This window comes from Spirilliplanes yamanashiensis (assembly GCF_016863475.1).
In the GTDB taxonomy this organism is placed as follows: domain Bacteria; phylum Actinomycetota; class Actinomycetes; order Mycobacteriales; family Micromonosporaceae; genus Spirilliplanes; species Spirilliplanes yamanashiensis.
Window position 1 is genome coordinate 112,612 of sequence record NZ_BOOY01000036.1, and the last position, 55,211, is coordinate 167,822.

Consider the following 55,211-nt stretch of genomic DNA (forward strand, 5'->3'; position numbering starts at 1 on the left):
TCCCTCGGCAGGCGGGCGCGGACCTCGTAGCCGTCGTCGTGGGGGCCGGCGTCGAGGGTGCCGCCGTACACCTTGGCGCGTTCGCGCATGCCGATGACGCCGCGGCCGCCGCCGGAGGTGGGGGTGTGGGTGAGGGGGCCGGCGGTGTTGCGGACGCGGACGTCGATCCAGCGGTCGGCGTAGTGGACGGTGACGGCGGTGGGGGCGGCGCCGGCGTGGCGGCGGACGTTGGTGAGGGCTTCCTGCACGATTCTGAAGCCTGCCAGGTCGACGCCGGCGGGGACGTCGCCGCGGTCGCCGTCGACGGTGAGGGTGACGGGCAGGCCGGCGGCGCGGGAGTCGGCGACGAGGTCGGGCACGCGTTCCAGGGTGGGCTGGGGGGCGAGCGGGGCGGCGTCGGCGCGCTGGACGTCGAGGACGTGGCGCATCTCGGTGAGGGCTTCGCGGGCGGTGCGGCGGGCGGCGGCGATGTGGCGGCGGGCCAGGTCGGGGTCGAGGGCGATGAGTTCCTCGGCGGCGCCGGCCTGCACGGCGACGATGGACAGCGAGTGGGCGACGACGTCGTGCAGTTCGCGGGCGATGCGGGCGCGTTCGGCGGTGACGGCGTCGGCGGCGGCGTCGGCGGCGCGGCGGGCGGCGTCGTCCTCGGCGGCGGTGGCCTGGTCGGCGCGCAGCCGCACCAGGTAGCCGGCGGTCCAGGCGCCGATGATGAAGAAGCCGAGGATGACGACCTGGCCGGCGGTGATGGGGCCGACGTAGTAGCCGAGCGGGTAGAGCGCCAGGTTGACGGCGAGCGCGGCGGCGCCGCCGGCGACGGCGGCGGGCCGGGTGGAGGCGTGCAGGGCGATGCTGAAGACGACGACGAGCATGCTGGGGAACGGGAACGTGCTCTCTGCGGCGCCGCCGACGCCGAGGACCCGCCAGGCGAGGACGGCGGCGAGGACGGCGAGCACGGTCAGCGGGGCGCGCCGGCGTACCACGAGCGGCGCGGTGACCCCGACGGCGAAGGCGACGCGTTCCCAGGTGCGGCCGGGCCCGTCGGCGGCGGTGGCCTCGACGACCGCCCACGCCAGCAGCAGGGCGGCGAGGGCGACGTCGGCGCGCGGCGGGCGGCGCGGCACGCGCGCGAGGGTGTTCAGGGCGTCCACGATCAAACCTTAGGCAGTGGGGGGTCGCGGCCGCGTCATCCTGCGGTCGCACGGTGATCAGCCTGGGGAGGTACGCGGGTCGCGCCCCGGCGCCGACCCGGTCGGCACCTTGCGGCCGACGCCCCGGTGACCTGCGCTTTCCTAAGTTTCTCGGCATGACGCAGATCGTTGAATCGCAGACCACCACCCGCAACCGTCCGCTCGCCGGCTGGGCGGCCGCCGCCGGGGGCGTCGCCTCCATGGTCGGCGGCGCCGTGCAGGCCGTGCGCCCCGCCGACACCGACCCGATCGTCAGCACCTCCGACCACGTCATCCTGACGGTGACCGCGCTGGCGCTGGTGCTGTGGATCCCCGCGTACCTGGTGCTGGGCCGGGACGCCCGGCGCGCCGTGGGCACGTGGGGCGGCCGGCTGGCGGCGTTCGGGGCGGCGCTGCTGGTGATCGGCATGACGTCCACGAACCTGCACGGGCAGGACTACTCGTGGTTCAGCATCGTGGCCGTGCCGGCGAACCTGGCGTGGCTGGCCGGGTCGGTGTGCCTGGCCGTGGCGACGTGGCGGTCGCGCACGCTGCCGCGGTGGCTGGCCGTGGGCGTGGCGCTGGTGTGGCCGTGCTCGATCTTCCTGGCCCAGTCGGGCGGCGGCCTGGTGGCCGGTGCCGTGTTCGTGGTGGTCGGCTGGCTCATGGTCGCCCGCGGGCGGGCGTGACGCCCGGCCAGGCGTCGCCGAGGATGCGCTGGAACAGGCGGTGGTCGCGCCACCGGCCGTCGATGTGCAGGTAGTTCGGCGCGAAGCCGTACTCGGTGAAGCCGTTGCGCAGCAGCACCCGCTGGGAGGCGGTGTTGCCGACCAGCGTGCCGGCCTCGACGCGGTGCAGGCCGAGGTCCGTGTCGGCGATCGTGCAGATCGCCGACACGGCGGCGCTCGCGAGGCCGCGGCCGGTCTCGGCGGCGTCGACCCAGTAGCCGAGGCTGGCGCTGCGGAACGGGCCGAGCGCGATCTGGCTGAGGGCGACCATGCCGAGGACGCGCCCGTCGCGGACGAGCACGGCGTTGTACTGGCTGCCCTCGGCCCGGCGCCGCACGAGCGACTCGACGCGGCGCTGCTGGCCGTCGAGGGTCCAGTGGGACGGGGGCCGCTCCGGCTCGTACGGGCGCAGGTGCTCGCGGTTGCGCAGCAGGGCGTCGAGCAGGGCGGGCGCGTCGGCCGTCTCCAGGGTCCGCAGCGTGACGCCGCCGGGCAGCTCAGTCATCGGCGGGGCCGACGAGGCGGGCGATGCCGTCGAGGATGCGGTGCAGCCCGAACGCGAGCTCCACGTCCGGGTCGTAGGAGAGGTCGTCCGCGTCGAATATGCCGCTGGCGACGAGCCGGGTCAGGGCGGGGTGGGTGTCGGGCGCGGTGACGCGCCGCAGCAGCTGCCCGTACGACAGGGCGGGGGCGCCGGCGGCGGCCAGTTCGGCGCTGAGCCGGGCCTCGCCGACGACGTAGCTGTTGAGGGTCTGCACGGCGGCGAGCCGGAGCGGGTCGGGCACGTCGGTGCCGTCGAAGTTCTGCAGCGCGGCCTCCATCCAGCGCAGCGCGGCGGGCCCGGCGGGCGGCCCGGTGATGGGAACGTAGAGCATCCAGCGGTGGCGCATGTAGACGCCGAAGACGCCGCGCGCCCACGCCTCCAGCCCGGCCCGCCAGTCGCCGGGGACGGGGGCGGGCGGTTCGCCCTGCGCGGCGTCGTTCATGAGCGTGATCAGGTCGTCCTTGCTCCTGACGTACCGGTAGAGCGACATCGTGGTGTAGCCGAGGCGTTCGGCGACGCGGGCCATGGACAGCTGGGCGAGGCCGTCGGCGTCGGCGAGGTCGACGGCGGTGGCGACGACCGCGTCCAGGGACAGGGCCGGCTTGGGGCCGCGGCGGGCGGGCGGCGGGCGGTCCCAGAGCAGGGCGAGGTCCGGGGGCAGTGCCACGTCGTCCACGTACGGCCTTCCGTCTGTGCCGGGAGCGTTGACCGTCATCCTAGAACTGTGTATAACGTAAACCATGGTGTACGACATAAACAGTTCCCGCCTGAGCAAGCGCTACGGCGCCACCGAGGTCCTGCGCGGCCTCGACCTCACCGTCCGGGCCGGCAGCGTCTTCGCCCTGCTCGGGCCGAACGGCGCCGGCAAGACCACGCTCGTGCGCATCCTCGCCACGCTCGTCGAGCCCGACGCCGGGCGGGCCACCGTCGCCGGGCACGACGTCGTCCGCGAGCGCCGCCGGGTGCAGGAGGCGATCAGCCTCACCGGCCAGCACACGGCCGTCGACGAGCTGCTCACCGGCACCGAGAACCTGGTCATGGCCGCCCGGCTGCGCCGGTTCGGCCGCCGCGACGCCCGCCGCCGCGCCGCCGAGCTGCTCGACGAGTTCGACCTGGCCGCCGCCGGGCACCGCCTCGCCCGCACCTACTCCGGCGGCATGCGCCGCCGCCTCGACCTGGCGATGAGCCTGGTGCGCGCGCCCCGCGTGCTGTTCCTCGACGAGCCCACCACCGGGCTCGACCCCCGCAGCCGGCAGACCACCTGGGACGCCGTCGCCGCGCTCGCCCGCGCCGGCGTCACCGTCCTGCTCACCACGCAGTACCTGGAGGAGGCCGACCAGCTCGCCGACCGGGTGGCGCTGCTCGACCGCGGCGCGATCATCGCCGACGGCACCCCCGACGAGCTGAAGGCCCGGCTCGCCGGGGACCGCGTCGAGCTGGCCGTGCCCGAGGCCGCCGCCGCGCTCGCGGTGCTCGGCGCGCGGGCCGCGCACGACGCCGCCCGCGGCACGGTCACCGTCCCGACCGACGGCTCGGCCGCCGCCGTGCGCGCGCTGCTCAACACCCTCGACACCCACGGGGTACGCGTCGACCGCGTCGCCGTGCACCGCCCCACCCTGGACGACGTCTTCCTGACGCTGACGAGAGGCTGACCATGCCCGCCGCGATCCTCGACGCGTCCGTCCTCATCGGGCGCAGCCTGCGGCACACCCGCCGCGCACTGGACACGCTGCTGATCGGCGTCCTGCTGCCAGTCATGATCCTGCTGCTGTTCGTGTACGTGTTCGGCGGCGCCATCGACCCCGGCGGCCGGTACCTGACCTACGTGGTGCCCGGCATCGTGCTGCTGTGCGCGGGCTACGGCGCGGCGGGCACCGCCGTCCCCGTGGCGGCCGACATGACCACCGGCGCCATCGACCGGTTCCGCTCGCTGCCGATCCTGCGCTCCGCCGTCCTCGTCGGCCACGTCACCGCCAGCATCGTGCGCAACCTCGTCTCCACCGCCCTGGTGCTGCTGGTGGCGTTCGCCATCGGCTACCGGCCGGGCGCGGACCCCGGGCAGTGGCTCGCCGCGCTGGGCGTGCTCGTGCTGTACCTGCTCGCCATGTCGTGGCTGGCCGTCTGCTTCGGGCTGCTCGCGTCGTCGGCCGAGGGCGCCTCGTCGTTCAGCTTCGTCATCCTGTTCCTGCCGTACCTGAGCAGTGCGTTCGTGCCGGTCGACACGATGCCGGCGGTGCTGCGCGGGTTCGCGGCCCACCAACCGCTCACTCCGGTGATCGAGGCGATCCGCGGGCTGCTCGCCGGCGCGCCGGACGGCGGCACCGTCGCGCTCGCGGCGGCCTGGTCCGCGGGGCTGTTGGCGCTCGGCTACGGCGCCGCCACATACCTGTTCGGCCGCCGAGCGCGCCGATAGGAATTCACTCACGTTCATACCGTGTACCGACCATGTTTCGCGTCTTCCACTGGATCACTGCGAGTGACACTCTGCTAGCCATACGTGGTTCCAGCGACGCTTAGGGCGGTGGCGCGGATGCGTGCTGATGTACTCGTCGGACCGACTTCCTGGGTCAGTGAGAGGTTCGGTGCCCGCAGCGCCGGTGAGCTCTGGACCAGGATCCCCGAGGCACTGCGCACCGCGATCGCGCGCGCCGTGCACAGCCGGCCGCACGAGCCGCAGACCGTCGACCGGCTGCTCGACAACCCACGCTGGCCGCACCCGTACGAGGAGCTCGCCGTCTACCTGGGCGAACTGCCCGGCGCGGAGGTCGTCACCGCCAAGCGCTCGGCGTACCAGCTCGTCGTCGTCAACGGGCACATCGTCCTGCCGTGGCGCTACGGCCCGTCCGGCGCGGTGTCCATGCGCGACGTCCCACCCGGCCGCGGCTTCGGCCGCCTGGCCCGCGAACTGATCGCCCGGTACGCGCCCCCGCAACCCCTGCCCGGCCCCCAGCTCCCGCTCGTGCGCGACATCATGGACGAGCGCGAGGTCGCCGCCCTCTGCGCCGAACTGGCCAAGGTGCACCCCAAGCCCCAACTCGTCCTCGCCGGCTACGCGGGCAGCGCCGACCACGGCCTGCTGCGCGCCTGCCTCGGCGTGCCGGGCACCACCGCTTCCGGGACGCTCGCCTGGCGGCACGCCGACGACCTGCCCCTGCCCGCCCCGGCGATCCCCCGCCCGCGCCGGATGCAGTTCCCGTAACGCTCACCCGCCGGCCACGCCGGCGACGCCGGACAGCCGCCGGCCGGGCGCTCCCCGAGGGGAGAATGCCCGGCCGGCGTCTCGGTGATGGTGTCAAGTCCGTGCCGTCCAGGTAAGCGCGCCCGCCCCCGGCCGGTCAACCCGTACCCGGTTCCGGAACCGGTTCATCCAGGCCAGAGACCCGTCAGCAGGGCCTGCGCCTGGGCCGCCGCCGTCAGCACCGCCGTGACGGCCCCGGCGCGGCGGGTGACGGCCGCGATCGCGTCCCGGGCCGCCTCCGGGTCGGGGCGGTCGCGGCGGACCTCGTCGCCGGCCCGGGCCACCGCCCGGGTCATCAGGTCGGCGTCCGGCAGGTCGGCGGTGTGCCGGTCGATGGCGCGGCGCAGCTCGGCCAGGGCCAGCAGCGCCGCCGCCTGCTCCGCCGGGGGCGGGGCCGCCTGGTGGACGGTCGCCCGCGCGCCGCGGCCCGCCGCCACCGCGCCGGTGTTGTCGCCGTGGATCTCGATGCCCGTCATGATCGCTCCTTCGCCGCCGCCCGGGCGCCCGTGCCCGCCGCCACCGCGCCGTGGTTGTCGCCGTGGATGGTGACGCTCTCGTTGTGGATGTGGTTGATGCGCGTCTCGTACTCGGCGGTGTCGACGCGGTGCTCGCGCAGGAACCCGACCACGGCCTCGCTGATCCGGCGCTCCAGCAGCTTGGCGTACTTCTCCGCGTCCAGCGCCTGCACGTACGAGGCGGGTTCCGGCCGCGACGCCAGCTGGCGCACGTCGGCGCGGGCGCCGTAGTCGTACAGCGGCTCGCGGTCGTGCTCGCGGTCCGCCCGGTCCGCGCGCCGCCACGCCCGCACAGCGCCCGCCCCCGCCCGCGCCAGCCGCCACGGCGCCAGCAGCACCGCCGGGCCCGCGTCGCGGATGGCCGCGCCCAGCGCCGCCGCGGCCAGCGCGCCCGGCGAGTCGCCGTACCGCTCGAACGCCCGGAACCGCGCCCGCACCGGGCCCAGCACCGTGGTGACGCTCTCCACGTACAGCATCCCGCCCTCGACGGCGATGTGGACGAACGACGACAGCACCTTGCCCTGGTCCTCCGCCGCCAGCAGGGTCTCGCCGTGCGCGCCCCGCACCGGCGCCGAGTCCGCGCCGACCGTCGCCCGCAGGAAGTGCCGCGCCCCCGCCTGCGGGTGCCGGATCACCGCCTCCACCGCGTGCGGCCCGGCCAGCGAGTACGGCAGCTGCCGCTGCTGGTCCACCAGCGCGTAGCCGTGCCACCGGGTGCCCGACGCCACGATCTGGTCGCGCAGCGCCAGCCCGGCGACCCGTTCCCGCTCCGGCAGCGCCGGCGACTGCAGGGCGGCCAGGCGGCGCTTCACGTGCCGGTTGAGCTGCACCGGGTCGATCGGCACCGGCCCCGCCCCGCCGCCCGCGTCCAGGTCGGCGCGCAGCTCCAGCGCGATCGACCAGGCCCGCACCACCGGCCCGGCGCCCGGGAACGGCGAGTACCCCGAGTGCAGCACCACGTTGCCGTTCTGCGCCCCGCCGACCACCGCCAGCCGGTGCTCCGCCGCGGGCGACCCGGCGCGCGGGCCGTCGGCGTCCAGCCGGGTCGCCAGCATCGTCGCCCGGAACGCCGCGCACACCGCGAACAGCGCCACCGCGATCACCACCGCCGCCGCCAGCGCCGCCTTCGGGTCCGCCGCCGCCAGCTCCGCGAACGCCGCGTACTGCCGCTCCGGGTCGTCGGAGCCCAGCGCCGCCAGCAGCGGCAGGATGCCCGCCAGCGACAGCGCCATGGGCGCCAGGAACACGAACGCGGCCGCCGCCACGATGACGTGCCGCACCGCCGTGCCGCGCCGCCGCAACGCCCGCACCAGCGCCGGGGTGGCCGCGTACACCGCGAACGTCAGCGCCGTCAGCGTCGCCTGCCGGTGCGCCGCGTACGCCACCACCAGCAGCAGCACCAGCGACGCGTCCCGGGCCAGCCACAACCGGCGGGCCCGCAGGCAGTGCCGCAGCACCAGCACCAGGTCGTAACCGATCGCCGGGACCACGGCGCGCCGCCGGTCGCCCAGCACCTCGTCGGTCGCCGCCGCCGCGAAACCCTCGTCCAGGTACGCCGCCGCGCACAGATCCCGGGTCACCCCACCGGGCCCGCCATCCGCGCCCCGCCCCGGTTCGGCGTGCGCGAAGAATCTGTCGTGGACGGGGCGCGCCTGCGCGGGCGGCCCGTAGATCGTCGTCATTTCCCACCGCTGTTTCCGTCGGCATTCCTCCACCGCGAACCTACGGCCGGCGGAGCGCCGTTCCCATCGCCTTTGCCGACGTCAGAGGCGGTCCGGTGGGCGGCCGGCCGTCATGATCGGACGGTGCCCACCGGCGGGTCGGCGTACCCCGGACGGGGCCTTGCCGGGGTGTGCGGAAAGGCGCTTCGATACAACGGATCAGCGCGCCGAAAGGGACCGGCAATGGCAGCCTGGACATGCTCCGAATGCGACACCGGCAATACCGCGGAAAGCGTCGCGTGCCGGCTGTGCAGCGCCCCGCCACCCACCGCCCGGCCGTGGCCCTCGTCGCCCCCGCCCTCCGGCGGCGGACCGGGCACCGCCGCGGCCGGCCCACCGTCCGACGTGCCGGCCGACGTGCCGTGGCCGGCGGGTCCGGAGCCGCAGCCGACCCACCCGGACAGCCCGCAGTCGGGGACCACCCCCGACGGCCCACAGCCGTGGACCACCTCCGACAGCCCGCAGCCGTGGACGGCGCCCCACCACAACGGCCCGCGGCCCTGGGCCGCCGCCCACCCGTGGGCCGCCACCGAGGCGTGGGAGCCGCCGCCGGGCCCGCCCCCGGTCCCGCCGCGCGGCGAGCCGTGGGCGGCGGGCCCGCCGGCCGGAGCCCGGCGCCGGCTGCCGCTCGTGCCCCTCGTCGGCGGGCTGGCCGTCCTGCTGGTGGCCGGCGGCGCGTCGGCGGCCTGGGCCCTGCGAGCCGACCCGCCGCCACCGCCCCCGGCGGCGGAGAGCACGGCGGAGGCCACGACGTCGCCGCCGGCCCCACCCACGACGGCACCGGCCCCGGACGACCCGCCGGACCCGCCCGGCCGAGTCGGTGTCGTCGCCATCGCCGCCGTCGTCACCGACGGGCGGGCCGCGGTGGTCGCGGCCGTGTTCGACACGCACTTCGCCGGGATCAACGCCCGCGACTGGGAGGGCGCCGCCGCCGTGTTCGACCCGGCCGGATCGGTGGACCCGGGGAACCCGCAGGAGGTGGCGCGCTGGCGGCGGGACCTGTCCACCACCACGGACACGAAGATCGTGCTGCGCGAGGTCGGCGACGCGGTCGACGGCCACGCCGGGCCCGTGGTGACGGCGCGGGTCACGTTCCGCAGTGAACAGAGCCCCGGGTACGGGCCGCGGGCGCGGCCGCGGGAGCGGTGCACGTTCTGGGACGTCACCTACCTGCTGACGCCGTCGCCGGACGGCTCGTACCGGATCCTGCGCGGGTCGGGCACGAGCCGGCCGGGGTGGTGACGGTCAGGCCGCCGTGGCGAGCAGCTGGTCGGTGGTGAACGGCTCGCGGCGGGCCCGCAGGTCGGTGTACGCGAGCACGATCAGCGGCGTGACGACGAGCCCGCTGGCGATGCTGGCGACGGTCTGCACCGCGCCCGAGAGCAGGCTGGCCGCCAGGTTGCCGCCGTCGTAGGTGGCGTCGGTCGGCGAGGTGAAGCCGAACGTGATGAGCGTGGCGACGACGCCGAGCCCGAGCCCGATCGCCAGGGACAGCCCCCAGGTGGTGGCGATGCGCCCGGCGGCGGCGCCGAGGTCGGTGTGGAACAGCTGGAAGCAGCGGCTGACCGCGTTGGTCCGTTCGAACACGACGACGGCCTGCAGCAGCATGAACACCGCGCCGACGTAGAACACGGGCAGGACGCACAGCAGCAGCGCCACCAGCGCGATCGGCGTGGTGAGCAGCGTCCAGCCGATGAGCGGGAACAGCCGCTTGAGCCCGGCGCGCAGCTCGGCGCCGACGGAGACGGGCCGGCCGGTGGCGATGGACACGACGGCGCGGGCGGTGGCGAGGTGGACGACCCCGTACAGGATGCCGCCGACGATGGCGGCGAGCGCGACGAGCAGCAGCCCGCCGGCCACCTCGTCGATGAACGGCCCGAAGTCGGGCGCATTGCCGGTGGACGGGTCGACCTGCGCGAAGTTCTGGTTGAGCGCGATCGTGGAGCGGTCGGACCAGATGGTCGACGGCACCACCAGCAGCGCCAGCGGCACGGCGCCGATGAGCTGGAGCGTCAGCAGCGTCTTCCAGCCGCGCCGGACGACGGACATGCCGCGCTGCCACCAGCCGGTCCAGTTGTCGCTGACCAGCGGGTCGGCCGGGTCGAACCGGGGCCCCCACCCGCCGGGCGGCGGCGCGGCCGCGTAGGGGTAGGGCTGCGGATACGCCTGCTGCGGGTACGGCTGGGGGTACGGCGGCGGGAAGGCCGGCGGGGGACCGCCCGGGTCCGGCCGCGCCGGGTCGCCCGGCTCCGGCGCCCAGGGATCGTTGCCGTTGGACATGTGGGGCTCCCCGTGTGGTTGATCAACGGCCCTCAGCGTATCGGCGCGCGGCACCTCCCGATGTCCCTCGCCGCGGTCGGATAGCCTGCGAAGAGTGTCCGATCAGCCGGTAGGGGAGTCGCCGCAGGTCGTGCGCGACCGGGCCGCGGCCCTCGCGGACTACCTGCTGGCCGTGCGCGCCCAGCTGGAACGCCCGGCGCGGACGCTGCCGACGTCCGACGCGCACTGGCTCGACGCGCTGCCCGCCCACCCGGACTGCCGCCTCGGCCCCGGTCCCGACGGCGCGAGCTGGCTGCGGGTGGGGCTGCCGCGGCCGCCTGCCCCGCTGGCGGCGCCGCGCGGCGTCGACCTGGCGGCGGTCGTCACGGCGGCGGACGAGCCGAAGCTGGCCGACCCGGCGGGCGCCGACGCGGCGACGGCCGAGCGGTTCGAGACGTGGCGTGAGCAGCAGTGGCGGCCGTGGGCGGCGCAGGCCGACGCCACCGCCCGCACCCGCCGCCTGCACCGCGACCTGTTCGACCTCAAGCACCGCCTCGACCTGGCCGCCGCCACCACCGAGCTGGTGTGGGGCCACGGCGTGCTGCGGCTGGCGATCGGCGAGCACCGGGTCGCGTACCCGCTGCTGGCGACGCCCGTGGCGATCACGTACGAGCCCGACACGTCGGTGATCGCGGTCTCGCCGGTCGGCCCCACCCGCCTGCAGACCGACCCGCTGTCCGGACTGGACGACCGGTTCCTCGGCCAGCTGCTCGCCCTGGGCGGGCAGGGCGGCACCGTCGAGGTCGACCTGTTCGCAGACCTCGACCGGCGGGAGCTGTTCGAGCGGGCGCTGCGCCGTCTGGGCCACGACCCGGTGCTGCGCGAGGCCGGCGAGCCCGGCGACGGCATCGTGGACACGGCCGTGCTGTTCGCCCGGCCGCGGCAGCGGATGCTGCGCCGCTTCCTGGAGCAGTTCCGCGACCGCCTGCAGACCCCGGCGGGCGCGGAGACGATCGGGTCGCTGGCCGCGATCCTCGCCCACGAGCCGAGCCGGTTGCGGATGCCCGGCGACGACCCGGAGGCGTGGCGGCCGGTGGGGGAGCGGCTGCTCATGCCGCTGGCCTCCAACGAGGCGCAGGAGTCCATCGCCCGCCGCCTCGCCGGGCACCGCAACGTGGCCGTGCAGGGCCCGCCGGGCACCGGCAAGACGCACACCATCCGCAACCTGATCTGCCACCTGATGGCGCACGGCAAGCGGGTGCTGGTGGTCGCGCAGAAGGAGGACCCGCTGCGGGTGCTGCGCGACGGGCTGCCCGAGCAGGTGCAGGCGCTGTGCCTGGCCGTCCTGGGCCGCACCGCCGACCAGCTCGTCCAGCTCCAGGTGGCGGCGCGGGAGCTGTCCGACCGGGCGGCCACCCTGGACAAGGCGGCCGAGCAGGCCCGCGTCGACCGGCTCACCGGGCAGCTGGAGGACGCCGAGCGCGACCTGGCGGGCGGGCTGGCCGCGCTGCGCGCGCTCGCCGAGAACGAGGCCGCCACGTACGTGCTCGACGGCGTCACCCTGTCGCCCGCCGAGGTCGGCGCGTGGCTGCGGCAGAACGCCGCCGAGCACGGCTTCATCCCGGACCCGGTGCAGGCGCCGCCGCCGCTGAGCGCCGACGAGTTCACCGAGCTGCTCGCCCTCGCCCGCGACCTGGCGCCCGCCGACCGCACCGCCGCCGTGCAGCACCTGCCCGGGGAGCTGCCGGCCGCCGCCGACGTCGCCGCGCAGCGCCGGCGCGCCGCCGCGGCCGACGCCGAGATCGCCGCACTGGAAGCCGCCGGCGTGGACACCGACGCCGTGCGCGAGCTGGGCCGCGACGGCCTCGGCGAGCTGCTCGGCGGCCTGCGTGACGCCGTCGCCTGGCAGGAGCGCCGCGCCGGCACCTGGACCGACCGGCTCGGCCGGCTCGTCGCCGACCCGCACTGGGAGCGGCTGTGGGCCGAGCACGTGGAGGCCACCCGGCTCGTGCTGGCCGAGCTGACCGAGCTGACCCGGCTCGCCGCCGGCCACCACGTCGAGGTGCCGGCCGCGCTGCTGGCCGAGCCGCGCCGGGTGCTGGCCGAGCTGGCCGAGCTGGGCCGCCGGTTCGCCGCCGGCAAGGGCGTCAACCGGCTGCTGCAGGCCGGGCTGCACCGGCTCGCGCACGAGATCACCGTGGACGGCGAGCCGCTGCGCAGCGCCGCCGACGTCGGCCTCGCCGAGGCGCAGGTGCGCCGCGCCCAGGCCCGCCGCCGGCTCGCCCAGCACTGGGCGGACTGGGCGCACCGCCTCGGCATCCCCGACCAGCACGGCGACGCCGACCTGTGGGCCGGGGCCCTGCTCGGCGAGGCGGCCCGGTCGCTGGGCTTCGACGCCGGCGAGTGGCCCGACCTGGCGGCTCGGTTGCGCACCCTCGTACCCCAGCAGGAGCTGGACCTCGACGCGGCCCGGCTGGCCGCGGTGGCCGCGCTGCTCGACCGGGCCGGGGCGGTCTTCGACCGCGACGAGCTGCTGTCGGCGGAGTTGGCCCGCGCCGCCGAGCTGGGCCGCGGCGACACCGCGCTGTGGCGCGCCCTGGACCGGGCCTGGCCCACCCTGGACGGCTGGGACGACCTCGCCGCGGAGGGCCGCCGGCTCGCCGCGCTGCGCCCCGCCGTGCTGCGCTACCTGGCCCTGCGCGACCGCCTCGCCGCCGAGGCCCCCGAGTGGGCCGGCGCGATCGACGCCGGCGCGGCGCCCGCCGCCACCGGCCAGGGCTGCCTCGCGGCCTGGGCGTGGCGGCAGGCGCAGACGTGGTTCGACGGCGTCATCGGCCACGTCGACCCGGCCGTGCTGGGCCGCCGCGTCGAACGGGCCCGCGACCGCATCCGCCGCCTCACCGGCGAGCTCGTCGTCGCGTCCGCCTGGCTCGCCGTCGGCCGCGGCCTCGACGACCGCCGCCGCGCCGCCCTCGCCGACTGGACCGCCGCCCTGCGCAAGATCGGCAAGGGCACCGGCAAGAACGCCGCCGCCTGGCAGGCCCACGCCCAGCGCGCCATGGCCCAGGCCGTCGAGGCGGTGCCCGTGTGGGTCATGAGCGTCGACCGCGCCATCGAGCAGTTCGCCGGCGGCGCCCGCTTCGACGTGGTCATCGTCGACGAGGCGTCCCAGGCCGACCTGTTCGCCCTGCCCGTGCTGTCGCTCGCCGAACGCGCCGTCGTCGTCGGCGACGACCAACAGATCGGCCCCCAGCTCGGCTTCGTCGGCTCCGTCTCCGGGCTCATCGAGTCGCACCTGACCGACGTGCCGTCCGCGGAGCACTTCGACCCCGAGGGCAGCCTGTACGACCACGCGGTGCGCCGCTCGCCCGAGCGCATCCTGCTCACCGAGCACTTCCGCTGCGTCCCGCAGATCATCGAGTTCTCGTCGAAGCACTACTACGACGGCAAGATCGAGCCGCTGCGCTCGGCGAAGGTGTTCGAGCACCCCGTCCGCGCCGTGCACGTCCCCGACGGCGTCCGGCAGTCCCTGCCCCAGTACGGCGACGTCAACGTCGCCGAGGCCGACGCGATCGTCGCGAAGGTCGTCGCGATCGTGGCCGACGACGCGTACGCCGGGAAGTCCCTCGGCGTCATCAGCCTGCTGTCCACCAGCGGCCAGGCCCTCTACCTGCTGGCGAAGCTGCGCGCCGCCCTCGGCGAGGACGAGATGGAGGCCCGCCGCCTGCGCGTCGGCGACTCTTACACCTTCCAGGGCGACGAACGCGACGTCGTGCTCGTCAGCATGGTCGCCTCCGCCAACGACCCGGCGGTGGCCGCCTTCACCAAGCGCGAGTACCACCGCCGCGTCAACGTCGCCGCGTCCCGCGCCCGCGACCAGCTGTGGGTCTTCCACTCGCTGCAGGCCGCCGACCTGCGCCCCGACGACGCCCGCGCCCTGCTGCTGCACCACTGCGCCGCCGTGCTGCAGGCCCCGCAGCCGGCGCCGGACCTGGCGGCCCGCTGCGAGTCCGGCTTCGAGCGCGCCGTCCTCAAGGCCCTCACGACCCGCGGGTACGCCCCGATCCCGCAGTTCCGCATCGGCGGCTACCGCATCGACTTCGTCCTGCCCGCCCCGGACGGCCGCCGCCTGGCGATCGAGTGCGACGGCGACGCCTACCACGGCCCGGAACAGTGGGAGAGCGACATGCGCCGCCAGGCGGTGCTGGAGCGCGTCGGCAACTGCGTCTTCGTCCGCATCCGCGGCAGCATCTTCGCCCGCGAGCCGTCGGTGGCCCTGGCGCCGCTGTGGCAGCGCATCGAGGAGCTGGGCATCACGCCGTGACCGGCGTCGGCGCGGACCTGGTCCGCGACCTGCTGCGCGAGCAGCACCCGGACCTGGCCGGCCTGCCGATCCGCGAGGTGCCGGGCGGCTGGGGCAACCAGATGTGGCGCCTCGGCGACGACCTGGCCGCCCGGGTGCAGCGCATGGACGACAGCCCCGAGCCGCAGCTGAAGGAGCGCCGCTGGCTGCCGGAGCTGGCCGCCCGCCTGCCGCTGCCGATCCCGGTCCCGGTGCGCAGCGGCACGCCGTCCGAACGCTTCAGCAAACTGTGGACGATCATGACGTGGGTCCACGGCACACCGCTGGACCACGCGACGATCACCCGCGGCGACGACGCGGCCGACCGGCTGGCGGCGTTCCTGCGCGCGCTGCACGCCGAGGCGCCCGCCGACGCGCCGGGCGCCTCCGACTTCGGCACCCACCCCCGGCACTCCCGGGCCGGCTTCGAGCACTTCCTGGCAGCCGTGGACCTCTCCGGCTTCGCCGCCGACGACGTGAGGGCCGTCTGGGACGCCGCGGCGGCCACCCCCGACTGGCCGGGCCCGCGGGTCTGGGTGCACGGCGACCTGCACCCCGCGAACGTCGTCGTCGCCGGCGGCACCCTGGCGGGCGTCGTCGACTTCGGCGCCCTGTTCGCCGGCGACCCGGCGTGGGACCTCGGGGCCGCCTGGCTCCTGCTGCCCGCGGGCGGCGCGGCGCGGTTCTTCGCCCGTTACGGCCCGGCGGACGAGGCCACGGTGCGGCGGGCGCGCGGGCTGGCCGCCCTGAAGTGCCTGTTCCTGATGCTGATGGGCCGGAACGGGGATCGCGGCCTGCCGGGCGGCAAGCCGGAATGGGGACCCGTCGGCCGGGCGGCGCTCGGGCGGGTCCTGTCGGGCGTCTGACGCCGTTACGCGTGGGCGATGCGGGCCTGCAGGCGGCTGTGGTCGGCGAGCAGGGTGAGCAGGTTCGAGCCGTCGATGAGTTCCAGGGGGCGGCCGCCGTTCTGCGTGTGTGCCGCCGGGTCGAACACGCCGGTGGTGACCAGGATGCCCTTCGTCGCGCCGACCCGGGCTACCGCGTCGGCGAGGGTGCGGACCTGGTCGGGGCCGACGTGGTCGGCGCGGGTGGCGTGGACGACGACCCGGCCGCCGAACAGGGGGCGCGGGTCGACGGCGGTCCAGACGGCGAGGTCGCCGGTGGTCTCGGCGTAGCCCATCTGCAGGCCCATGATCGTGAAGAGGTCGCCGACGACGCCCTCGAACTCGTCGCTGGGCAGGGTTACCAGGTTGGGGCGGTTGTCGAGGTCGGCGAGGACGTCGACGTCGTCGCGGTAGAGGCTGTCGACGCGGTCGAAGTCGACGACGGCGCGGACCGGGGCGAGTTCGGCGGGCTGGGCGGACACCCGGGCGTCGAGGTGGGCGACGCAGGCGACCGGGTCGACGTGGCGCAGCTTGATGGCGGCGAACTCGGCGCGGGGGGCGCGCAGGGACACCAGGCAGGGCCTGACGGTCTTGCCGGTGCGGCGGTCGACGGTGTCGACGATGCCGTTGAAGACGATGAGGTCGACGAGGCCGCCGCGGTCGGCCTCGACGATCTCGTGGACGGTGCGCAGCGCCAGCTGGGAGATGACGTGCAGGTAGCGGCTCTGCACCTCCGCGGCGGGGCGGCCGACGGCCTGGATGACGTCGCGGGCGCGGTCGTAGCGGTACTCCTTGACGGCGGGCACCACCTCGACGGACGGCAGCTGGTACTCGACGACGAGGTGGCGTTCGCGGGGCAGGAAGGCGAGCCGGTAGTGCTGGGGGAAGTCGTCGGGGTAGACGGAGTTGCCGAGCACCATGCCGAAGTACTCGACGACGCTGGTGGGGTCGCCGTTGCCGACGGCGGTGGCGAAGCGGTCGACCTCGGCGTTGTAGGCGGCGACGCGGGCGGCGACGAGGTCGCGCTGCTGCCGGTACTCCTGTTCGCGGGCGGCGAGCTGGCGCAGGCGGCGCTGTTCGGCGTCGGCGTGCCGGGCCTGGGCGTCGGCGAAGGCGGCGCGGGCGGCGGCGACCTGGCGTTCGTGGCGGTCGGCGAGGACCTTGCGGCCGAGGCCGGTGGGCGGCGGCGGGGCGAACGACTCCCAGGACGGCGCGGGCAGGGGGCGGCCGAGCGGGCCGGGGTCGAAGTCGGGGACGACCAGGGGCTTCTTGAACCGGTCGAGGTCGATGTGGTCGTCGACGGCGAGGGTCGACAGGAGCAGGTTGTCCAGGTCGTCCAGGTGGCTGCTCAGGCCGGCGTTGGCCTGGTCGACCTCGGCGGCGCGCGCCTCGGCGTACAGCCGGCGGCGTTCGCGTTCGTCGGCGGCCGCGGAGGCCTGCTGGGCGGCGGCGAGCGCCAGGTCGGTGGTGCGGCGGTTCTGCTCGCGCTGGCGGACGACCGCGGTCCGGGCCGCGTCGTGGGCCTGGCGGGCCTGCACCCGCTGCATGTCCCGGATGATGCCCATGAAGATCCTCACCGGTTGGCGGATATGTCCCTCCGCCGTGTATACCCGACGGCCACTCGCCGCAGCACACCGACGTCGGTGAGTGACGGGAGAACGCTTTCTCACGAACAGCGAAGCACGCCTCACCAACGGTGACTGTCCGTCGTGGACCTCCCAGGGGCTTGACGTGAGCGCCGCCACAAAGGAGGGTTCAGACGAACGGGCAATTCCGTGGCCCGATCATGCGAAGACGTGCAGTTCTGTGGTGTGCGCGCAGTTCGTCCGGAAGATTGGCGCAGATGCGTACTGTTATCGGGGGCCGTGACACGGCGTAATAGTCAGGGATCTCCCACCGGCACCCAGGAGGCGACATGCGGACACGCGGCACGACCGCGCCCCGCCGTGCCCCGGTCGGGACCCGCCGGTGACCCAGCAGAACCGGCACCCCGAGCCGCCGGACGCGACCCCGCAGTCGGGCGCCGTGTTCCGCCGGCCGCAGGCCCTCCGGCAGTGGATCAACCGCCGGCCGTACCCCGAACTCCCCACCGCGCGCACCCCCGAGGTGCTGCCGCCGGCCGCCGAGTCCGACGCCTGGTTCACCTACGAGGGCGCCACCGACGACGCCACCTGGTCGTCCGAGCTGGCCGCACTGCTCGGCTACCCGCCGCCCGAGGGCGGCGCCGGCCGGGCGGCGATGCTGCGCAGCGTCCACCGCGACGACCACGCCAAGGTCCTCGACGCGCTCGCCACCTGCTGGACCCGGCAGGAGTCGGTGCACCTCACGCTGCGGCTGGTGCGCGCCGACGGCAGCTGGTTCGACGTCGACTGCCGCCTGGACGCCGTCCTCGACGGTGACGGGGTGTCGCGGGGGGTGCGCGGCGCGGTGCGCGACGTGTCGGCGCGCGAACGGGCCCGCCGCGAGGTCGACCGGCTGACCCGGCGCACCGAGACCGTGCAGTCCACCCTCATCGAGCACGACCCGGGCACCGGCCTGCTGACCCGCGCCCGGCTGGTCGACGAGCTCGACCGGGCCGTGCGCGGCGGGGCCGGCGCCGTCGTCGTGGTGCGGGTCGAGCCGGAGCCCCGCGAGGACCGGGCCCCGCTGCGCCCGGCCGGCAACCTCGAACTGCTGCACCGGGCGGCCCGGCTGCTGGAGACCATCGCCCAGCCCGGCGACCAGCTCGGCCGGGTCGGCCCGAACGAGATCGGGGTGCTGCTGGCGGGCCGCTCGTGGGCGGTCGCCCGGCGCCAGGCCGACCTGTTCATCGAGGCGCTGCGGGCGCACCCGTTCGTGCTGACCGACGGCTGGCTGCGCGCCCAGGCGTGGGCCGGGCTGGTCCGCTACCGGGAGGCCGACCAGGTCGGCAGCCACGAGCTGCTCATCGACGCCGAGCAGGCGTGGCGGCAGGCCCGCGAGGGCGGCAAGGCCGTCGCCAGCCTCGCCCAGCCGGTGCCCGCGCGCGACCGGCAGGGCTCCTACCGCAGCCGGGTCGCCACCGCGCTGGGCCACGACCGGTTCACCCTGTACGGCCAGCCCATCCTCGAACTGCAGAGCAACCGGGTCACCCGGCACGAGCTGCTGCTGCGGGTCGTCGACGAGGTCAACGGGCCGCACTCGCCGGTGGCGGTGCTGGACACGGCCGAGCGGCTCGACGCCGTCTACGACATCGACCTGTGGGTGGCGGAGCGGGCGATGCAGCTGTCCGCCGAGCACCCGGAGCACAACCTGCAGGTCAACCTGTCCGGCCGCTCGGTGGGCGACCCGCGGCTGACCGGCGAGATCGAGCGGCTGCTGACCGCGTACGGCGTCGACCCCGAACGGCTGACGTTCGAGATCACCGAGACGGCGCTGATCGGCAACCTGAGCGAGGCGCGCCGTTTCTGCGACCGCATCCGCGACCTGGGCTGCCAGCTCGCCCTCGACGACTTCGGCTCCGGCTACGCCTCGTTCCGCTACCTGAAGCAGTTCCCGATCGACCTGGTCAAGATCGACGGGGAGTACGTGGCCGAGCTGGCGTACAACCCGCAGGACCAGGTCCTGGTCCGCGCGCTCGTCCAGGTCTGCCAGGCGTACGGCATCCACACGGTCGCCGAGTTCGTCCAGGACGAGCGCACGCTGCGCCTGCTGCGCGAGTTCGGCGTCGACTACGCCCAGGGCTACCTCATCGGCCGCCCCGAGCCGGTCGGCGACGCGCTCGGCGGGTCGCGCCCGAAACGCCGCCCGCCCCGGCCGCGCCGCCGTCCCGCAGGTGAGGACGGGCGCGCCGGCGGGTAAGAGGCCCGTATGGAGAGCTACACGATCGCCACCGAGGCCGAGAAGAGCCCCGATTTCCGCCGCGTCCTCTGGACCGGGGAGCACACCCAGCTCGTGATCATGACCATCCCGCCGGGCGGCGAGATCGGTGAGGAGGTCCACGAGGTGGACCAGATCCTCACGTTCGTGAGCGGGATCGCCGAGGCGAAGGTCGGCGGCCAGACGAAGAAGGTCAGCCAGGGCGACCTCGTCGTCGTGCCGGCCGGCAAGAAGCACAACTTCGTCAACGCCGGCCCGAACCCGCTCGTGCTCTACACCGTGTACGGCCCGCCGGAGCACGCCGACAAGGCGGTGCACAAGACGAAGGAGGAGGCGGACGCCCTCGAGGAGGCCGGCAAGGACGAGCCGCCGAACTCCTGAGCCTCGAGCTCCTGAACCCCGCCCCGCGGGAAGTTTGGGGTCGGGACCGGCCGAGCCCCCCAGCCGGTCGGTCCCGACACCCGGGCCGGCAGCAGGACCGGTCCGGAAACAGGGGCAGGACGCCTGGCCCCTGTGACGTCACCGTAGTCGGGCCGCGCCACCCGCGGACCCCTCCGCGCAGCCGAAATTGCTCGCAGCTTGAAGATTCGGTCCGTGCGGGCAATCCCGGTTGCCCGCCCACCCGACGCCGGTGGTCCGGACGGTCACTAGCCTGGCCCCCGTGGACGAACCCCGCTGGTTGACCGTCGAACAGCAGCAGACCTGGCGCAAGTTCATCGCCGTGCTGGTGAAGGTGCCGGCCGCGCTCGAGGGTCAGCTGCAGCGCGACGCCGGCGTGACCCACATGGGCTACCTGGTCCTGACCACCCTGTCCGAGCAGCCCGACCGCACCCTGCCGATGAGCCGGCTGGCCGAGAAGGCCAGCGCGTCGCTGTCCCGGCTGTCGCACGTCGTCGCCCGGCTGGAGATGCAGGGCTGGGTGCGCCGCGAGCGCAGCCCCCTCGACGGGCGGGTCCAGCTCGCCGTGCTGACCGACGCCGGCTGGACCAAGGTCGTCGCGACCGCCCCCGGCCACGTCGAGGAGGTCCAGCAGCTCGTCTTCGACAAGCTCAACCCGGCCCAGCTGCGGCAGCTCGACAAGATCTGCGACTCACTGCTCGACGGAATGGGCTGACCGGCGCGATTGCTGGCACTGTGAAGGCATGAGCCAGCGTGTACGAGGTGTCATCTCCCGCGCCAAGGGCGCCCCGGTCGAGCTGACCGAGATCGTCGTCCCCGACCCGGGCCCCGGCGAGGCCGTCGTGGCGATCCAGGCCTGCGGCGTCTGCCACACGGACCTGCACTACCGCGAGGGCGGCATCAACGACGACTACCCGTTCCTGCTGGGCCACGAGGCGGCGGGCGTCGTCGAGCAGGTCGGGCCCGGGGTCACCGAGGTGGCCCCCGGCGACTTCGTCGTCCTGAACTGGCGGGCCGTCTGCGGCCAGTGCCGGGCGTGCCGGCGGGGCCGGCCGTGGTACTGCTTCGCCACCCACAACGCGGTCCAGAAGATGACCCTCACCGACGGCACCGAGCTGAGCCCGGCGCTCGGCATCGGCGCGTTCGCGGAGAAGACCCTCGTCGCGGCCGGCCAGTGCACCAAGGTCGACCCGGCCGCCCGGCCCGCCGCCGTCGGCCTGCTCGGCTGCGGCGTCATGGCGGGCATCGGCGCGGCCGTCAACACCGGCGGCGTGACCCGGGGTGACTCGGTCGCCGTCATCGGCTGCGGCGGGGTCGGCGACGGCGCCATCGCGGGCGCCGCCCTGGTCGGCGCCACCACGATCATCGCCGTGGACACCTCGGCCGAGAAGCTGGCGATCGCGAAGCGGTTCGGCGCCACCCACACCGTGAACGCCGCCGCCACCGACGTCGTCACCGAGATCCAGAAGCTCACCGGCGGCTTCGGCGCCGACGTGGTGATCGAGGCGGTCGGCCGGCCCGAGACGTACAAGCAGGCCTTCTACGCCCGCGACCTGGCCGGCACCGTCGTGCTCGTCGGGGTGCCGACCCCGGACATGACGATCGAGCTGCCGCTGCTGGACGTGTTCGGCCGCGGCGGCGCCCTGAAGTCCAGCTGGTACGGCGATTGCCTGCCCACCCGCGACTTCCCGCTGCTCACCGACCTCTACCTGCAGGGCCGGCTCGACCTGGACGCGTTCGTCACCGAGGAGATCCGCCTCGACCAGGTCGAGGAGGCGTTCGAGAAGATGCACGGCGGCACGGTGCTGCGCTCGGTGGTGGTGTTCTGATGGCGCCCCGCATCGACCACGCGGTCACCTCCGGCACGTTCTCGCTCGACGGCCAGACGTTCGACGTCGACAACAACGTGTGGGTGGTCGGCGACGACACCGAGTGCGTCGTCATCGACGCGCCGCACTCCGTACCGGCGATCCTGGACGTCGTCGGCGGCCGCCGGGTCGTCGCGATCGTCCTCACCCACGCCCACGACGACCACGTCCGGGTCGCGCCCGAGCTGGCCAAGGCGGCGGGCGCGCCGCTGTTCCTGCACCCCGCCGAGGCGCCGCTGTGGCAGCTCACCCACCCCGGGGTGCCGATGCCGGAGCCGCTGCACGACGGACAGGAGATCGCGGTGGCGGGCACGTCCCTGCGGGTGCTGCACACCCCCGGCCACAGCCCCGGCGCGGTGTGCCTGCTCGCGCCCGCGCTCGGGGCCGTGTTCACCGGCGACACCCTGTTCAACGGCGGGCCCGGCGCGACCGGCCGGTCCTACTCCGACCGCAGCACCATCGTCGGCTCGATCCGGGAGCGGCTGCTCACCCTGCCCCCGGAGACGGTGGTGCACACCGGCCACGGCGACGACACCACCGTCGGCGCGGAGGCCGCCGGCGCCGGCGAGTGGAAATAGATCGATCGGGGTAAGAGCCGATCATGAGCATCAACGGAGTGCCCCCACACCTCGGCGGCGAGAGGGTCGCCGCCGAGGCCGTCGACCTCGACGGCGCCACTGTCGGCGAGACCGGACCCGAGTACACCGCCGACGAGGTGGTGCCGGACGCCGACCTGAACCCGCCCACCCACGACACCGACGGCACCCCGGTCGGCGCGGCCGACGCGGACGCCGACGCCCGCTAGTCCCCGGACGGCGGCCCGCGCCCTCAGGCCCGGGCCGCCGCCGGCACGGGCGCGGTGCGGTCGGCCAGCAGGTCCAGGGCCAGCGCCGCCGTCCAGCTGAACGCCGGCTCGCCGATGCCCTCACCCGTCGCCGGGTGGAAGTACTCGTAGTGGCCCGAGCGGTGGATCAGCCGCAGCATCGCCGTGCGCAGCTCGTCGGCCTGCGCCTCGTACCCGTGCAGCAGCATGCCCCGGCGCAGCAGCCAGTTGATGTTGATCCAGATCGGCCCGCGCCAGTACCGGTAGCTGTCGAAGTCGGCGGCCGTGCGGTCGTAGCTGGGGATCGGCAGCCCGCTCAGCGACGGCATGCCGAACCGCTCCGACTCCGCCTCCGCCATGATCGCCACGACGTGCTCGCGCGGCAGCCCCGGCAGCATCAGCGGCACCAGCCCGTTGACGCACCGCCGCCCGCTCAGCTCGCCGGTGCGCACGTCCCGCGACCGGAACGTCCGCGACGCCGGCTCCCACAGGTGCGCGACGACCGCCGCCGTCACCCGCCGCGCCCGCTCCCGGTGCGGCGCCGGGTCCGCCCCCACCACCTCCGCGATCCGCGCCAGCGCGTGGTCGGCCGCCGCGACGATGGCGTTGAACGCCGGGCACTCCACCACGAACCCGTGCCACGCCGCCAGCCCCGCGTCGTCGTACCCACCGGCCCGGTACGACTGCACCAGCCCGATGTAGCGCGCGTAGTCGGTGTCCGTCGGCCGGTGCGTGATGTCGGCGACCTGCACGTCGCGCCGCGCGTATCGCTGCAACAGCGACAGGTCCGCGGGCACCGCGGCCATCGCGGCGTCCCACGACGGACTGTTGTCCAACCCGGACTCCCACGGGTGCACGATGCTCACCAGCCCGCGCCCGCCCGCGTCCCGCGCCCCGGTCAGATACTCCTGCTGCGCGCACAGCCGCGGATACAACCACCCCAGCTCGTCCCGCGCCGCCGCCACGGCGGCCGCACCGTGCCCGGTCGCCCGCCGGTACACCTCCCACGCGGCCACCGCGTGCATCGGCGGCTGCACCAGCCCGGTGCTGCCGTGCGCCGGCCGGTCCGCGTACGCGGGAACGTCCCAGAACCCCGGCCCGGGAAAGTAGTCACCTTCGGCGACCGCCGGATCGAACACGATGTGCGGCACCCGCCCGTCCGGCCACTGCGCGCCGAACAGGTTGCGCAGGTCGGCCCACGCCCGCTGCGGGTTCACATAGGCCAGGCCCACCGCGATGAACGCGGCGTCCCAGCTCCACTGGTGCGGATAGAGCCGGCGCGAGGGGACCATGTGGCCGCGGGCCCAGTTGGTGTCGAGGACGGCGGCGGCGGATTGCCAGAGTTGAGAAGACATGTCCGGAGAGGGGCTCGGGGACGGGTGGAAGTACATCTGTCCTGAGACCTTTCCGGAGGGGCACACCTCAAACGCGGACCAGCGAACCAGCACAGCACGGTACGGCTGTTTCGAAGCGCATGGATTCATCCGACCGGCCGACCCCGACGGCATGACGCCGCTCACGCCCCGATCGACAGCCACAGCTCCGAGCGGCGCCCCGGCAGGTACGGCGAGTCCAGCCGCTTCGCCACCACGCCCGGCAGGCCCTGCGCGCGGGCGGCGTCCGCCGCGAACTCGCCGCCCCCGGCGAAGTAGGGCGGCGTCTGCCAGTTCGGCCCCGTCACCGCCAGGGCCTCCAGCAACTCCCGGCGCTGCGCGTACGCCACCTGCCCGATCGTCGGGGTGCCCTCCAGCCACAGCAGGTCGTACGCCAGGAAGTGCACCGGGGTGCGCTCCGCGGCCCGGCGGGCGGCGGCGCCGTCGCGCGGGCGGGCGCGGCGGGCCAGCAGCTTCGGCGACGGCGCCGGGCCGTCGAACGCCACGATCTCGCCGTCCAGGACCGCCTCCGTCGGCGCCAGCTGCTCGGCCATGTCGCGCAGTTCCGGGTACGCCGCCACCACGTCCGCGCCGTCCGCCACCAGGCGCAGCCGCCCGCCGGACACGTGCGCGACGGCGCGGCGGCCGCCCCACGCCATCTCGTAGCCCCACCGGTCGTCGTCGGCGGGCAGCGCCGCCGCCGGGACCGCCAGCATCGGGGCGACCTCGTCCGGCATCGGCTCCCAGCCCGGCTCGGGCGGGTCCATGCGGCGCACCATCCAGTCGCGGCCGTCGGTCTGGAAGAACACGTACCGGCCCGACGTGCGCTCGCCGTGGAACGTCACGCCCACCTCGTCGTCGCGCCACTTGTCGGTGTCGTACGTGCCGGTGTCGTGGATCGTCATCCGGCCGCCGCCGTACTCGCCCGCCGGGATCTCGCCCGAGAACTCCAGGTACTCCAGCGGGTGGTCCTCGGTGTGCTTCGCCAGATGATTGCGCTCCCGGTCGCGCGGCAGGCCGCGCGGCACCGCGAACGACACCAGCACGCCGTCGCGCTCCAGCCGCACGTCCCAGTGCAGGCTGCGCGCATGATGCTGCTGGATGACGAACCGCCGGGTCGCGGTCGCCGCCGGCACCCCCGGGGGTACGGGCTCCGGCGTCCGCCGGGCGTCGCGTTTGCGCCGGTATTCGTCCAGCCGGTCGGTCATATGCCTATTGTTCCGCCGCCCGGCGCCCGCCGCGAGTTGTCGTAGGGGGGTGGGAGGGTGTGGGGGTGTATGCGGAGTGGCGCACGGGGCTGCCCGGCGTGCTGGCGTGGCGCCGCGACGTCGGCCCCGCCGGCTCGACCGCCCGCATCCTGCCCGACGGCTGCCTCGACCTCATGTGGCGCGACGGCGACCTGCTCGTCGCCGGCCCCGACACCACCGCCCAGCTCGCCGTCTCCGCCCCCGGCACCCGCTGGGTGGCGCTGCGCTTCGCCGCCGGCATCGGCCCGGCCGTCCTCGGCGTCCCCGCCGCCGAACTCCGCGACCTGCGCGTCCCCCTCACCGACCTGTGGCCCGCCGCCGCATGCCACGTCCCCGACGACGACCCGCTCCGCGGCCTGCACCGCCTCGTCACCGCCCGCTGGCGCCGCCCCGACCCCCTCGTCACCGGCATCGCCGCCCGCCTGCGCTCGGGCACCCCGGTCGCGGCCGTCGCCGCGCAGACCGGGCTCAGCGCCCGGCAACTGCTGCGCCGCAGCCAGGAATCCTTCGGGTACGGGCCCAAGCTCCTCGGCCGCATCATGCGGCTGCAACGGGCGCTGGGGCGGGCCCAGGCGGGCGTGCCGTTCGCGACGGTCGCGGCTGAGGAGGGGTACGCGGACCAGGCACACCTGTCGCGGGATGTGAAGGAGCTGGCGGGGGTGCCGCTGACGACGCTGCTGAGCTGACGGCCGCCGAAGGCGTGGCGGGCCGGGCGCGTGGCGGGCCGGGCGCGTGGCGGGCCGGGCGCGTGGCGGGCCGGGCGCGTGGCGGGCCGGGCGCGTGGCGGGCCGGGGGTATGGCGGGCCCACCCACCTCGGCCCTCTCGCCGCCCTTCCTGCGCCGCCCTCCCCGGGCCGCCCTCCCCGGGCCGCCCTCCCGGGCCGCCTTCCCACGCCGCCCTCGCGGGGCGCCCCTCCCACGCGGCCCCCTTTCGGGCCGCCTTCCCGGACCACCCCTCGAGTGCCGGGTGGGTGCCTGGTGCCTTCGGGTGGGCGGGTAAGACGGCGTGGTCGGGCGCCGCGGGGCGGTGAGGAGGTGGCTTTGACCCGGTGGTGGGCGCGAGCCCTCGGCGGTCAGGCGCGGGCGGGCGTGCGGTCCCTCGGCCCGGCCGCCGCGGCGGCCGACCCGGCTGCCGCCGGGGCCGTCGCCGGGCTGACCTGGACCGGAGTAGCCGCAGCCGGGCTGGTCCGGGCCGGGGCGGCCGCAGCCGGGGCGGCCGGGGCCGTGGTCGGGCGGGCCGCGGTGGTGCTATCGGTCCGGGCCGCGCGGGCCGGGGTGGCCGACTGGGGGACCGGGGCCGCCTCCAGGGTGCGCAGGTCCGCCTCCAGCCACGCCGGGACCGGGTGGCGGTGGCGGAGGACCCATGCCAGGTCGCCGAGGGCGTCCCGGAGGGCGGCCCGGCCGTCCGGGGTCGTGGCTGCTGCGCGGGCGGCGCGGGCCGCTGCCGGGGCGGGGCGGCGGAGCCAGGTGGTCAGGAGGTCGTTGCGGAGCTGGCGGCGGCGGCGGGGGCCCGGGTCGCGGCCGGCCGGCAGGGGGTGGTGGCGGACCACGAGGGAGTCCACGTAGGCCAGGCCGTGGCCGGCGGCGGCCAGGTCCATGGCGAGCAGTGCCTCCTCGCCGTACACGTGCAGGTGGGGTTCGAAGCCGCCCACGGCCAGGAACGCGTCGCGGCGCACGGCCACCGCGCAGGCCAGGAAGCCCAGGATGGACGGTCCGGGCAGGTCGGCGGGGGTGCCCAGCGGGGCGGCGGCCATCTGGGTCGAGACCGGGTCGAGGCGGCCCGCCGGGCCGATGAGGACGCGTGCGGCGAGCAGGGCGGCGCGCGGGTGGGCCCGGAACAGCGCGGGCAGGCGGCTGAGGGCGTCGCCGTCCCACCAGGAGTCGTCGTCGGCGAAGGCGACGTGCGGGGTGTCGGCGGCGGCGACGCCGAGGTTGCGGGCGGCGGCGCCGATGTTGTCGTCGAGGCGGATCACGCGTACCTGTGGACAGTGGGTCTTGACCGCCTCGCAGGTGCCGTCCGTCGAATTGTTGTCGACGAGGATCACCGGGGCGCGGTGCCGGGGGAGGTGACGCAGGAGCTGGTCGCGGCGGTTGCGGCTCGCGACGACGACGGTGACGTCGGTGGTGACATCGGACACCGGGGGCCCGTACCCCACGAGATCGTCACTCATGCACCCCGTCAACGGGTGTCGCCCGATCGTGGCGGCGAGTAGTGTCTTGACTTCGACGCGTGTCCACCCCTCGGAGGCGTAGCCGACATGTCCGGTTCTTCCCTGCGCATCCTCGTCGTCGGCGCCGGCATCTCCGGCCTGGCGGCGGCCCGCGCCCTGCGGCTCGCGGGCTTCCGGCCCGACGTGGTCGAGGAGCTGCCCGCCAGCATGGTGCCCGGCGCGGGCATCCACCTGCCCGGCAACGCCGCCCGCGCGCTGCGCGCCCTCGGGCTGGAGGCGCCGCTGCGCCCGCTGGGCGAACGGTTCACCCGACAGATCTTCCTCGACGCCCAGGGCCGCGAGCTGTGCGCCGTGGACGTCGCCGCGCTGTGGGCCGGCGTGGGGGAGTCCCGCGCGCTGCCCCGCGCCGACCTGCAACGGGTGCTGCTCAGCGCCGTCGGCGGCCAGGTCCGCTACGAGACCGCCGTGAAGGGCCTCGACATCGGCGACCGCACCGCCAAGGTCGAGTTCGGCGACGGCGGCCGCGCCGAGTACGACCTGGTCGTCGCGGCCGACGGGCGCAAGTCCACCGTCCGCGGCCTGGCCGAGCTGGGCGGCGCCGCGCAGCCCACCGGGCAGACCGTGTACCGCAGCGTCGTCACCGGCGGGCCCGCCGTCGGCGACTGGGTCACCCTGCTCGGCCGCCGGTGCGGCTTCACGATCATGCCCATGGGCGGCGGGCGCCTCTACCTGTACGCCGACGAGACCGCCGACGCCCCGCCGTCCGACGGCCTCGCCCGGGTCCGGGAGCTGTACGGCGGCTTCGGCGGGCCCGTCCCGGCCGTGCTGGACGCGCTCACCAAGGTCCAGGTCGCCCGCACCGACGAGGTCGTCACCGAGCGCTGGTCGCGCGGGCCGGTGCTGCTCGTCGGCGACGCCGCCCACGCCACCTCGCCGTCGCTGGCCCAGGGCGCCGCGATGGCCCTGGAGGACGCGGTCGTGCTGGGCGAGGTGCTCGGCGCGGCCCTGCACGACACCCCGGGCGACGTGCCGGCCGCCCTGGCCGAGTACGAGCGCCGCCGCCGGCCGCGGACCGGCTGGGTGCACGAGCGAACCCGCGAGCGCGACCGCGCCCGCGACGTGCCGCCCGCCCTGCGTGACCCGCTGCTGCGCCGCCGCGGGGACCGGATCTTCGCCGACCACTACCGCGCTCTGGTCGAGCCGATGTGAACTCGCCGGGCGGATTGGTCACCCGCCGCCCGGGTAACCGCTGCGGGGGATTATTCTGCCTGCGAGGTACGCCCTTCGACGGACGTGCCGAGTGGGACGAAACGAGACACCGGAGGCCACCCGTGACGACCGTCGCGCCCAAGCCGATCGTGACCCGGCCGTATCCGGTCCGGACGCAGGTCAGGGGTTCGGCCCTCGCGCGCATCCTGCGCACCACGGACGCGAAGCAGATCGGGATCATGTACCTGATCACGTCGTTCGTGTTCTTCATGCTCGGCGGCCTGATGGCCCTGATCATGCGCGCCGAGCTGGCCCGCCCCGGCATGCAGCTGCTGTCGCCGGAGCAGTACAACCAGCTCTTCACGATGCACGGCACGATCATGCTGCTGTTCTTCGCCACGCCCATCGTCTTCGCGTTCGCGAACTACGTGGTGCCGATCCAGATCGGCGCGCCGGACGTGTCGTTCCCGCGGCTCAACAGCTTCGCCTACTGGCTCTACCTGTTCGGCGGCACGATCACCATCTCGGGCTTCTTCACCCCGGGCGGCGCCGCCGACTTCGGCTGGACCGCGTACACCCCGCTGTCGGACTCCCTGCACTCGCCGGGCATCGGCGGCAACATGTGGGTCGTCGGCCTCGCCCTGTCGGGTCTGGGCACCATCCTCGGCGCCGTCAACCTGATCACCACGATCCTGACGCTGCGCGCCCCCGGCATGACGATGTTCCGGATGCCGATCCTGACCTGGAACATGCTGATCACCAGCCTGCTCGTGATCATGGTCTTCCCGTTCCTGGCCGCGGCGCTGTTCGCCCTCGCCGCCGACCGCGTCCTCGGCGCCCACGTCTTCGACGTGGAGACCGGCGGCCCGATCCTCTGGCAGCACCTCTTCTGGTTCTTCGGCCACCCCGAGGTGTACATCATCGCGCTGCCGTTCTTCGGCATCATCACCGAGGTCATCCCGGTCTTCAGCCGCAAGCCCGTCTTCGGCTACAAGGGCCTCGTCGGCGCGACCATCCTCATCGCCGCCCTGTCGATGAGCGTGTGGGCGCACCACATGTTCGTCACCGGCCAGGTGCTGCTGCCGTTCTTCAGCTTCCTCAGCTTCATGATCGCCGTCCCGACCGGCATGAAGTTCTTCGTCTGGATCGGCACGATGTGGCGCGGCCAGATCAGCTTCGAGACACCGATGCTGTGGGCGCTCGGCTTCATGGTGACGTTCCTCTTCGGCGGCCTCTCCGGCGTCCTGCTGGCCAGCCCGCCCATCGACTTCCACGTCTCCGACTCGTACTTCGTCGTCGCGCACTTCCACTACGTGCTCTTCGGCACGATCGTGTTCGCCGTCTTCGCCGGCATCTACTTCTGGTTCCCGAAGATGTTCGGCCGCATGCTCGACGAGCGCCTCGGCAAGATCCACTTCTGGCTGACGTTCGTCGGCTTCCACGCCACGTTCCTCGTCCAGCACTGGCTCGGCACCGAGGGCTTCCCCCGCCGGTACGCCGACTACCAGGCCGACGACGGCTTCACCGCCCTGAACATGTTCTCCACGGTCGGCTCGTTCGTCCTCGGCGCCTCCACGCTGCCGTTCATCTACAACGTGTGGAAGTCGTACAAGGTCGGCCAGCTCGTCACCGTCGACGACCCGTGGGGCCACGGCAACAGCCTCGAGTGGGCCACCACCTCCCCGCCGCCCCTGCGCAACTTCGACGTCATGCCCCGCATCCGCTCGGAGCGCCCGGCCTTCGACGCCAAGTTCCCGGAGCTCGCAGCCGGCGAACAGTCCCTGGCGGGGCCGCCGGAGGGCGGCGCCAAGCCCCTGACCCACGAGTCGGACGGCGGCGCCACCTACCAGGAGGACATCTCCGACGGCGACAAGAAGTAGCCTTCACGACGCAGCAAGACCTCGGACGCCGGTTCCCCTCGGGGAGCCGGCGTTCGGCGTTCTGGCGCGGTCGGGCTGGGGTGGCCTGGGTTCGGGCCCGGGGTGGCCTGCGGCGGCTGGATTGGGCCCGGAGGTCGTTCCGGAGGGGTGAGCCGCGGATGGTGGGCGAGGGGGTCGTTTGGCCCTGCCGTGGGCTAGGCCTGGGTGTGAGCGGGCCTGGGTTGGCTTCAGCGGGCCTGGCGGGCCCTGGTGGGTCTGGTGGGTCTGGTGGGTCTGGTGGGTCTGGTGGGTCTGGTGGGTCTGGTGGGTCTGGTGGGCCTGGTGGGCCTGGTGGGCCTGGGGTGGGCCTGGGGTGGGCCTGGTTGTCCTGCCTGGGATGGTCGGCTGTGGGGCCTGGGCGGGCCCTAATCCGGCAGTCGTCATGCTCCAGGCCAGGAAACCCCAGTGGGTGCGGTAGGCCGAGCAAAGCCTCCAGGCGCGGCCTCGCGGCCCTACGGGCCATGCGTGAGCCCCCGGCCGCGGCTGCGGATCGAGACGGCGTGGTGCCGAGCCTGCAGCCACGCGGGCGCGCCCGGCCAAGGACCAGCCACCCCCGAGCGGCGGGCGGCATGCAAGGTCAGGCGCCGGCAGCCAGCTTCGCGGTGAAGCGGTGCAGGTGTGGGTCGAACAGCGCCGGATCCGCCGCCGCCAGCTCCGCGCGCGACCACCACCGCACCGACCGGAACTCGCCGTGCTCAGGCGGCGTGATCGGCAGAGAACGCAGGACAGGGACGGGGAACCACAGGCTCACGTCCGTGTGCCCCGAATCCAGGCCGACGGTGCGCGTCACGGTGAGGAACAGCGGCGAGGTGGCGGTGACGGTCAGGCCGAATTCCTCGGCGGCCTCCCGCTCGGCGGTGTCGGCCGGGTGTTCGCCCGGGTGTTCGCCCGGGTCGACGTGGCCGCCCGGGGGGAGCCACAGGCCCGCGTTGACGTGGTCGACGAGCAGGACGGCGCCGTCGGCCGGGGCGACGGGGACGACGTAGGAGACCAGGTGGCGGGGTGGGGTGGCGGGTTTGATCCTGCGGTAGACGTCGTCGGTGGTGGTGAGCCAGTGCAGGGTGTCCGCGCGGTGGGTGGCCTCGAGCGCGTCGGCCGGGGCGATGGCGGTGATCAGGGCGTGGGCCGCCGCCACGGTGGGGTGCACGGTGGCGTCAGGTGCGGGCCGCGGCGGCCGGGGACGGCTCGGCAGCGGGGGTGGGAGCGGTGAGCGGGTCCGGGGTGGGGGTGTCGTCGTCGCGGCGGTGGCGCAGGGCGATCGGCAGGCAGATGAGAACGATGAGCAGGCCCAGGCCGCCGGTGGCGGCGAAGCCCCAGGCCGGTGCGGTGGTGTCCATGACCCAGCCCGCCAGCGGGGCGCCGGTGGCGATGCCGATGGTGAGGGCGGAGCCGTGCAGGCCGGTGGCCTCACCGCGGACCGACGGCGGGGCGAGGCGGCTGACGGCGTCGGCGGTGGCGGTCAGGGTGGGGGCGCACAGCAGGCCGGCCGGGATGAGGCTGAGGGCGAGCAGCCACCAGGTGCCGTTGCCGAGGCCGACCGGGATGGTGAACACGGCCAGCAGCAGCAGGAGCAGCTGGGGGGCGACGGGGCGGCGGACCATGCCGTACGCGAAGCCGCCGAGCAGGCTGAACGCGCACCAGGCGGCGATGACGGCGCCGGTCATGGGGACCTCGCCGGCGGCGCGCATGGCGGCGACGACGGCGACGTCGCTGCCGCCCAGGATGACCGTGGTGGCCATGGTGATGGCGAGGATCATGAGCAGCCGCGGGGTGACCCACTGGCGGCGGGGGATCTTCACCGTGGGGCGTTCCTCGTGGGAGGCCCGGATCGGCGGGTTGAGCACCAGCAGGGCGATGCCGCCGAGGACGATGCCGCCGCCGATGGCGAGCATGGCGGCGCGGGCGGAGACGGCCGTGGCCAGGAACACCGCGAGGGCGGGGCCGAGCATGAACGACAGCTCGACGCTCATGGCGTCCAGCGCGTAGGCGGGGCGGCGGCGGTCCTCCGGGACGAGGGCGGCGATGGACTGGCGGGCCACCGAGAAGACCGGGAGCTGGAACAGGCCGCCGACGAACGCCAGCGCCACCAGCAGCACGTACGGCATGGCCTGGGCGGTGGCCCAGAAGGCCGCCTCGACGACGGTGGTGGCGGCCAGCACGAGCCGCAGCCCGTAGCGGTCGGTGAGGCGGCCAAGCAGCGGGGAGCCGACCGCCGTGCCGATGGTGACGGCCGCGCCGACCAGGCCGGCGGCGGCGTAGCCGCGGCCGAGGTCCTCCACGACGTGCAGGGTCAGCGTGACGCCCGCGGCGGTGGCGGGGATGCGCGCGAACAGCGTCACGAGCAGCAGCGCCCGGACGCCGGGCAGCGACAGCGTCTCCCGGTAAGGCTTGATCGACATGGTGGTCCGTACCTCCGCCGGTCATCCTCCAACCCGGGTACGACAAACCCAAACCGTTTAGCCCAGGACGACCGGTTCCCCGACGAGCGTCACACCCGCATCGCGCATCTGGGACAATGCGGACTGCGTGGTGGGCGCGGCGACGCCCGCGGTCAGCTCCAGCAGCACGGTGGTGGCGAAGCCCGCCGCGGCCGCGTCGAGGGCGGTGGCCCGCACGCAGTGGTCGGTGGCGATGCCGACCACGTCGACCTCGGTGACGCCGCGGGTGCGCAGCCAGTCGGCCAGGCCGACGCCGTCGGCGCTGCCCTCGAAGCCCGAGTACGCCGCCGCGTGCTCGCCCTTGCGGAACACCGCCTCGACCCGGTCGGTGACCAGCGCCGGGTAGAACTCGACGCCGTCGGTGCCGACCTCGCAGTGCCGGGGCCAGGAGTGCACGAAGTCCGGCGGATCGCCGAAGTGGGCGCCCGGGTCGATGTGGTAGTCCTTCGTCGCGACGACGTGGTCCCACGAGCCGGCCGCCAGCTCCCGCGAGATCCCGGCGGCGACGTCCGCGCCGCCCAGGACCGCGAGGGAGCCGCCCTCGCAGAAGTCGTTCTGCACGTCGACGATGATCAGAGCGCGCGCCATACCGACGATCCTAGGCGGCCGGGATGACGGTCACCGGGATCGCCGGGTCGCCGGCCGACAGCTTCAGGCCCTCCCACGGGATCGAGATGAGGCACTGGCGCAGGTGGTCGCGTGACTCCTGCAGCGTGGGCAGGTCCACGACCTCGCCGCCGACCACGTACGCGTGCTGCAGCAGCCGGTCGTTCGGCCGGTGGTCCGGCACGCCCTGGGAGACGACGCACTCCTCGGTGGCCGTACCCGTGGGCTTGTGCCGCCGGATGGCGGTCTTGCGGCCGCCGACGGTGGCCTTGTTCTCGGAGCGCTTGACCACCGGGCGGCCATCGACCTCGACCAGCTTGTAGACCAGGCCGGCGGTGGGCGCGCCGGAGCCGGTGACGACCGCGGTGCCGGCGCCGTACATGTCGACCGGCTCGGCGGCGAGCGTGGCGATGGCGTACTCGTCCATGTCGCCCGACACGATGATCTTGGTCTCGGTGGCGCCGAGCGAGTCGAGCAGCTCGCGGCTCTGCTGGGCCAGGATCGACAGGTCGCCGGAGTCGATGCGCACCGCCCGCAGCTCCGGGCCGGCCACCGCGATGGCGTTGCGGATGCCCTGCGCGATGTCGTACGTGTCGACCAGCAGGGTGGTGTCCTTGCCCAGCGCGGCCACCTGGGAGGCGAACGCCGCCGACTCGTCGTCGTGCAGCAGCGTGAACGCGTGCGCGGCGGTGCCGCCGGTGGGGATGCCGTAGCGGGCGCCCGCCGCCAGGTTCGACGTCGAGGCGAAGCCCGCCAGGTACGCCGCGCGGGCGGCGGCGACCGCGGCGGACTCGTGGGTGCGCCGCGAGCCCATCTCGATGATCGCGCGGCCGCGGGCGGCGGTGACCATGCGGGCGGCGGCCGCGGCGACGGCGCAGTCGTGGTTGAGCACGCTCAGGGCCAGCGTCTCCAGCACCACGCACTCGGCGAACGAGCCGCTCACCGTCAGGATCGGCGAGCCCGGGAAGAACAGCTCGCCCTCGGCGTACCCGTCGATGTCGCCCGTGAACCGATACGCCGCCAGCCAGTCGGCGGTCTCGTCGTCGACGACCCGGGCCCGCCGCAGGTGGGCGATCTCCTCGGCGCCGAACCGGAAGTCGCGGATCATCTCGGCCAGCCGGCCGGTGCCCGCCACCACGCCGTACCGGCGGCCGGTGGGCAGCCGGCGGGCGAAGATCTCGAACACGCAGCGCCGGTCGGCCGTGCCGTCCTTGAGCGCGGCGCTGACCATCGTCAGCTCGTAGTGGTCGGTCAGCAGCGCGGGCGCGAAGTCGGTCACGACCACCACCCTACGAAATGGCTTCCGGTTCCCGGTGACGGCGGAGACGGTGGCACGATGGTGGGCATGGCTCTGCCCCAGCTCGCTCCGGCCGAGGTACCCCAGGTCGAGGAGGCCCCCTTCGACGACCGCCCGTGGGTGACCGTCGTCTGGGACGATCCGGTGAACCTGATGTCGTACGTGACCTGGGTCTTCCAGAAGCTGTTCGGCTACAGCCACGAGGAGGCGGAGAAGCTGATGCTCGACGTGCACACGAAGGGCCGCGCGACCGTCTCGACGGGCGCCCGCGAGAAGATGGAGATGGACGCCGCCAAGCTCCACCACTACGGGCTCTGGGCGACGGTGGAAAAGCAGTGAGCATGTTCCGCCGGAACGGCAAAGGGGTCGTCGCGTCCTTCGGGCCCGACGAGGTCAAGGTGCTGCGCAAGGTGGCGTCCGAGATCGTGGCGCTGATGACCGACGGGTTCGATCACACCGACCCGGTCGTGGAGCGGCTGTTCCCCGACGTCTACCCCGACCTGCCCGAGGACGCCGCCGAGTTCCGCCTCTACACCGAGAGCGACCTGAAGTCGGGCAAGATCGACCAGGCCGGGGCGATCCTCGCGAAGCTGCCCGACGAGGGCCCCGGCGACGTCCGGCTCGACGGCGAGGAGGCGGAGTGCTGGCTGCGGGCCATCAACGACGCCCGCCTGGCGATGGGCACCCGCCTGGAGCTGACCGGCGACACGGACGTGTCGGACGAGCTGGACGACGCCGTGCTCCACGACCCGACGTCGTCCAGGGTCTTCCAGCTGTCCGTGTACGCCTACTTGGGCTACCTGCAGGAGTCCCTGCTCAACGCGATGATCAGCGTGGACCACCGCTGAGCCTGGCCAGCTCGTCGGCGCTGAGCGTCAGCTCGGGGGCCTGCGCCGAGTCCTGGATCGACTCGGGCCGGCTGGCGCCCGGGATCGGGACGATCCGCGGCGACATCGCCAGCAGCCAGGCCAGCGCGACCCGCTGCGGGCTCACCCCGTGCTCCTTCGCCACCTCGGCGAACGGCGCGAACCGGCTGCCCAGCTCGCCCGCGCTGGAGATGCCGCCGAGCGGCGACCAGGGCAGGAACGCGATGCCGAGCTCGTCGGCGGCGGCCACCTCGGGCTCGGAGCTGCGGAACGCGGGGGAGAGCTGGTTCTGCACGCTGACCAGCCGGCCGCCGAGGATCTCGTGGGCCTGGCGGATCTGCTCCGGGTTCGCGTTCGAGATGCCGGCCATCCGGATCTTGCCCGCGTCGAGCAGGTCGCGGACGGCGCCGATGGCGTCGGCGTACGGGACCTCGGGGTCCGGCCGGTGGTGCTGGTAGAGGCCGATCGCCTCGACGCCGAGCCGCTTCAGCGACGCCTCGCACGCCTGCTTCAGGTACTCGGGGCGGCTGTTCAGGGTCCACGAGCCGTCGCCGGGGCGCAGGTGGCCGCCCTTGGTGGCGACCAGCACGTCCGAGGTGTCGCCCCCGTACGAGGCGAGCGCCTTGGCGATCAGCGTCTCATTGTGGCCGACGTCGTCCGCGTGCAGGTGGTAGGCGTCGGCGGTGTCGATGAGCGTCACGCCGGCGTCGAGCGCCGCGTGGATGGTGCGGACGGAGCGGTCCTCGTCGGGACGGCCCTCGATGGACATGGGCATGCCGCCGAGGCCGATCGCGCCGACCCGGACGTCACCGATGGTGCGTTGCTGCATGGTCAGTCCTCCTTCACCGCCGTTCTACCCGCACGACGGCCGCCTATCCCGGGTGAGCACTGCCACGCCCGGCCCGGGCCCGCGCTCGGGTAAGCTCGCAACCGTGCTGACCATCGACAGCGCGATCGTCGAGGCGATCGTCGCCCACGCCCGCCGGGACCACCCGGACGAGGCGTGCGGCGTCGTGGCCGGTCCCGCGGGCAGCGACCTGCCGACCCGGCACATCCCGATGGTCAACGCCGCGCGCTCGATGACGTTCTACGAGTTCGACTCGATGGAGCACCTGCGGGTGTGGCGCGAGATGGACGACCGCGACGAGGAACCCGTGGTCATCTACCACTCGCACACCGCGACGGAGGCGTACCCGTCGCGCACCGACATCTCGTTCGCCGGCGAGCCGGGCGCGCACTACGTGCTGGTCTCGACCCGCGACGACGAGCGGGCGGAGTTCCGGTCGTTCCGCATCGTGGACGGCGTGGTGACCGAGGAGCCCGTCACGGTGGTGGGTGCGACGGTGGACCCCGTCCAGTCGTACATGTTCGGGCAGAGCCCCGCGACGGTCGACTACGAGTGTTCGGGCAGCTGACGCCGCCCCGACCCCGTTTCGTCTCGACCATCCGCTTGAGGAGCAGCATCACCATGGCCATCGAAGTTCGCGTTCCGACCATCCTGCGCAGCTACACCGGCGGCGCCAAGGTCGTCGAGGGCGCCGGCGACACGCTGGGCGGCCTCCTGACCGACCTGGACGCCAAGTACTCCGGCCTGCGCGGCCGCCTGGTCACCCCCGAGGGGGGCCTGCACCGGTTCGTCAACATCTACGTCAACGACGAGGACGTCCGCTTCCTCGGGTCGCTGGACGCCAAGCTGAGCGACGGCGACGCCGTCACGATCCTGCCGGCCGTGGCCGGTGGCGCGCTCGGCTTCGCGGCCGCGGCGGCGCTGTTCGGGCGGTAACCCCGATGGCTCGGTACGAGAGCCTGCTGGACGCGTGCGGGGGCACGCCGCTGGTCGGCCTGCCCCGCCTGTCGCCGACGGTGCCCGAGGGGGCGCCGCCGGTGCGGCTGTGGGCCAAGCTGGAGGACCGCAACCCGACGGGCAGCATCAAGGACCGCCCGGCGCTGTTCATGGTGCGCCAGGCCGAGGAGTCGGGCCGGCTGCGTCCGGGCGACACGATCCTGGAGCCGACGAGCGGCAACACCGGCATCAGCCTGGCGATGGTCGCGAAGCTGCGCGGCTACCGCCTGGTCTGCGTGATGCCCGAGAACGTCAGCTCGGAGCGGGTGCAGCTGCTGCGCATGTACGGCGCGGAGATCATCTTCTCGCCGGCGGCGGGCGGCTCCAACCAGGCCGTCGCCACGGCCAAGGAGATCGCGGCGGAGCATCCGGACTGGGTGATGCTGTTCCAGTACGGCAACGACGCGAACGCCCGCGCCCACTACGAGACGACCGGGCCCGAGCTGCTGCACGACCTGCCCACCATCACGCACTTCGTGGCGGGCCTGGGCACCACGGGCACGCTCATGGGCACGGGCCGCTACCTGCGCGAGAAGGTCGACGGCATCCAGATCGTCGCGGCCGAGCCGCGCTACGGCGAGCTGGTGTACGGGCTGCGCAACATCGACGAGGGCTACGTGCCGGAGCTGTACGACGCCTCGGTGCTGAACCGCCGCTTCTCGGTGGGCACCCGCGACGCCGTGCTGCGCACCCGCCAGCTGGTCGAGGTGGAGGGCATCTTCGCCGGCTTCTCGACCGGCGCGATCCTGCACGCGGCGCTGGCCGTGGCGCACGAGGCGGTCAAGAAGGGCGAGCGGGCGGACGTGGCGTTCGTCGTCTGCGACGGCGGCTGGAAGTACCTGTCGACCGGCGCGTACGGCGGCACCCTGGCCGAGGCCGAGGAGGCCCTGGAGGGCCAGCTCTGGGCGTGACCGGGCGCCGGGGGCGGTCCGCCGCCCCCGGCCACCGGGTCAGGCCGCGCCGAGCGTGATGACGATGTTGGCGGCGAGCGGCACGGCCGCGGCGGCCAGCATCAGCCACGGCAGCCGGCGGCGGTGGATGGACAGGAACGCGCCCACCACGAACCCGACGCCGATGAGCCCGGCGGCCACGAACGCGGGCTGGTACCAGCCGGGCGCGTCCCCGCCGACGATGACGAGCAGGCCGCGCAGCGTCACGGCGAGCGCGACGAGCCCGACGAGGGCCGTGTAGAGCGACATCGCCAGCAGCCGGCGCGGTCCGGGCCCGGTGTCGTCGGCGGCGGGGAAGCGGAACAGCTCGCCCCGCTCGCCGTGCTCGCGGCCGGGGCGGCCGTGGTCGAACGCGAACGCCAGGCCGAGGTCGTCGGCGGTGCCGCGCGGCGCCGGCGGCTCCAGCAGGGCCGTCTCCGTGCCGGGCTGGTGCTCGCCGTCGCCGGTCGCCTCGATGGTGCTCGTGGCCGTCATGGTTCCCCTTCCCCCGCGCCGCAGCGCTCGTCGACGGGCGCTCGGGCGCCCCTCACCGAGTGCAACGCGCGCCCGTGACCTTCAGTGACGCGCAGCGCGCTGACCTGGCCCGATGGGTACGGGTGAGCCTTGTCGATTTAGCGACAGATTGATCAGACCTTTACCCGGCGCGCTGGTCACGGCGTAGGCTCCCCAGCGTGCTTGACTGCCCGGCAGGGGGAGCCGCGGGGGTGCGGATCAGGCACCGACGACCGAGTGTTAGCCAGGGGTAGCCGTATGCAACTGACCGTCCTCGGCTGTGCCGGCAGTTTCCCCGGTCCCGAGTCGGCCTGTTCGGCATACCTGCTCCGGGCCGAGGGCTTCACCCTGCTCGTCGACTTCGGCCCCGGCTCGCTGTCGGCGCTGCAGCGCTACGGCGACCTGTACGGCGTCGACGCCATCCTCCTGACCCACCTGCACTGCGACCACATGCTGGACGCGTGTTCCTACGTGGTGGTGCGCCGGTACGCGCCGGGCGGGCCGCTGCCGCCGGTGCCCGTGTACGCACCGGCCGGCGCCCCCGACCGGATCGCCGCCGCCTACAGCGCCGAGGGCGAACCGGTCGACGACGTGTTCACCTTCTACAGCCTGCAGCCGGGCACGTTCCCGATCGGACCGTTCACGGTGACCGCCGACCGGGTCAACCATCCGATCGAGACGTACGGCGTGCGCGTGGAACACGCCGGGCGGGTGCTCGCGTACTCGTCGGACACCGCCCCGTGCGAGGCGCTGCTGCGCCTGGCGCAGGACGCGGACCTGTTCCTGTGTGAGGCAAGTTACCTCGACGGCGCCGACAACCCGCCCGGCCTGCACCTCACCGGCGGCGAGGCCGGCGAGGCGGCCACGAAGGCCAACGTGGGCAGACTGCTGCTCACCCATCTCGTCCCAGCGTGGGCCGGTGAGGCCTCCACAGTGGAGGCCGCGACGGCGGCGTTTGCCGGACCGGTGGATGTCATCCGCCCCGGATCCCGCTACGATCTGTGACGCCCCGCCGAAGAACACCGTTCTGAACGTCCATCCCCCTCACCGTTCAGGAGCCCATCGGGATGACCCCCCGTCCCCAGGCGAGCACCGGCCGGCTGCGCATCGTGCGGCTGGCCAACGCCGCCACCACCCGCTCCGCGGGTCTGCGCACCACGCTGCGAAAACTCGGCGAGGGCTACGCCGCCGCCGGCCACGAGCCCGTGCTGGTGGTGCCCGGCGCCCGGCACACCGACGAGACCACCTCGCAGGGCCGCGTCATCACCGTGCCCGGCCCCCTGCTGCCGCGCACGGGCGGTCACCGTGTGCTCGCGGACCGGCGCGGTCTCATCAAGCTGCTCGACTCGCTGCAGCCCGACCGCATCGAGGTGTCGGACCGCTCGACGCTGCGCTGGACGGGCTGGTGGGCGCGCAGCCGCGGCGTGCCGTCCATCATGGTCTCGCACGCCAGCCTGGCCGGGCAGCTCGGCGTGCGCGGGGTGCCCGCCGCCGCCCGCACCCGCCTCGCCGACAGCCTCAACCGGCGCACCGCCGAGCAGTACGACCGCATCGTCTGCACCACGGCGTGGGCGGCCGCCGAGTTCCGCCGCCTCGGCGTGCCGAACCTCGTCGAGGTGCCGCTGGGCGTCGACCTGGACGCCTTCCACCCGGACCGCGCCGACCCGGCCGTACGCGCCCGGTACGCCCGCCCCGACGAGGTCCTCGTCGTCGTGTGCAGCCGGCTGACCGCCGACAAGCGCCCCGAACTGGCCGTCGACACCCTCGCCGCGCTGCGCGCCGGCAAGACCCCGGCCGTGCTCGCCGTGGCCGGCGACGGGCCGCGCCGTGCCGCGCTCGCCTACCGCTCCGCCCGCCTGCCGGTGCGCTTCGCCGGCCACATCACCGACCGCGCCGAGCTGGCCGCCCTGCTCGCCAGCGCCGACGTGGCCGTCGCGCCCGGTCCGGTGGAGACGTTCGGCCTGGCCGCCCTGGAGGCGCTGGCCTGCGGCACCCCGGTCGTGGTCGACGCGGCCAGCGCACTGCCCGAGGTCGTCGGCGACGCCGGCCTGGCCGCGCACGGCAACCCGGCCGCGTTCGCCGCCGCGGTGGCCGAGGTGCTGGCCCGCCCGCGCGAGCAGCGCGGCGCCGCCGCCCGGGCGCGCGCCGAGCTGTTCGGCTGGCCCGCCGCCGTCGACGGCTTCCTGCACGCCCACGACGCGATGCCCGACCCGCACGCCGTGGAGACGCTGCTGCGCAACGCCGTCCCCGGCTGGGCCGGCATCCCGTCGAAGGCGTGGGCGATCCTGCCGCGCCGCCCGCAGCCCGCCCGCACCTGACGCGTCCCGGCGTCATAGGCTCACCGCATGGCGCGACCTGACGGGCGTACGCCCGACCAACTACGGCCCGTGACCCTCACCCGCCGGTGGAGCATCCACCCGGAGGGCTCGGTCCTCGTGGAGTTCGGCGACACCCGCGTGCTGTGCACGGCCAGCGTCACCGAGGGCGTGCCGCGCTGGCGCAAGGGCTCCGGCCTGGGCTGGGTCACCGCCGAGTACGCGATGCTGCCGCGCGCCACGAACACCCGCGGCGACCGGGAGAGCGTCAAGGGCAAGGTCGGCGGCCGCACCCAGGAGATCTCCCGCCTGATCGGCCGCAGCCTGCGCGCCTGCATCGACCTCAAGGCGCTCGGCGAGAACAGCATCGTGCTCGACTGCGACGTCCTGCAGGCCGACGGCGGCACCCGCACGGCCGCCATCACCGGCGCGTACGTCGCCCTGCACGACGCCGTCACCTGGCTGGCCGGGCGCAAGTCGCTCGCCGGCAAGGTGGAGAAGGTCATGCACCGCTCGATCCAGGCGGTCAGCGTCGGCATCGTCGACGGCGAGGCCCGGCTCGACCTCAACTACGCCGAGGACGTCGCCGCCGAGGTCGACATGAACATCGTCTGCACCGGCGACGGCGACTTCGTCGAGGTGCAGGGCACCGGCGAGGCCGGCGTGTTCCGCCGCGACCAGATGGACGCCCTGCTCGACCTGGGCGTCCTCGGCTGCGCCGAGCTGGCCGCCGCCCAGCAGAAGGCGCTGGGCTCATGAGTCGCCTGCTGCTGGCCACGGGCAACGCCAAGAAGCTGGTCGAGCTCCAGCGCATCCTCGACGCGGCGCTCGGCACCGGCCGTATCGAGCTGGTCGGCCTGGGCGACTTCCCGGACTACCCGGAGGTCCCCGAGACCGGCCTGTCGTTCGGCGAGAACGCCCTCATCAAGGCCCGCGCCGGCGTCGCCCGCACCGGCCTGCCCACCGTCGCCGACGACTCGGGCCTGGCCGTGGACGCCCTCAACGGCATGCCCGGCGTGTTCAGCGCCCGCTGGTCCGGCGGCGGTGGCGACCAGGCCAACCTCGACCTGGTGCTGGCCCAGATCTCCGACGTGCCGGACGAGCACCGCGGCGGCGCGTTCGTCTGCGCGGCCGCGCTCGTGCTGCCCGGCGGCATGGAGCACCTGGTCGAGGGCCGCCAGCGCGGCCGCATCCTGCGCGCCGGACGCGGCACCGGCGGCTTCGGCTACGACCCGATCTTCCTCGGCGAGGGCCAGGACCGCACGAACGCCGAGCTGGGCGCCGGCGAGAAGGACGCGATCAGCCACCGCGGCAAGGCGTTCCGCGACCTGGCGAAGGTGATCGCGCAGAAGCTCTGACCCGCCGTCAGGCGAGCGGGCCGGTGGCCTCCTCGACGGCGGCGCGCAGGTGGCGGCCGGCGATCAGGTCGCGGGCGCCCTCCAGCACCGGCGCCAGGAACACGTCCGGGCCGGGCTCGCCCGCGATCGGGGCGACCAGCGCGGTCGCGGCCCGGCCCGCCGGCGACGGGGTGAGCGGGGCGCGCAGCTGGAGGCCGCGGACGCCCGCCAGCAGCTCGACGGCGAGCAGGCTGGTGAGGTTGTCCAGGACGGTGCGCAGCTTCTTCGTCGCCGACCAGCCCATCGACACGTGGTCTTCCTGCATGCCGCTGGTGGGCAGCGAGTCGACGCTGGCGGGCGCGGCGAGCCGCCGGTTCTCGGCGACGATGCCGGCGGCCGTGTACTGGGCGATCATCAGGCCCGAGTTCACGCCGGCGTCGGGGGTGAGGAACGGCGGCAGCTGGCGGGAGCGGGTGACGTCGAGCAGCCGGTCGACGCGGCGTTCGGAGATCGCGCCGACCTCGGCGGCGGCGATGGCGAGGAAGTCGGCGGCGAAGCCGAGCGGGGCGCCGTGGAAGTTGCCGGTGGACTCGACCCGGCCGTCGGGCAGCACGACGGGGTTGTCCACGACGGAGCCCAGTTCGCGCTGCGCCACGGTGGTGACGAAGCCGAGGGTGTCGCGGGCGGCGCCGGCGACCTGCGGGGCGCACCGCATCGAGTACGCGTCCTGCACGGCGTGGGCGAGGTCGTCGCGGTGCGAGTCCATGATGCGCGAGTCCTGCAGCAGCCGGTGGATGTTCGCCGCCGACGCGGACTGGCCGGGGTGCGGGCGGATGGCGTGCAGCTCCGGCAGGAACGGCCGTTCGGAGCCGAGCATCGCCTCGATGGCGAGCGCGGCCGTCAGGTCGGCCATGGCGAACAGGTGCCCGGCGTCGGCGATGGCGAGCAGCAGCATGCCGAGCATGCCGTCGGTGCCGTTGATGAGCGCCAGGCCCTCCTTCGCGGCCAGGTCCAGCGGGCGCAGCCCGGCAGCGTGCAGCGCCTCGGCGGCGGAGTGCCGGGCGCCGTCCTTGCCGACCACCCAGCCCTCGCCGAGCAGGGTGAGCGCGCAGTGCGCCAGCGGCGCCAGGTCGCCGGACGCGCCCAGCGACCCGTGCTCGGGCACCCACGGGGTGATGCCGTGGTTGAGCAGGTCGACGAGGCCCTGCGCGAGCACCGGCCGCACCCCGGAGTGGCCGAGCGCGAGCGAGCGCACCCGCAGCAGCATCATCGCCCGCACCACCTCGCGCGGCATGGGCGCGCCGACGCCGGCGGCGTGCGAGCGGATCAGCGCGTGCTGCAGCTCGGCGCGCCGGCCGGGCGGGATGGACGTGCCGGCGAGGGCGCCGAAGCCGGTGGAGACGCCGTAGACGGGGCGGCCGGACGACTCGATGTCGTCCACGATGGACCGGCTGCGGGCCATGGCGGCCACGGCCGCCTCGCCGACGGTGACCGGGGCGTCGTGCCGGGCGACGGCGACGACGTCGGCGGGGGACACCCCCGTGGGCGCGACGGTGACAGTCATTGGAGCACTCCGTTGTGCAGGACCCGGTGGATCAGCGGTACGCCCGGCCGGTAGGCCAGGTGCAGGTGGGACGGGGCGTCGAGGACGACCAGGTCGGCGCGGGCGCCGGGGGCCACCACGCCGACGTCGGTGCGGCGCAGCGCCCGCGCGCCGCCCAGGGTGGCGGCGCGCACGGCCTCCGCGGGGGTCATCCCCATCTCGCGGACGGCCAGCGCGATGCAGAAGGGCATGGAACTGGTGTACGACGAGCCGGGGTTGCAGTCGGTGGCGAGCGCGACGGTCACCCCGGCGTCGAGCATCCGCCGCGCGTCCGGGTACGGCGACCGGGTCGAGAACTCCGCGCCCGGCAGCAGGGTCGCGACGGTGTCGGAGCCGGCGAGCGCGTCGACGTCGGCGTCGTCCAGGTGGGTGCAGTGGTCAGCGCTGGCGGCGCCCAGCTCGACGGCGAGCCGCACCGCGGGGCCGTGCTGGAGCTGGTTGGCGTGCAGCCGCAGGCCGAGCCCGGCGGCCCGGCCGGCGAGCAGGATCGCGCGGGCCTGGTCGGCGTCGAAGGCGCCCCGGTCGCAGAACACGTCGATCCAGCGGGCGTGCGGGGCGGCGGCCGCCAGCATGTCGCCGCGCACCAGGTCGACGTAGCCGTCGGGGTCGTGCGCCCACTCGGCGGGCACGACGTGCGCGCCGAGGAACGTCGTCTCCGCGGTGATCTCCTGGGCGAGCCTCAGGCACCGCTGTTCCTCGTCGACGCTGAGCCCGTACCCGCTCTTGGTCTCGATCGTGGTGGTGCCCTGCCGCAGCGCCTCGCGGGCCAGGCGCCCGGCGGACGCGCGCAGCTCGGCGTTGCTCGCGGCGCGGGTCGCGGCGACGGTGGTGCGGATGCCGCCGCCGGTGTACGGCTCGCCGGCCATCCGGGCGGCGAACTCGGCGGAGCGGTCGCCGGCGAACATCAGGTGGGTGTGGCTGTCCACGAAGCCGGGCAGCACGACCCGGCCGCCCGCGTCGATCCGCTCGTCCGCGTCGGGCGCGGCGGCGGCGTCGCCGACCCACGCGATCCGGTCGCCCTCGGTGACGACCGCGGCCCCGGCCCGGACCTCGTCGCCGGTGAACAGCTCGCCGATGTTGGTGACCAGGACGCTCATGCGATCGCCTCCCGCAGCTCGGCGGCCACGTCGACGGTGCGGTGGCGGCCGCCGGTGACCACGTCGCGGCCGTCGGCGGTGACGTGGGTGACGTCGGCGGCGGTGGCGGCGTAGAGCGCCCCGGCGGGCGCGCAGCCCGCGGTGCGCACGCTGTCCAGCGCGACCGTCACCAGGTCGGCGCGGGCGCCGGGGGTGATGCGCCCGGCGTCGTCCCAGCCGATCGCGGCGTGGTTGGCCGCGGCGGCCAGCAGCTCGTGCGCGGCGAACCGGCCGCGCTGCCGGGAGGCGAGGCGCTCGTGCAGCTCCAGGCCGCGCAGCTCCTCGAACGGGTCGATCACGGCGTGGCTGTCGCTGCCGAGACTGAGCGCGCTGCCGGCCCGGGCCAGGGTGCGGGCGGGCCCGATGCCGTCGGCCAGGTCCCGTTCGGTGGTGGGGCACACGCAGACGCCGGTGTGGGTGCCGCCGAGCAGCTGCACGTCACCCTCGGTGAGGTGGGTGGCGTGCACGGCGGTGGTGCCGCGGCGCAGCAGCCCGCCGTCGTGCAGGAGCTGGGCGGGGGTGCGGCCGTACGCGGCGCGGCACTGCTCGTTCTCGGCGGGCTGCTCCGACAGGTGGACGTGGGCCAGCGGCGCCCGCTCGGCGAACGGGCGGATCGCCGCGCGCGGCACGGCCCGCACCGAGTGCAGCGCCGCCCCGATCCGGGCGTGCGGGGCGGGCTTCAGCTGCTCGACGCGGGCGGACCAGCCGTCGAGGTCGCCGTCGCCGAACCGGCGCTGCACGCCGTCCAGCGGCGCACCGTCCACACCGGACGTCAGGTAGAGCGTGTCGAGCAGGGTGATGCGGACGCCCGCCTGCCGGGCCGCCTCGATCAGGGCGTGGCCCATCGCGTTCGGGTCGGCGTACGGCACGCCGCCCGGCCCGTGGTGCAGGTAGTGGAACTCGCCGACGCAGGTGATGCCGGCCAGGGCCATCTCGGCGTACGCCGCCCGGGCCAGCCGCAGGTACGAGTCCGGGTCCAAAGTGGACGCCACCTCGTACATGCGCTCGCGCCAGGTCCAGAACGTGCCCCGGTCGGTGTGGGTGCGCCCGCGCAGCGCCCGGTGGAACGCGTGCGAATGCGCGTTGGCCAGCCCGGGCAGCGTCAGGCCGGGCCGGTGCTCGCCGCGCGCCGGGACGCCGGGGGTGACCGCGCCGAACCGCCCGTCGTCGCCGATCTCGATGAGCACGTCGGCCGCCGGTTCCGGGCCGCCCAGCCAGGCGTGCTCGGCGTGGATCAGCCGCACGACAGGTCCTCCAGGGCGGCGGCCAGGGCGGCGACGCCGCGCTCGCAGTCGGCGTCGGTGGCGTGCTCGGCGGGGGAGTGCGAGACGCCGGTCGGGTTGCGGACGAACAGCATGGCCGTGGGCACGTGCGCCGACAGCACGCCCGCATCGTGCCCGGCGCCGGTCGGCAGGACCGGGGTGCCGTCGCCGACGACGCGCGCCAGCCGGGCCGCCAGCGCGGGGTCGAAGTCGACGACTCCGGTGACCGACTCGGGGGTGACGGAGACGGCGGTGCCGTCCCGGCCGGCCCGCTCGGTGACCTTCTTGACCAGGGCGTCCAGCAGCTCGTCCAGGGTGCCGGTGTCGGCGGCGCGGGCGTCCAGCCAGCCGGTGACGGTCGACGGGATGGCGTTGGTGGCGTTGGGGTGCGCCCGCACCCGCCCGACGGTGGCGTGGGCGCCGCGCAGCCGGGCCTCCTTGTTCGCCGCCAGCACCGCGAACGCGTAGGTGAGCATCGGGTCGCGCCGGTCGGTCATGCGGGTGGTGCCGGCGTGGTCGCCCTCGCCGGTGAACGTGAACCGCCACCGGCCGTGCGGCCAGATCGCCGCGCCGACGCCCACCGCCGCGTCCCGGTCGACGAGGTTGCGGCCCTGCTCGACGTGCAGCTCGACGTACGCGCCGAGGGCGCCGAGCAGGTCGTCGCGGCGCCCGGCCGGCGGCGCGCCCAGCGCCGCGCCGAAGGTGACGCCGTCCGCGTCGGTCAGCGCGGCCGCCGCGGCCGGGTCGATCGCGCCGGTGAGCAGCCGCGAGCCCAGGCACGGCACGCCGAACCGGCCGCCCTCCTCCTCCACGAACGCGGCCACCCCGACCGGGCGGTCCGGGGTGACGCCGCGCCCGCGGAGGGCGTCGATCGCCAGGAAGCCGCTGACGATGCCGAGCGGCCCGTCGTACGCGCCGCCGTGCGGCACCGAGTCGAAGTGCGAGCCGGTCAGCACGGCGCCGCCCGCGGCCGGGTCGCCCCACCACGCGAACAGGTTGCCGTTGCCGTCCTCGCGCACCGGCATGTCCCGGGCGGCGGCCTGCCGGCGGAACCAGTCGCGCAGCGCCGTCTCCGGCTCGGTCAGCGCGAAGCGCAGGTAGCCGCCGGAGTCCGCCCGGCCGATCGGGGCCAGCTCGGCCCACAGGTCCGCGAACATCACGCCTCCCGCATGGGCACGCGCACGCCGTGCGTGGTGGCGACCGCGACCGCCTGGTCGTAGCCGGCGTCGACGTGCCGGATCACGCCCATGCCCGGGTCGTTGGTGAGCACCCGCTCGATCTTCTGCCCGGCCAGGGCGGTGCCGTCGGCCACGCACACCTGGCCCGCGTGCAGCGAGCGGCCGATGCCGACGCCGCCGCCGTGGTGGATCGACACCCAGGACGCGCCGCTGGCCGTGTTCACCAGGGCGTTGAGCAGGGGCCAGTCCGCGATGGCGTCCGAGCCGTCGGCCATCGCCTCGGTCTCCCGGTACGGCGACGCCACCGACCCGCAGTCGAGGTGGTCGCGGCCGATGACCACGGGCGCGCTCAGCTCGCCGCGCGCCACCATCTCGTTGAACCGCACGCCCGCGACGTCGCGCTCGCCGTAGCCGAGCCAGCAGATGCGCGCGGGCAGGCCCTGGAACGCCACCCGGTCCTGCGCCATCCGGATCCACCGGGCCAGCGGCTCGTTGTCTCCGAACAGGTCGAGGATCGCGCGGTCGGTGGCGTGGATGTCGGCCGGGTCGCCGGACAGCGCCGCCCACCGGAACGGGCCCTTGCCCTCGCAGAACAGCGGCCGGATGTACGCGGGCACGAAGCCGGGGAACGCGAACGCCCGGTCGTAGCCGCCGAGCTGGGCCTCGCCGCGGATGGAGTTGCCGTAGTCGAACACCTCGGCGCCGTGGTCCAGGAACCCGACCATGGCCTCGACGTGGGCGGCCATGCTCGCGCGGGCCCGCTGGGTGAACTCCTCCGGCTTGGCGGCGGCGTACTCGGCGGCGTCGGCCACGTCCACACCCACCGGCACGTACGACAGCGGGTCGTGCGCGCTGGTCTGGTCGGTGACCACGTCGATGTCGACGCCCCGGCGCAGCAGCTCGGGAAACACCTCGGCGGCGTTGCCGGCCACGCCGACGCTGAGCGCCCGGCGCTCCCGCTTGGCGGCCAGCGCCTGCAGCACCGCGTCGTCCAGGCCGTCGGCGACCACGTCGAGGTAGCGGGTGGCGACGCGGCGGCGCAGCCGGGCGGCGTCGACGTCGACGACGATGCACGCGCCGCCGTTCATGGTGACGGCGAGGGGCTGCGCGCCGCCCATGCCGCCGCAGCCGCCGGTGAGCGTCAGCGTGCCCGCGAGGGTGCCGCCGAAGCGCCGCTCGGCCACGGCCGCGAACGTCTCGTAGGTGCCCTGCAGGATGCCCTGGGTGCCGATGTAGATCCACGAGCCGGCGGTCATCTGCCCGTACATGGTGAGGCCGAGCTGTTCGAGGCGGCGGAACTCCGGCCAGGTGGCCCAGTCGCCGACGAGGTTGGAGTTGGCCAGCAGCACCCGGGGCGCCCACTCGTGGGTGCGGAACACCCCGACCGGGCGGCCGGACTGCACGAGCATCGTCTCGTCGTCGCGCAGGGTGTCGAGGGTGCGCACGAGGGCGTGGAACGACGGCCAGTCCCGGGCCGCCTTGCCGGTGCCGCCGTAGACGACGAGGTCGTCGGGGCGCTCGGCGACGTCGGGGTCGAGGTTGTTCATGAGCATCCGCTTGGCGGCCTCCTGCGGCCAGCCGAGGGCGGTGTGCGTGTTTCCGCGAGGAGCGGTGATCATGACGAAACCCTCCTAGGGGGCGAAGATCTGGCGGCGGGACGCGACGTGCTCGAACTCCTCCAGGCGGCGCTGCACGTCCTCCGGCGCCGCGTCGCACATGGCCTGCAGGAGCAGCATCGCGACCGCCATCGGCCCGGTGTGCAGGTCGAAGACGAGGCGGGTGCCCACGGGCGCGGGCAGCGCCACGTCGGCGAGGTCCGCGGCGGGGCTCACCGGCGAGTCGGTCAGCGCCACCACCGTCAGCCCGGCCGCCGACGCCTCGCGGATCGCGTCGAGGGCCTCGCGCGGGTAGCGGGGCAGCACCACGGCCAGCATCGCACCGGCCCCGGCGGCGCGGGCCTGATCGAGCCGATCGGTGAGCCGGCTGCCGCCCTCGTCGAGCAGGCGGACGTCCGGGTGGATCTTGGCGGCGAAGTAGCCGAAGTACGTCGCGACGGGCCCGGCCGCGCGCAGGCCCAGCACGGGCAGCGGGCGGCTGGCCGCGAGCAGCCGGGCGGCGGCGGCGATGGTGCTGTCGTCGCCGAGCTGGTCGGCCAGCCGGTACAGGGTGTCGCCCTCGGCGCGCAGGGCCCGCTGGGCGGGGCTGTCGCCGCTCTCGGCCGGGCCGTCGGCGGGCCCGGCGCCGACGGCCTCTCGCAGCTCGCGCCGCAGGGCCGGGTAGCCGGGGTGGCCGAGCGCCACCGCGAACCGGGTGACCGACGGTTGGCTCACCCCCGCCAGCTCCGCGACCTCGGCCGCGGACAGGAACGGCGTGGCGGCCGCGTGCTGCACGAGCGCGTGCGCGATGCGGCGCTGGGTGGGCGTCAGCCGGGCGCCCTCGAACAGGCCGAGCACCCGATCCGCCACGGAACCGTTTCCATTCACCGAGCGAGCTTATGCATGAAAACATTCAGGGCACCAGGTCTTCAGCTCATCGTGATAAAACCTTCCGATGTCCGCGACGAACATCCGGCGTGCCATCGCCCGGACGCCCCTCGCCCCCGTCGCCGCGTTCCCCAAGCGGCTCGCCAACGTCGCCCGCCACGACGCCCGCGTCCTGCGGGTCTCCGCCAAGTGGCTGTTCACCTCCCGGGAGCATCACAACTACACCTACGACCTGACCGCGCTCAGCCGCGAACACCTCGCCTGGTACGTCGCCGCCGTCTGCGACACCGGCGTCAAACAGGTCCGGCAGCACCTCGCCGAGATCGAGAAGGACGACCAGCTGCGCCGGCACCTCGAGGCCGGCATCGCCGGGGCCGCCCGCCGCGGCCTCGCCGACCAGCGCGTCCGCTACGGCCGCCGGATCGGCTGGTACGCCATCGTCCGCGCCCGCCGCCCCGCCCACATCGTCGAGACCGGCGTCGACAAGGGACTCGGCAGCTGCGTGCTCGCCGCCGCCCTGCTGCGCAACGCCGCCGACGGCGCCCCCGGCCGCGTCACCAGCCTCGACATCAACCCCGAGGCCGGCTACCTCGCCAAGGTCGAGCCGTACGCGAGCGTCATCGACCTCGTCATCGGTGACTCCATCGCCGCCATCGGCGCCCTCGACAGACCCGTCGACATGTTCCTGCACGACAGCGACCACTCCGTCGAGCACGAGCGCAACGAGTTCACCGCCGTCGAACCCAAGCTCGCCCCCGGCGCCCTGCTGCTCAGCGACAACGCCACCAAGACCAACGTGCTGCCCAAGTACGCGGAGAAGACCGGCCGGCGCTTCCTCGCCTACCGGGAGACACCCAAGGCCCACTGGTTCCCCGGCGACGGCATCGGAGCCGCCTGGTGAGGGTCACGTCGCTGCACACGTACCCGGTCAAGGGGTGCCACCGGCTCGACCACGACGAGGCGCGGGTCGAGCCGTGGGGGCTAGCCGGCGACCGGCGCTGGATGGTCGTCGACGCCGACGGCGTCGGCATGACCCAGCGCCGCGACCCGCGGCTCGTCACCCTGCGGCCCGCACCGGCGCCGGACGGCGGCCTGACCCTGCGCGCCGCCGGCCTGCCCGACCTGCCCGTCGCCCCGCCGCACGACGGCGACAAGACGCAGGTCCGCGTCTTCAGCGGCAAGCCGCTCGTGCCCGCGCGGCTCGCCCCCGCCGAGGCGCACGCCTGGTTCGGCGCCCTCCTCGACGCCCCCGTGCGGCTGGCCTGGCTCGCCGACCCCGCCACCGCCCGCCCCGTCAACCCCGACTTCGGCTCCGACGACGACCGGGTCAGCTTCGCCGACGGCTACCCGATCCTCGTCACCACCATGGCTTCGCTCGACGCCGTCAACGGCTGGCTCGTCGAGGGCGGCGACGAGCCCGTCCCCATGAACCGGTTCCGCCCCAACATCGTCGTCTCCGGCGCCACCCCCTGGGCCGAGGACGACTGGCTCGGCGGCCGGCTGCGCGTCGGCGACGTCACCCTGCGCGTCGCCAAACCCTGCGACCGCTGCCTGGTCACCACCACCGACCAGGAGACCGGCGAACGCGGCCGGCAGCCGTTGCACGTGCTCGGGAAGTACCGCAAGTCCCCGATGGGCTTGCTGTTCGGCGTCAACGTCATCCCCGACGGCCCCGGCATCATCCACGTGGGTGACCCCGTCTTAAGCGTCCCTTAGCGGAATTGCCGCCGGCGGCACGGGCACGGAAGGATTCCGCCGCGTGACCGCCCTCCCCAAGCGCTGGCTCGCCGCCGGCGGCATCGCCGTCCTCGCCGGCATCGTCGGCATCGCCCTGCTCCTGCAGACCGGCGCCGAACCCGCCTGCGCCGCCCCGCCCACCGGCGGCGGCGTCCACAAGGGCAAGGCCACCTTCTACGACATGGGCGGCGGCACCGGCAACTGCTCGTTCCCGTCCGTGCCCGCCAACGACCTGTTCGTCGCCCTCGGCGCCGACCAGTACGGCAACGCCGCCGCCTGCGGCAGCTACCTCGACGTCACCGGCCCCAAGGGCAAGGTCCGCGTCAAGGTCGTCGACAGCTGCCCGCCGTGCACGCCCGGCCACATCGACCTGAGCCGCACCGCCTTCGGCAAGATCGCCGACCACGTCACCGGCATCATCCCCGTCACGTACAGGGCCGTCGTCAACCCGCCCGTCCCCGGCCCGCTCAGCATCCGCTTCGAGGGCGGCTCGACGCGCTACTGGATGGCGTTCAACGTCGACAACCACGGCAACCCGCTGCGCACCGTCGCCGTCCGCACCGGCGGCAGCGGCACCTGGGTCACCGCCGCCCGCCAGAAGCACAACGTGTGGGTCGTCGACGGCGGCGCCGGCTCCGGCCCGTTCCAGGTGCGCATGACCGACGTGTACGGCCGCAAGGCCACCGCCACCGGCGTCCGCCTCGCCCCCGACACCACCCAGAGGCTCTCCGCCCGCTTCGGCGGCGCCGCGGCCGGCCCGGTCGCCGCCGCGCCCTCGTCGGCGGCGGCGTCGGCGCGCGCCACCGCGAAGCCGTCGCCGTCGGTGTCCGCCTCCACGGCGGCGCTCATCACGCCGCCCGTCGAGTCGGCCACCGTGGCGTCGTCGTCCGCCCCGGCCCCCGCGCCGCTCACCCTCGCCGGCGACGTCTCACGCTGCTAGCGGCAGCCACATCATGATCTCGTCGCGGTCGTCGCCCGGGGCCACCCGCAGCGCCCCGGGCAGCCGCCCGACCTCCTTGTAGCCCAGCCCCGCGTAGAACCGGTCGATCCCGGTGCCACCCCGCACCGTCACGTGCAGCCCGGCCCAGCCCTCCGCCCGCGCCACCCGCTCGGCGTGCAGCATCAGCCCCCGCCCGAGCCGCCGCCCCTGCGCCGCCGGATCCACCATGACCCGCTTCACGGTGCGCCAGTGCGTCTTCAGCGCGTGATGATTGTCGGCGAGGAACAGCAGCGCCACGAGCCGCCCGCCCTCGTCGAACCCGGCCAGCAACCGGTCCGTCCCCGCCGCCACCGACGCGAGGATCTCCTCCGCCGTGCCGCGCACGTCGCCGGCGGTCACGGGCGGCACGAACCCGACGGCCCCGCCCGCGTTGACCACCCGCACCCACAGATCGAGCACGTCGGCCCGCAGCTCGGCGGTCAGCGGGGGATCGAGCACGTAGTCCATCCGGCCATCCTGCCGCCGGACCCCCGCCCGAAGCAGCGACGACCGTCACGGTGTGGCTGGTGCGGAAGAGGGGACTCGAACCCCTACGCCCTCTCGGGCACTGGGACCTAAACCCAGCGCGGCTGCCAATTACGCCACTTCCGCCTGATCTGTCCGAATCGCCGCGCGGGGTGCGGCGGCCTCGGCCGCGGCCCGGCGGGCGGCTCTCGTGCCGAGGCCCGCCGCGCTCAGGATGCCCGACACTGTACCGTGCGCGGCCCGCCCGGCTCCCGCGTCGCGGCCCATCGCGACCCCGGCGCCGCCCACCACCTCGGCCCGGCGGCGAACCCGTGGACCTGGCGCGGCCCGGCAGCCGGCCGAGGGGCGGCGCCCGGCGATGTGACCGTCCTGCATGGAGCTCAGTAGCGGAACATCGCCAGGTTGTCGCGCAGGGCCTGGGCGACCCGGGTCAGCTCGTCCGCCGCCGCGGCCGTGTCGCCCGCGGCGGCCGTCGTGTCGTCGGCGGCCTCGGCGACGCCTGCCACGTTGGCGGCGATGCCCGAGGTGCTGACGGCGACGGAGGAGACGGTGCGGCCCATCTCGTTGGTGGTGGCGGTCTGCTCCTCGACGGCGGCGGCGATGGCGGACTGGGTGGCATTGATCTGGTCGATCACGGTGCCGATGCCGTCGATGGCGGCGACGGCGGCGGCGGAGTCGGTCTGGATGGCGGCGACGCGGGCGCTGATGTCCTCGGTGGCGCGGGCCGTCTCCTGGGCGAGTTCCTTGACCTCGCCGGCGACCACGGCGAAGCCGCGGCCGGCGTCGCCGGCGCGGGCGGCCTCGATGGTGGCGTTGAGGGCGAGCAGGTTGGTCTGTTCCGCGATCGACGTGATGATCTTGACGACGGAGACGATCTCGGCGGACGACTCGTCGAGCTTGCGGAGGATGTCGGCGGCCTCGCCGGAGATGGTGACGGCCCGGCCGGCGACGCCGGCGGCGTCGGTGGCGCTGCGGGCGATCTCGGCGATGGAGCTGCCGATCTCCTCGGCGCCCGCCGAGACGGTGGTGATGTCGCGGCTGATCTCGGCGGAGGCGGCGGCGACGGCGCGGGCCTGGTCGGCGGAGCGGGCGGCGGAGCCCTCCATGCGGCCCGCGACCTGGGTGAGCTGGGTCGACGAGTCGCCCAGGGTGTCGACGTTGGTGCCGACGCCGCGCAGCGCGGCCGTGAGGCGGTCCAGGGCGGTGTTGAGGGCCTGCGACATGCGGCCGACCTCGTCGCGGCCGCCGACGGCGAGGCGCTGGTCGAGCCGGCCCTCGGCGAGGCCTTCCAGCACGGTGACGGTCTGGCCGAGCGGGCGGGCGATGGCGCGGCCGACGAGCAGCACCAGGGCGACGGAGACGAGCACGGCGCCGGCGATGAGCGCGATGATGATGGCCTGGGCGCGGCCGGCGGCGTCGCGGGCCTCGGCCATGGCGGCGCGGGCGACGTCGTCCTCGATCTTGCTGAGGTTGGCCAGCGAGGTGGTCATCCGGGCGGACAGCGGGTCGATCGTGCCGGCCTGGGCGCGCAGGTAGACGGCGACGTCGTTGGTCTCGCCGGCGGCGACGAGGCGCTCGTCGCGCACGTAGCGGTACTGGCGCAGGGTGGACGCGAAGGCGTCCCGGTCGGCCTCGCGGCCGGTCATGTCGGTGGCGGTGTAGTCGGCCCAGCGGGCGTCGAGGTGGGCGTCGATCGCGGCGATCTGGCGGCGCACGTCGGCGACGGTCTCGCCCTCGTTGCGCAGGATCAGCTTCGCGGCCAGCGCGCGGGCCTCCTGCAGGTCGCCGCGGACCTCGCCGAGCCAGCCGATGGCCTGGGTGCTGTCGGCGTACATGGTCTCGAGGCGGTCGCGGGCGGCGTTGAGCTGCACGAGCCCGGTCACGCCGACGCCGACGAGCAGCAGGCACACGATGCCGAAGCTGACCACGAGCTTCTGCGCGACCCGCAGGTGCCGGAAGG

The 55,211-nt window shown here is 74.8% G+C and carries 52 protein-coding genes and 1 tRNA gene (2 of these 53 only partly in view); 28 read left to right on the top strand and 25 right to left on the bottom strand.

What is annotated here, in order from left to right; genetic code table 11:
• Nucleotides 1-1,148, bottom strand: the 5' portion of a protein-coding gene (locus tag Sya03_RS25420) for a sensor histidine kinase (RefSeq protein WP_203940928.1). It extends 10 nt beyond the left edge of the window; 1,148 of the gene's 1,158 nt are visible here — the first part of the coding sequence; its start codon is at nt 1,146-1,148; its stop codon lies off the left edge, out of view.
• 155 nt (nt 1,149-1,303) lie between these two features.
• Between Sya03_RS25420 and Sya03_RS25425 the strand changes: the two genes are divergently transcribed.
• Nucleotides 1,304-1,855, top strand: a complete 552-nt coding sequence (locus Sya03_RS25425) for a hypothetical protein (RefSeq protein WP_203940929.1) — start codon at nt 1,304-1,306, stop codon at nt 1,853-1,855.
• Here the strand turns inward: Sya03_RS25425 and Sya03_RS25430 are convergent.
• Nucleotides 1,830-2,399: a GNAT family N-acetyltransferase gene (locus Sya03_RS25430; RefSeq protein ID WP_239107829.1), complete on the bottom strand. Its 570-nt coding sequence runs from the start codon at nt 2,397-2,399 to the stop codon at nt 1,830-1,832. The two genes, Sya03_RS25425 and Sya03_RS25430, sit on opposite strands and share 26 nt — an antisense overlap.
• Complete coding sequence (locus Sya03_RS25435; RefSeq protein ID WP_203940930.1) at nt 2,392-3,153, bottom strand: TetR/AcrR family transcriptional regulator; 762 nt, start codon at nt 3,151-3,153, stop codon at nt 2,392-2,394. Before Sya03_RS25435 ends, Sya03_RS25430 begins: the two co-directional genes overlap by 8 nt.
• Before the next feature lie 25 nt (nt 3,154-3,178).
• Here Sya03_RS25435 and Sya03_RS25440 point away from each other — a divergent pair, with 25 nt between their 5' ends.
• The 3 genes from Sya03_RS25440 (at nt 3,179) to Sya03_RS25450 (ending at nt 5,637) form a co-directional block, all read left to right on the top strand.
• Nucleotides 3,179-4,090, top strand: a complete 912-nt coding sequence (locus Sya03_RS25440; protein ID WP_203940931.1) for an ATP-binding cassette domain-containing protein — start codon at nt 3,179-3,181, stop codon at nt 4,088-4,090.
• 2 nt (nt 4,091-4,092) lie between these two features.
• Nucleotides 4,093-4,851: an ABC transporter permease gene (locus Sya03_RS25445; RefSeq protein ID WP_203940932.1), complete on the top strand. Its 759-nt coding sequence runs from the start codon at nt 4,093-4,095 to the stop codon at nt 4,849-4,851.
• A gap of 237 nt (nt 4,852-5,088) precedes the next feature.
• A complete protein-coding gene (locus Sya03_RS25450) occupies nt 5,089-5,637 on the top strand; it encodes a hypothetical protein (RefSeq protein WP_239107830.1) in 549 nt (182 codons plus the stop codon).
• Between the two features lie 164 nt (nt 5,638-5,801).
• On the opposite strand, the gene Sya03_RS25455 is transcribed toward Sya03_RS25450, so the two are convergent.
• Together Sya03_RS25455 and Sya03_RS25460 are read right to left on the bottom strand one after the other, a co-directional pair.
• Nucleotides 5,802-6,152, bottom strand: coding sequence for a hypothetical protein (locus Sya03_RS25455; RefSeq protein ID WP_203940934.1), 351 nt, complete (start codon nt 6,150-6,152; stop codon nt 5,802-5,804).
• A complete protein-coding gene (locus Sya03_RS25460; protein WP_203940935.1) occupies nt 6,149-7,873 on the bottom strand; it encodes an AbeC-like domain-containing protein in 1,725 nt (574 codons plus the stop codon). The genes Sya03_RS25455 and Sya03_RS25460 overlap by 4 nt, the downstream gene beginning before the upstream one ends.
• 384 nt (nt 7,874-8,257) lie before the next feature.
• Between Sya03_RS25460 and Sya03_RS25465 the strand changes: the two genes are divergently transcribed.
• Entirely contained in the window at nt 8,258-9,154 is an 897-nt protein-coding gene (locus tag Sya03_RS25465; protein WP_203940936.1) for a hypothetical protein, read from the top strand.
• Between the two features lie 3 nt (nt 9,155-9,157).
• Here the strand turns inward: Sya03_RS25465 and Sya03_RS25470 are convergent, their stop codons facing one another.
• Nucleotides 9,158-10,192, bottom strand: coding sequence for a hypothetical protein (locus Sya03_RS25470; protein WP_203940937.1), 1,035 nt, complete (start codon nt 10,190-10,192; stop codon nt 9,158-9,160).
• 94 nt (nt 10,193-10,286) lie between these two features.
• Between Sya03_RS25470 and Sya03_RS25475 the strand changes: the two genes are divergently transcribed.
• Together Sya03_RS25475 and Sya03_RS25480 are read left to right on the top strand one after the other, a co-directional pair.
• Nucleotides 10,287-14,495, top strand: a complete 4,209-nt coding sequence (locus tag Sya03_RS25475) for a PDDEXK-like endonuclease domain-containing protein (RefSeq protein WP_203940938.1) — start codon at nt 10,287-10,289, stop codon at nt 14,493-14,495.
• Nucleotides 14,492-15,379: an aminoglycoside phosphotransferase family protein gene (locus Sya03_RS25480; RefSeq protein WP_203940939.1), complete on the top strand. Its 888-nt coding sequence runs from the start codon at nt 14,492-14,494 to the stop codon at nt 15,377-15,379. Before Sya03_RS25475 ends, Sya03_RS25480 begins: the two co-directional genes overlap by 4 nt.
• Nucleotides 15,380-15,384: 5 nt before the next feature.
• On the opposite strand, the gene Sya03_RS25485 is transcribed toward Sya03_RS25480, so the two are convergent.
• A complete protein-coding gene (locus tag Sya03_RS25485) occupies nt 15,385-16,974 on the bottom strand; it encodes a restriction endonuclease (protein WP_239107831.1) in 1,590 nt (529 codons plus the stop codon).
• Between the two features lie 391 nt (nt 16,975-17,365).
• On the opposite strand from Sya03_RS25485, the gene Sya03_RS25490 reads away from it, so the two are divergent.
• The 6 genes from Sya03_RS25490 to Sya03_RS25515 all read left to right on the top strand — a co-directional run bounded on the left by Sya03_RS25490 (nt 17,366) and on the right by Sya03_RS25515 (nt 22,306).
• Entirely contained in the window at nt 17,366-19,216 is a 1,851-nt protein-coding gene (locus Sya03_RS25490; protein ID WP_239107832.1) for an EAL domain-containing protein, read from the top strand.
• A gap of 9 nt (nt 19,217-19,225) precedes the next feature.
• The gene (locus Sya03_RS25495; RefSeq protein ID WP_203940940.1) at nt 19,226-19,615 is read left to right on the top strand and encodes a cupin domain-containing protein; all 390 of its coding nucleotides are present in this window, start codon (nt 19,226-19,228) and stop codon (nt 19,613-19,615) included.
• Nucleotides 19,616-19,895: 280 nt separating this feature from the next.
• Nucleotides 19,896-20,348 carry a MarR family winged helix-turn-helix transcriptional regulator gene (locus Sya03_RS25500; protein WP_203940941.1) on the top strand — a complete coding sequence of 151 codons (453 nt, stop codon included), beginning with the start codon at nt 19,896-19,898 and terminating at the stop codon, nt 20,346-20,348.
• 28 nt (nt 20,349-20,376) lie between these two features.
• Nucleotides 20,377-21,462 carry an S-(hydroxymethyl)mycothiol dehydrogenase gene (locus Sya03_RS25505; RefSeq protein ID WP_203940942.1) on the top strand — a complete coding sequence of 362 codons (1,086 nt, stop codon included), beginning with the start codon at nt 20,377-20,379 and terminating at the stop codon, nt 21,460-21,462.
• On the top strand, nt 21,462-22,079 hold the full coding sequence (locus tag Sya03_RS25510; protein ID WP_203940943.1) for an MBL fold metallo-hydrolase: 618 nt from the start codon (nt 21,462-21,464) through the stop codon (nt 22,077-22,079). Before Sya03_RS25505 ends, Sya03_RS25510 begins: the two co-directional genes overlap by 1 nt.
• Nucleotides 22,080-22,102: 23 nt before the next feature.
• Nucleotides 22,103-22,306, top strand: a complete 204-nt coding sequence (locus Sya03_RS25515; RefSeq protein WP_203940944.1) for a hypothetical protein — start codon at nt 22,103-22,105, stop codon at nt 22,304-22,306.
• A gap of 23 nt (nt 22,307-22,329) precedes the next feature.
• On the opposite strand, the gene Sya03_RS25520 is transcribed toward Sya03_RS25515, so the two are convergent.
• Together Sya03_RS25520 and Sya03_RS25525 are read right to left on the bottom strand one after the other, a co-directional pair.
• Nucleotides 22,330-23,679 (bottom strand): MGH1-like glycoside hydrolase domain-containing protein, encoded by a 1,350-nt coding sequence (locus Sya03_RS25520; protein ID WP_203940945.1) that lies wholly within the window; start codon nt 23,677-23,679, stop codon nt 22,330-22,332.
• Nucleotides 23,680-23,840: 161 nt separating this feature from the next.
• Nucleotides 23,841-24,905: a DNA polymerase ligase N-terminal domain-containing protein gene (locus Sya03_RS25525; protein ID WP_203940946.1), complete on the bottom strand. Its 1,065-nt coding sequence runs from the start codon at nt 24,903-24,905 to the stop codon at nt 23,841-23,843.
• 65 nt (nt 24,906-24,970) lie between these two features.
• Here Sya03_RS25525 and Sya03_RS25530 point away from each other — a divergent pair, with 65 nt between their 5' ends.
• Nucleotides 24,971-25,630 carry a helix-turn-helix domain-containing protein gene (locus tag Sya03_RS25530; RefSeq protein ID WP_203940947.1) on the top strand — a complete coding sequence of 220 codons (660 nt, stop codon included), beginning with the start codon at nt 24,971-24,973 and terminating at the stop codon, nt 25,628-25,630.
• A 387-nt stretch (nt 25,631-26,017) separates the two neighbouring features.
• On the opposite strand, the gene Sya03_RS25535 is transcribed toward Sya03_RS25530, so the two are convergent.
• Nucleotides 26,018-27,082: a glycosyltransferase gene (locus Sya03_RS25535; protein ID WP_239107833.1), complete on the bottom strand. Its 1,065-nt coding sequence runs from the start codon at nt 27,080-27,082 to the stop codon at nt 26,018-26,020.
• Between the two features lie 120 nt (nt 27,083-27,202).
• Here Sya03_RS25535 and Sya03_RS25540 point away from each other — a divergent pair, with 120 nt between their 5' ends.
• A complete protein-coding gene (locus Sya03_RS25540; protein ID WP_203940949.1) occupies nt 27,203-28,324 on the top strand; it encodes an FAD-dependent monooxygenase in 1,122 nt (373 codons plus the stop codon).
• Nucleotides 28,325-28,446: 122 nt separating this feature from the next.
• A complete protein-coding gene (ctaD, locus tag Sya03_RS25545; RefSeq protein ID WP_203940950.1) occupies nt 28,447-30,204 on the top strand; it encodes an aa3-type cytochrome oxidase subunit I in 1,758 nt (585 codons plus the stop codon).
• A 616-nt stretch (nt 30,205-30,820) separates the two neighbouring features.
• Here ctaD and Sya03_RS25550 read toward each other — a convergent pair.
• The 4 genes from Sya03_RS25550 to Sya03_RS25565 are packed head-to-tail and all read right to left on the bottom strand — an operon-like array spanning nt 30,821 to nt 34,566.
• Nucleotides 30,821-31,390 carry an NUDIX domain-containing protein gene (locus Sya03_RS25550; protein ID WP_239107834.1) on the bottom strand — a complete coding sequence of 190 codons (570 nt, stop codon included), beginning with the start codon at nt 31,388-31,390 and terminating at the stop codon, nt 30,821-30,823.
• A gap of 7 nt (nt 31,391-31,397) precedes the next feature.
• On the bottom strand, nt 31,398-32,642 hold the full coding sequence (locus Sya03_RS25555; protein WP_203940951.1) for an MFS transporter: 1,245 nt from the start codon (nt 32,640-32,642) through the stop codon (nt 31,398-31,400).
• A 57-nt stretch (nt 32,643-32,699) separates the two neighbouring features.
• Nucleotides 32,700-33,269, bottom strand: coding sequence for an isochorismatase family protein (locus Sya03_RS25560; protein WP_203940952.1), 570 nt, complete (start codon nt 33,267-33,269; stop codon nt 32,700-32,702).
• A gap of 10 nt (nt 33,270-33,279) precedes the next feature.
• On the bottom strand, nt 33,280-34,566 hold the full coding sequence (locus Sya03_RS25565; RefSeq protein WP_203940953.1) for a nicotinate phosphoribosyltransferase: 1,287 nt from the start codon (nt 34,564-34,566) through the stop codon (nt 33,280-33,282).
• A gap of 66 nt (nt 34,567-34,632) precedes the next feature.
• Here Sya03_RS25565 and clpS point away from each other — a divergent pair, with 66 nt between their 5' ends.
• Nucleotides 34,633-34,923 (top strand): ATP-dependent Clp protease adapter ClpS, encoded by a 291-nt coding sequence (clpS, locus tag Sya03_RS25570; protein WP_203940954.1) that lies wholly within the window; start codon nt 34,633-34,635, stop codon nt 34,921-34,923.
• A complete protein-coding gene (locus tag Sya03_RS25575; RefSeq protein ID WP_203941147.1) occupies nt 34,899-35,432 on the top strand; it encodes a DUF2017 domain-containing protein in 534 nt (177 codons plus the stop codon). The genes clpS and Sya03_RS25575 overlap by 25 nt, the downstream gene beginning before the upstream one ends.
• On the opposite strand, the gene Sya03_RS25580 is transcribed toward Sya03_RS25575, so the two are convergent.
• On the bottom strand, nt 35,413-36,279 hold the full coding sequence (locus Sya03_RS25580) for an aldo/keto reductase (protein WP_203940955.1): 867 nt from the start codon (nt 36,277-36,279) through the stop codon (nt 35,413-35,415). The two genes, Sya03_RS25575 and Sya03_RS25580, sit on opposite strands and share 20 nt — an antisense overlap.
• Before the next feature lie 103 nt (nt 36,280-36,382).
• Here Sya03_RS25580 and Sya03_RS25585 point away from each other — a divergent pair, with 103 nt between their 5' ends.
• Genes Sya03_RS25585 through Sya03_RS25595 form a run of 3 tightly spaced genes read left to right on the top strand, consistent with a single transcriptional unit; the run spans nt 36,383 to nt 38,204 of the window.
• Nucleotides 36,383-36,865 carry a M67 family metallopeptidase gene (locus Sya03_RS25585; protein WP_203940956.1) on the top strand — a complete coding sequence of 161 codons (483 nt, stop codon included), beginning with the start codon at nt 36,383-36,385 and terminating at the stop codon, nt 36,863-36,865.
• 53 nt (nt 36,866-36,918) lie between these two features.
• Nucleotides 36,919-37,233, top strand: a complete 315-nt coding sequence (locus Sya03_RS25590; RefSeq protein WP_203940957.1) for a MoaD/ThiS family protein — start codon at nt 36,919-36,921, stop codon at nt 37,231-37,233.
• Between the two features lie 5 nt (nt 37,234-37,238).
• The gene (locus Sya03_RS25595) at nt 37,239-38,204 is read left to right on the top strand and encodes a PLP-dependent cysteine synthase family protein (protein WP_203940958.1); all 966 of its coding nucleotides are present in this window, start codon (nt 37,239-37,241) and stop codon (nt 38,202-38,204) included.
• A 39-nt stretch (nt 38,205-38,243) separates the two neighbouring features.
• Here the strand turns inward: Sya03_RS25595 and Sya03_RS25600 are convergent, their stop codons facing one another.
• Nucleotides 38,244-38,717, bottom strand: coding sequence for a hypothetical protein (locus Sya03_RS25600; RefSeq protein WP_203940959.1), 474 nt, complete (start codon nt 38,715-38,717; stop codon nt 38,244-38,246).
• A 276-nt stretch (nt 38,718-38,993) separates the two neighbouring features.
• Between Sya03_RS25600 and Sya03_RS25605 the strand changes: the two genes are divergently transcribed.
• The 4 genes from Sya03_RS25605 (at nt 38,994) to rdgB (ending at nt 42,408) form a co-directional block, all read left to right on the top strand.
• Nucleotides 38,994-39,740 (top strand): MBL fold metallo-hydrolase, encoded by a 747-nt coding sequence (locus Sya03_RS25605; RefSeq protein WP_203940960.1) that lies wholly within the window; start codon nt 38,994-38,996, stop codon nt 39,738-39,740.
• A gap of 62 nt (nt 39,741-39,802) precedes the next feature.
• Nucleotides 39,803-41,053 (top strand): glycosyltransferase, encoded by a 1,251-nt coding sequence (locus Sya03_RS25610; RefSeq protein ID WP_239107835.1) that lies wholly within the window; start codon nt 39,803-39,805, stop codon nt 41,051-41,053.
• Between the two features lie 27 nt (nt 41,054-41,080).
• Nucleotides 41,081-41,809 (top strand): ribonuclease PH, encoded by a 729-nt coding sequence (rph, locus tag Sya03_RS25615; RefSeq protein WP_203940961.1) that lies wholly within the window; start codon nt 41,081-41,083, stop codon nt 41,807-41,809.
• Nucleotides 41,806-42,408, top strand: a complete 603-nt coding sequence (gene rdgB / locus Sya03_RS25620) for an RdgB/HAM1 family non-canonical purine NTP pyrophosphatase (protein WP_203940962.1) — start codon at nt 41,806-41,808, stop codon at nt 42,406-42,408. Before rph ends, rdgB begins: the two co-directional genes overlap by 4 nt.
• A 7-nt stretch (nt 42,409-42,415) precedes the next feature.
• Here rdgB and hutH read toward each other — a convergent pair whose 3' ends face one another.
• Genes hutH through Sya03_RS25650 form a run of 6 tightly spaced genes read right to left on the bottom strand, consistent with a single transcriptional unit; the run spans nt 42,416 to nt 50,049 of the window.
• Nucleotides 42,416-43,951, bottom strand: coding sequence for a histidine ammonia-lyase (gene hutH / locus Sya03_RS25625; RefSeq protein ID WP_203940963.1), 1,536 nt, complete (start codon nt 43,949-43,951; stop codon nt 42,416-42,418).
• Nucleotides 43,948-45,087 (bottom strand): imidazolonepropionase, encoded by a 1,140-nt coding sequence (gene hutI / locus Sya03_RS25630; protein ID WP_203940964.1) that lies wholly within the window; start codon nt 45,085-45,087, stop codon nt 43,948-43,950. Before hutI ends, hutH begins: the two co-directional genes overlap by 4 nt.
• A complete protein-coding gene (locus Sya03_RS25635) occupies nt 45,084-46,370 on the bottom strand; it encodes a formimidoylglutamate deiminase (RefSeq protein WP_203940965.1) in 1,287 nt (428 codons plus the stop codon). Before Sya03_RS25635 ends, hutI begins: the two co-directional genes overlap by 4 nt.
• Nucleotides 46,361-47,545, bottom strand: a complete 1,185-nt coding sequence (locus Sya03_RS25640) for an allantoate amidohydrolase (RefSeq protein WP_203940966.1) — start codon at nt 47,543-47,545, stop codon at nt 46,361-46,363. Before Sya03_RS25640 ends, Sya03_RS25635 begins: the two co-directional genes overlap by 10 nt.
• Nucleotides 47,545-49,185, bottom strand: coding sequence for a urocanate hydratase (gene hutU / locus Sya03_RS25645; RefSeq protein ID WP_203940967.1), 1,641 nt, complete (start codon nt 49,183-49,185; stop codon nt 47,545-47,547). Before hutU ends, Sya03_RS25640 begins: the two co-directional genes overlap by 1 nt.
• Nucleotides 49,186-49,197: 12 nt before the next feature.
• On the bottom strand, nt 49,198-50,049 hold the full coding sequence (locus tag Sya03_RS25650) for a MurR/RpiR family transcriptional regulator (RefSeq protein WP_203940968.1): 852 nt from the start codon (nt 50,047-50,049) through the stop codon (nt 49,198-49,200).
• Nucleotides 50,050-50,116: 67 nt separating this feature from the next.
• On the opposite strand from Sya03_RS25650, the gene Sya03_RS25655 reads away from it, so the two are divergent.
• From Sya03_RS25655 to Sya03_RS25665, 3 genes are read left to right on the top strand one after another with little or no spacing between them, the layout of a single operon-like run.
• Nucleotides 50,117-50,950, top strand: coding sequence for a class I SAM-dependent methyltransferase (locus Sya03_RS25655; protein WP_203940969.1), 834 nt, complete (start codon nt 50,117-50,119; stop codon nt 50,948-50,950).
• Nucleotides 50,947-51,765, top strand: a complete 819-nt coding sequence (locus Sya03_RS25660) for an MOSC domain-containing protein (protein ID WP_203940970.1) — start codon at nt 50,947-50,949, stop codon at nt 51,763-51,765. The genes Sya03_RS25655 and Sya03_RS25660 overlap by 4 nt, the downstream gene beginning before the upstream one ends.
• Nucleotides 51,766-51,808: 43 nt before the next feature.
• Nucleotides 51,809-52,726, top strand: coding sequence for an expansin EXLX1 family cellulose-binding protein (locus Sya03_RS25665; protein ID WP_239107836.1), 918 nt, complete (start codon nt 51,809-51,811; stop codon nt 52,724-52,726).
• Here Sya03_RS25665 and Sya03_RS25670 read toward each other — a convergent pair.
• The 3 genes from Sya03_RS25670 to Sya03_RS25680 form a co-directional block, all read right to left on the bottom strand.
• The gene (locus Sya03_RS25670; RefSeq protein ID WP_203940971.1) at nt 52,715-53,233 is read right to left on the bottom strand and encodes a GNAT family N-acetyltransferase; all 519 of its coding nucleotides are present in this window, start codon (nt 53,231-53,233) and stop codon (nt 52,715-52,717) included. The two genes, Sya03_RS25665 and Sya03_RS25670, sit on opposite strands and share 12 nt — an antisense overlap.
• A gap of 57 nt (nt 53,234-53,290) precedes the next feature.
• A tRNA-Leu gene (locus Sya03_RS25675) sits at nt 53,291-53,377 on the bottom strand.
• A 254-nt stretch (nt 53,378-53,631) separates the two neighbouring features.
• A protein-coding gene (locus tag Sya03_RS25680) for a methyl-accepting chemotaxis protein (RefSeq protein WP_203940972.1) crosses the window boundary here: on the bottom strand, nt 53,632-55,211 show its 3' portion. The gene runs 46 nt beyond the window's last position; only the last 1,580 of its 1,626 coding nucleotides appear in the window; its start codon lies beyond the right edge, outside the window; the stop codon is at nt 53,632-53,634.

What these genes read in the sequence shown, in the direction of transcription:
- Sya03_RS25425 (WP_203940929.1), top strand. Translation starts at nt 1,304, where the DNA reads ATGACGCAGATCGTTGAATCGCAGACCACCACCCGCAACCGTCCGCTC.
- Sya03_RS25430 (WP_239107829.1), bottom strand. Translation starts at nt 2,399, where the DNA reads ATGACTGAGCTGCCCGGCGGCGTCACGCTGCGGACCCTGGAGACGGCC.
- Sya03_RS25435 (WP_203940930.1), bottom strand. Translation starts at nt 3,153, where the DNA reads ATGACGGTCAACGCTCCCGGCACAGACGGAAGGCCGTACGTGGACGAC.
- Sya03_RS25440 (WP_203940931.1), top strand. Translation starts at nt 3,179, where the DNA reads ATGGTGTACGACATAAACAGTTCCCGCCTGAGCAAGCGCTACGGCGCC.
- Sya03_RS25445 (WP_203940932.1), top strand. Translation starts at nt 4,093, where the DNA reads ATGCCCGCCGCGATCCTCGACGCGTCCGTCCTCATCGGGCGCAGCCTG.
- Sya03_RS25455 (WP_203940934.1), bottom strand. Translation starts at nt 6,152, where the DNA reads ATGACGGGCATCGAGATCCACGGCGACAACACCGGCGCGGTGGCGGCG.
- Sya03_RS25460 (WP_203940935.1), bottom strand. Translation starts at nt 7,873, where the DNA reads ATGACGACGATCTACGGGCCGCCCGCGCAGGCGCGCCCCGTCCACGAC.
- Sya03_RS25470 (WP_203940937.1), bottom strand. Translation starts at nt 10,192, where the DNA reads ATGTCCAACGGCAACGATCCCTGGGCGCCGGAGCCGGGCGACCCGGCG.
- Sya03_RS25495 (WP_203940940.1), top strand. Translation starts at nt 19,226, where the DNA reads ATGGAGAGCTACACGATCGCCACCGAGGCCGAGAAGAGCCCCGATTTC.
- Sya03_RS25505 (WP_203940942.1), top strand. Translation starts at nt 20,377, where the DNA reads ATGAGCCAGCGTGTACGAGGTGTCATCTCCCGCGCCAAGGGCGCCCCG.
- Sya03_RS25510 (WP_203940943.1), top strand. Translation starts at nt 21,462, where the DNA reads ATGGCGCCCCGCATCGACCACGCGGTCACCTCCGGCACGTTCTCGCTC.
- Sya03_RS25515 (WP_203940944.1), top strand. Translation starts at nt 22,103, where the DNA reads ATGAGCATCAACGGAGTGCCCCCACACCTCGGCGGCGAGAGGGTCGCC.
- Sya03_RS25520 (WP_203940945.1), bottom strand. Translation starts at nt 23,679, where the DNA reads ATGTCTTCTCAACTCTGGCAATCCGCCGCCGCCGTCCTCGACACCAAC.
- Sya03_RS25525 (WP_203940946.1), bottom strand. Translation starts at nt 24,905, where the DNA reads ATGACCGACCGGCTGGACGAATACCGGCGCAAACGCGACGCCCGGCGG.
- Sya03_RS25540 (WP_203940949.1), top strand. Translation starts at nt 27,203, where the DNA reads ATGTCCGGTTCTTCCCTGCGCATCCTCGTCGTCGGCGCCGGCATCTCC.
- Sya03_RS25555 (WP_203940951.1), bottom strand. Translation starts at nt 32,642, where the DNA reads ATGTCGATCAAGCCTTACCGGGAGACGCTGTCGCTGCCCGGCGTCCGG.
- Sya03_RS25560 (WP_203940952.1), bottom strand. Translation starts at nt 33,269, where the DNA reads ATGGCGCGCGCTCTGATCATCGTCGACGTGCAGAACGACTTCTGCGAG.
- clpS (WP_203940954.1), top strand. Translation starts at nt 34,633, where the DNA reads ATGGCTCTGCCCCAGCTCGCTCCGGCCGAGGTACCCCAGGTCGAGGAG.
- Sya03_RS25580 (WP_203940955.1), bottom strand. Translation starts at nt 36,279, where the DNA reads ATGCAGCAACGCACCATCGGTGACGTCCGGGTCGGCGCGATCGGCCTC.
- Sya03_RS25590 (WP_203940957.1), top strand. Translation starts at nt 36,919, where the DNA reads ATGGCCATCGAAGTTCGCGTTCCGACCATCCTGCGCAGCTACACCGGC.
- Sya03_RS25595 (WP_203940958.1), top strand. Translation starts at nt 37,239, where the DNA reads ATGGCTCGGTACGAGAGCCTGCTGGACGCGTGCGGGGGCACGCCGCTG.
- Sya03_RS25600 (WP_203940959.1), bottom strand. Translation starts at nt 38,717, where the DNA reads ATGACGGCCACGAGCACCATCGAGGCGACCGGCGACGGCGAGCACCAG.
- Sya03_RS25605 (WP_203940960.1), top strand. Translation starts at nt 38,994, where the DNA reads ATGCAACTGACCGTCCTCGGCTGTGCCGGCAGTTTCCCCGGTCCCGAG.
- Sya03_RS25610 (WP_239107835.1), top strand. Translation starts at nt 39,803, where the DNA reads ATGACCCCCCGTCCCCAGGCGAGCACCGGCCGGCTGCGCATCGTGCGG.
- rph (WP_203940961.1), top strand. Translation starts at nt 41,081, where the DNA reads ATGGCGCGACCTGACGGGCGTACGCCCGACCAACTACGGCCCGTGACC.
- rdgB (WP_203940962.1), top strand. Translation starts at nt 41,806, where the DNA reads ATGAGTCGCCTGCTGCTGGCCACGGGCAACGCCAAGAAGCTGGTCGAG.
- hutH (WP_203940963.1), bottom strand. Translation starts at nt 43,951, where the DNA reads ATGACTGTCACCGTCGCGCCCACGGGGGTGTCCCCCGCCGACGTCGTC.
- hutI (WP_203940964.1), bottom strand. Translation starts at nt 45,087, where the DNA reads ATGAGCGTCCTGGTCACCAACATCGGCGAGCTGTTCACCGGCGACGAG.
- Sya03_RS25640 (WP_203940966.1), bottom strand. Translation starts at nt 47,545, where the DNA reads ATGTTCGCGGACCTGTGGGCCGAGCTGGCCCCGATCGGCCGGGCGGAC.
- hutU (WP_203940967.1), bottom strand. Translation starts at nt 49,185, where the DNA reads ATGATCACCGCTCCTCGCGGAAACACGCACACCGCCCTCGGCTGGCCG.
- Sya03_RS25655 (WP_203940969.1), top strand. Translation starts at nt 50,117, where the DNA reads ATGTCCGCGACGAACATCCGGCGTGCCATCGCCCGGACGCCCCTCGCC.
- Sya03_RS25670 (WP_203940971.1), bottom strand. Translation starts at nt 53,233, where the DNA reads ATGGACTACGTGCTCGATCCCCCGCTGACCGCCGAGCTGCGGGCCGAC.